This window comes from Guyparkeria halopsychrophila (assembly GCF_044582135.1).
GTDB lineage: Bacteria > Pseudomonadota > Gammaproteobacteria > Halothiobacillales > Halothiobacillaceae > Guyparkeria.
Genome location: NZ_JBDODP010000019.1, coordinates 1 through 54,284 on the forward strand (window position 1 = coordinate 1; position 54,284 = coordinate 54,284).

Annotated in this window: 42 protein-coding genes, 2 pseudogenes and 1 riboswitch; of the genes and pseudogenes, 7 read left to right on the forward strand and 37 right to left on the reverse strand. The window is 64.4% G+C overall.

Translation table 11 applies throughout. The annotated features are described in order from the left end of the window. The 3 genes and pseudogenes from ABGV18_RS09040 to ABGV18_RS09050 form a co-directional block, all read left to right on the forward strand. Positions 1 to 693 (forward strand): annotated as a pseudogene (locus ABGV18_RS09040) (GmrSD restriction endonuclease domain-containing protein); the annotation flags it as partial. Between the two features lie 156 nt (positions 694 to 849). Next, positions 850 to 1,407, forward strand: coding sequence for a hypothetical protein (locus ABGV18_RS09045; RefSeq protein WP_396585737.1), 558 nt, complete (start codon positions 850 to 852; stop codon positions 1,405 to 1,407). A gap of 336 nt (positions 1,408 to 1,743) precedes the next feature. Beyond that, entirely contained in the window at positions 1,744 to 2,481 is a 738-nt protein-coding gene (locus ABGV18_RS09050; protein WP_396585738.1) for a hypothetical protein, read from the forward strand. Positions 2,482 to 2,618: 137 nt separating this feature from the next. Here ABGV18_RS09050 and ABGV18_RS09055 read toward each other — a convergent pair whose 3' ends face one another. The 5 genes from ABGV18_RS09055 to norR form a co-directional block, all read right to left on the reverse strand. After that, complete coding sequence (locus ABGV18_RS09055; RefSeq protein WP_396585739.1) at positions 2,619 to 4,403, reverse strand: protein adenylyltransferase SelO family protein; 1,785 nt, start codon at positions 4,401 to 4,403, stop codon at positions 2,619 to 2,621. A gap of 123 nt (positions 4,404 to 4,526) precedes the next feature. Then, positions 4,527 to 4,850 carry a rhodanese-like domain-containing protein gene (locus ABGV18_RS09060; RefSeq protein ID WP_396585740.1) on the reverse strand — a complete coding sequence of 108 codons (324 nt, stop codon included), beginning with the start codon at positions 4,848 to 4,850 and terminating at the stop codon, positions 4,527 to 4,529. A 204-nt stretch (positions 4,851 to 5,054) separates the two neighbouring features. Continuing rightward, positions 5,055 to 5,375 carry a ferredoxin FdxA gene (gene fdxA / locus ABGV18_RS09065; RefSeq protein WP_396582486.1) on the reverse strand — a complete coding sequence of 107 codons (321 nt, stop codon included), beginning with the start codon at positions 5,373 to 5,375 and terminating at the stop codon, positions 5,055 to 5,057. 376 nt (positions 5,376 to 5,751) lie between these two features. Continuing rightward, complete coding sequence (locus ABGV18_RS09070; protein ID WP_396585741.1) at positions 5,752 to 6,681, reverse strand: homocysteine S-methyltransferase family protein; 930 nt, start codon at positions 6,679 to 6,681, stop codon at positions 5,752 to 5,754. A gap of 426 nt (positions 6,682 to 7,107) precedes the next feature. Beyond that, positions 7,108 to 8,679, reverse strand: coding sequence for a nitric oxide reductase transcriptional regulator NorR (norR, locus tag ABGV18_RS09075; RefSeq protein WP_396585742.1), 1,572 nt, complete (start codon positions 8,677 to 8,679; stop codon positions 7,108 to 7,110). Between the two features lie 204 nt (positions 8,680 to 8,883). On the opposite strand from norR, the gene hmpA reads away from it, so the two are divergent. Next, positions 8,884 to 10,056 carry an NO-inducible flavohemoprotein gene (gene hmpA, locus ABGV18_RS09080; protein WP_396585743.1) on the forward strand — a complete coding sequence of 391 codons (1,173 nt, stop codon included), beginning with the start codon at positions 8,884 to 8,886 and terminating at the stop codon, positions 10,054 to 10,056. A gap of 411 nt (positions 10,057 to 10,467) precedes the next feature. On the opposite strand, the gene ABGV18_RS09085 is transcribed toward hmpA, so the two are convergent. Then, positions 10,468 to 11,559 (reverse strand): Fic/DOC family N-terminal domain-containing protein, encoded by a 1,092-nt coding sequence (locus ABGV18_RS09085; protein ID WP_396585744.1) that lies wholly within the window; start codon positions 11,557 to 11,559, stop codon positions 10,468 to 10,470. Between the two features lie 325 nt (positions 11,560 to 11,884). Between ABGV18_RS09085 and ABGV18_RS09090 the strand changes: the two genes are divergently transcribed. Then, the gene (locus tag ABGV18_RS09090) at positions 11,885 to 12,010 is read left to right on the forward strand and encodes a hypothetical protein (RefSeq protein WP_396585745.1); all 126 of its coding nucleotides are present in this window, start codon (positions 11,885 to 11,887) and stop codon (positions 12,008 to 12,010) included. A gap of 12 nt (positions 12,011 to 12,022) precedes the next feature. Beyond that, positions 12,023 to 12,901 (forward strand): annotated as a pseudogene (locus tag ABGV18_RS09095) (Acg family FMN-binding oxidoreductase); the annotation flags it as partial. Between the two features lie 28 nt (positions 12,902 to 12,929). Here the strand turns inward: ABGV18_RS09095 and ABGV18_RS09100 are convergent. The 15 genes from ABGV18_RS09100 to ABGV18_RS09170 all read right to left on the reverse strand — a co-directional run bounded on the left by ABGV18_RS09100 (position 12,930) and on the right by ABGV18_RS09170 (position 31,006). Further along, on the reverse strand, positions 12,930 to 14,123 hold the full coding sequence (locus tag ABGV18_RS09100; RefSeq protein ID WP_396585746.1) for a molybdopterin-binding protein: 1,194 nt from the start codon (positions 14,121 to 14,123) through the stop codon (positions 12,930 to 12,932). Beyond that, positions 14,120 to 14,740, reverse strand: coding sequence for an NTP transferase domain-containing protein (locus tag ABGV18_RS09105; protein WP_396585747.1), 621 nt, complete (start codon positions 14,738 to 14,740; stop codon positions 14,120 to 14,122). The genes ABGV18_RS09100 and ABGV18_RS09105 overlap by 4 nt, the downstream gene beginning before the upstream one ends. After that, positions 14,737 to 15,588 (reverse strand): uroporphyrinogen-III synthase, encoded by an 852-nt coding sequence (locus tag ABGV18_RS09110; protein WP_396585748.1) that lies wholly within the window; start codon positions 15,586 to 15,588, stop codon positions 14,737 to 14,739. Before ABGV18_RS09110 ends, ABGV18_RS09105 begins: the two co-directional genes overlap by 4 nt. Next, entirely contained in the window at positions 15,585 to 17,021 is a 1,437-nt protein-coding gene (cysG, locus tag ABGV18_RS09115) for a siroheme synthase CysG (RefSeq protein ID WP_396585749.1), read from the reverse strand. Before cysG ends, ABGV18_RS09110 begins: the two co-directional genes overlap by 4 nt. A 13-nt stretch (positions 17,022 to 17,034) precedes the next feature. After that, a complete protein-coding gene (locus ABGV18_RS09120) occupies positions 17,035 to 19,698 on the reverse strand; it encodes a nitrate reductase (protein ID WP_396585750.1) in 2,664 nt (887 codons plus the stop codon). 258 nt (positions 19,699 to 19,956) lie between these two features. Beyond that, positions 19,957 to 20,313, reverse strand: coding sequence for a nitrite reductase small subunit NirD (nirD, locus tag ABGV18_RS09125; RefSeq protein ID WP_396585751.1), 357 nt, complete (start codon positions 20,311 to 20,313; stop codon positions 19,957 to 19,959). Positions 20,314 to 20,315: 2 nt separating this feature from the next. Then, positions 20,316 to 22,862, reverse strand: coding sequence for a nitrite reductase large subunit NirB (gene nirB, locus ABGV18_RS09130; protein WP_396585752.1), 2,547 nt, complete (start codon positions 22,860 to 22,862; stop codon positions 20,316 to 20,318). Between the two features lie 21 nt (positions 22,863 to 22,883). Then, positions 22,884 to 24,137, reverse strand: a complete 1,254-nt coding sequence (locus ABGV18_RS09135) for an FAD-dependent oxidoreductase (RefSeq protein WP_396585753.1) — start codon at positions 24,135 to 24,137, stop codon at positions 22,884 to 22,886. After that, the gene (locus ABGV18_RS09140) at positions 24,134 to 24,994 is read right to left on the reverse strand and encodes a nitrate ABC transporter ATP-binding protein (protein WP_396585754.1); all 861 of its coding nucleotides are present in this window, start codon (positions 24,992 to 24,994) and stop codon (positions 24,134 to 24,136) included. The genes ABGV18_RS09135 and ABGV18_RS09140 overlap by 4 nt, the downstream gene beginning before the upstream one ends. Before the next feature lie 13 nt (positions 24,995 to 25,007). Further along, positions 25,008 to 26,018, reverse strand: a complete 1,011-nt coding sequence (locus tag ABGV18_RS09145) for an ABC transporter permease subunit (RefSeq protein ID WP_396585755.1) — start codon at positions 26,016 to 26,018, stop codon at positions 25,008 to 25,010. Positions 26,019 to 26,053: 35 nt separating this feature from the next. Next, the gene (locus tag ABGV18_RS09150; protein ID WP_396585756.1) at positions 26,054 to 27,454 is read right to left on the reverse strand and encodes an ABC transporter substrate-binding protein; all 1,401 of its coding nucleotides are present in this window, start codon (positions 27,452 to 27,454) and stop codon (positions 26,054 to 26,056) included. Positions 27,455 to 27,720: 266 nt separating this feature from the next. Then, positions 27,721 to 28,938 carry an ABC transporter substrate-binding protein gene (locus ABGV18_RS09155; protein WP_396585757.1) on the reverse strand — a complete coding sequence of 406 codons (1,218 nt, stop codon included), beginning with the start codon at positions 28,936 to 28,938 and terminating at the stop codon, positions 27,721 to 27,723. 11 nt (positions 28,939 to 28,949) lie between these two features. Next, positions 28,950 to 29,534 (reverse strand): ANTAR domain-containing protein, encoded by a 585-nt coding sequence (locus tag ABGV18_RS09160; protein WP_396585758.1) that lies wholly within the window; start codon positions 29,532 to 29,534, stop codon positions 28,950 to 28,952. A 244-nt stretch (positions 29,535 to 29,778) separates the two neighbouring features. Next, positions 29,779 to 29,991, reverse strand: coding sequence for an allophanate hydrolase-related protein (locus ABGV18_RS09165; RefSeq protein ID WP_396585759.1), 213 nt, complete (start codon positions 29,989 to 29,991; stop codon positions 29,779 to 29,781). A gap of 82 nt (positions 29,992 to 30,073) precedes the next feature. Continuing rightward, positions 30,074 to 31,006, reverse strand: coding sequence for a homocysteine S-methyltransferase family protein (locus ABGV18_RS09170; protein WP_396585760.1), 933 nt, complete (start codon positions 31,004 to 31,006; stop codon positions 30,074 to 30,076). A gap of 646 nt (positions 31,007 to 31,652) precedes the next feature. Between ABGV18_RS09170 and amt the strand changes: the two genes are divergently transcribed. Next, positions 31,653 to 35,054, forward strand: coding sequence for an ammonium transporter (amt, locus tag ABGV18_RS09175; RefSeq protein WP_396585761.1), 3,402 nt, complete (start codon positions 31,653 to 31,655; stop codon positions 35,052 to 35,054). A gap of 189 nt (positions 35,055 to 35,243) precedes the next feature. On the opposite strand, the gene atzF is transcribed toward amt, so the two are convergent. From atzF to ABGV18_RS09255, 16 genes are all read right to left on the reverse strand, one after another. Then, positions 35,244 to 37,040, reverse strand: coding sequence for an allophanate hydrolase (atzF, locus tag ABGV18_RS09180; protein ID WP_396585762.1), 1,797 nt, complete (start codon positions 37,038 to 37,040; stop codon positions 35,244 to 35,246). 38 nt (positions 37,041 to 37,078) lie between these two features. Beyond that, positions 37,079 to 40,675, reverse strand: a complete 3,597-nt coding sequence (uca, locus tag ABGV18_RS09185; protein WP_396585763.1) for an urea carboxylase — start codon at positions 40,673 to 40,675, stop codon at positions 37,079 to 37,081. Positions 40,676 to 40,769: 94 nt separating this feature from the next. Beyond that, complete coding sequence (locus ABGV18_RS09190) at positions 40,770 to 41,420, reverse strand: urea amidolyase associated protein UAAP2 (RefSeq protein ID WP_396585764.1); 651 nt, start codon at positions 41,418 to 41,420, stop codon at positions 40,770 to 40,772. Further along, complete coding sequence (locus tag ABGV18_RS09195) at positions 41,417 to 42,166, reverse strand: urea amidolyase associated protein UAAP1 (RefSeq protein ID WP_396585765.1); 750 nt, start codon at positions 42,164 to 42,166, stop codon at positions 41,417 to 41,419. Before ABGV18_RS09195 ends, ABGV18_RS09190 begins: the two co-directional genes overlap by 4 nt. Continuing rightward, a complete protein-coding gene (locus ABGV18_RS09200) occupies positions 42,163 to 42,978 on the reverse strand; it encodes an ATP-binding cassette domain-containing protein (protein ID WP_396585766.1) in 816 nt (271 codons plus the stop codon). The genes ABGV18_RS09195 and ABGV18_RS09200 overlap by 4 nt, the downstream gene beginning before the upstream one ends. After that, complete coding sequence (locus ABGV18_RS09205) at positions 42,978 to 43,796, reverse strand: ABC transporter permease subunit (protein WP_396585767.1); 819 nt, start codon at positions 43,794 to 43,796, stop codon at positions 42,978 to 42,980. The genes ABGV18_RS09200 and ABGV18_RS09205 overlap by 1 nt, the downstream gene beginning before the upstream one ends. A 71-nt stretch (positions 43,797 to 43,867) precedes the next feature. After that, the gene (locus tag ABGV18_RS09210; RefSeq protein ID WP_396585768.1) at positions 43,868 to 44,956 is read right to left on the reverse strand and encodes a putative urea ABC transporter substrate-binding protein; all 1,089 of its coding nucleotides are present in this window, start codon (positions 44,954 to 44,956) and stop codon (positions 43,868 to 43,870) included. A 50-nt stretch (positions 44,957 to 45,006) separates the two neighbouring features. Next, positions 45,007 to 45,107: riboswitch (guanidine-I (ykkC/yxkD leader) on the reverse strand. Between the two features lie 540 nt (positions 45,108 to 45,647). Further along, positions 45,648 to 47,954 carry a S8 family serine peptidase gene (locus ABGV18_RS09215; RefSeq protein WP_396585769.1) on the reverse strand — a complete coding sequence of 769 codons (2,307 nt, stop codon included), beginning with the start codon at positions 47,952 to 47,954 and terminating at the stop codon, positions 45,648 to 45,650. Continuing rightward, positions 47,954 to 48,271 carry a hypothetical protein gene (locus tag ABGV18_RS09220; RefSeq protein ID WP_396585770.1) on the reverse strand — a complete coding sequence of 106 codons (318 nt, stop codon included), beginning with the start codon at positions 48,269 to 48,271 and terminating at the stop codon, positions 47,954 to 47,956. Before ABGV18_RS09220 ends, ABGV18_RS09215 begins: the two co-directional genes overlap by 1 nt. 216 nt (positions 48,272 to 48,487) lie before the next feature. Continuing rightward, positions 48,488 to 48,694 carry a diguanylate cyclase gene (locus tag ABGV18_RS09225; protein WP_396585771.1) on the reverse strand — a complete coding sequence of 69 codons (207 nt, stop codon included), beginning with the start codon at positions 48,692 to 48,694 and terminating at the stop codon, positions 48,488 to 48,490. After that, entirely contained in the window at positions 48,691 to 48,951 is a 261-nt protein-coding gene (locus tag ABGV18_RS09230) for a hypothetical protein (protein ID WP_396585772.1), read from the reverse strand. The genes ABGV18_RS09225 and ABGV18_RS09230 overlap by 4 nt, the downstream gene beginning before the upstream one ends. A gap of 329 nt (positions 48,952 to 49,280) precedes the next feature. Beyond that, positions 49,281 to 50,069: a copper resistance protein B gene (locus ABGV18_RS09235; RefSeq protein ID WP_396585773.1), complete on the reverse strand. Its 789-nt coding sequence runs from the start codon at positions 50,067 to 50,069 to the stop codon at positions 49,281 to 49,283. A gap of 21 nt (positions 50,070 to 50,090) precedes the next feature. Further along, entirely contained in the window at positions 50,091 to 52,034 is a 1,944-nt protein-coding gene (locus ABGV18_RS09240) for a copper resistance system multicopper oxidase (RefSeq protein WP_396585774.1), read from the reverse strand. A 76-nt stretch (positions 52,035 to 52,110) separates the two neighbouring features. Then, complete coding sequence (locus ABGV18_RS09245; RefSeq protein WP_396585775.1) at positions 52,111 to 52,503, reverse strand: cupredoxin domain-containing protein; 393 nt, start codon at positions 52,501 to 52,503, stop codon at positions 52,111 to 52,113. A gap of 470 nt (positions 52,504 to 52,973) precedes the next feature. After that, the gene (locus ABGV18_RS09250) at positions 52,974 to 53,966 is read right to left on the reverse strand and encodes a YncE family protein (protein WP_396585776.1); all 993 of its coding nucleotides are present in this window, start codon (positions 53,964 to 53,966) and stop codon (positions 52,974 to 52,976) included. Between the two features lie 159 nt (positions 53,967 to 54,125). Then, the gene (locus tag ABGV18_RS09255; protein ID WP_396585777.1) at positions 54,126 to 54,275 is read right to left on the reverse strand and encodes an SHOCT domain-containing protein; all 150 of its coding nucleotides are present in this window, start codon (positions 54,273 to 54,275) and stop codon (positions 54,126 to 54,128) included. Between the last annotated feature and the right edge of the window lie 9 nt (positions 54,276 to 54,284).

Here is a 54,284-nt window from a genome sequence, read left to right on the forward strand (position 1 = left end):
TACTTGAAGCTGCGATCCGATGGCTACTCGTCAGGCGACGTCGAACGGTATGTACGGCGCTGGTTTGTTCTGTCGGTCCTGACGTCCCGCTATTCCACGCAGGGGGAGACGCGCTTTGAGCAAGATATTCGCGCCATCGATCAACGAGGGTTTGGTGCATATCTTCGGGCCACCGAAGAGGCGGAGCTATCCGACGCCTTCTGGAATGTTGGTCTGGTCCAGGACCTGACCACATCAAACGGGAACCACTCCGCCTTCAAGACCTTCCTTGCCTCACAGGCCAAGGACAATGTGCGCGGGTTCCTGTCCAAGGACATCACGGTGCGGGCCATGCTGGAACACCGCGGCGATGTGCACCACCTGTTTCCTAGGGAACACCTCAAGCGCGAATTCGGCCTCAAGCGCTCCGAATACAACCAGGTCGCCAACTTCGTTTACACGCAGCAGGAAATCAATATTGGTGTTGGGGCATTGCCGCCCGAACGTTATATGGCCACGGTGTTGGAGCAGTGCGAGACAGGGAGCCCCGTTTACGGCGGCATTGTGGATCGCGATGAACTGCGCCAAAACCTGATTGAGAATGCCGTACCCACATCGCTGATGGATGGCGGACCGTTGGAATACGAGGACTTCCTGAGTGAACGACGCAAACTGATGGCAGAACGCTTGCGCGATTACTACCAGGCGCTCTGATTCGGTCTTCAACGTAAATTGCACACGGTCTACGGGTGCTGCTTCGATGGCAGGGCCACGTGGATTTGAAGCAGCAACGAGGCGAAAGTGAAAAAGCCACGCTCGGTTAATGCACTGGAGGATCTGGGAAGGGTCCGGCTTTCCAAGTCCTTCTACATGCGCGATTTCCTCTACAGCGAGATCGCGAACTTCTACGGCGTGCCGAATATCCCGGATGATCCCGATCTCGCGATCGAAACCTGCTCAAGGCTGTGTGAGGAGGTGCTCGAGCCGCTGAACGACACGTTCGGGCGCATCTCGATCTTCTCCGGTTACCGCTCGCCGGACGTGAATCAGACCGGCAACGAAAACAAACTGCGATGTGCCTCCAACGAAGCCAATTACGCCGGGCACATCTTCGATTATCGGGATGGTGACGGATGCAAGGGCGCGACGGTCAGCGTGGTGATTCCCTGGTTCGCCGATCGTTACGAGCAGGGCGAGGACTGGCGCGCGATGGCGTGGTGGATTCACGACCATCTGCCCTACAGCGACATGTGCTTTTTCCCCAAACTCGCGGCCTTCAACATCTCCTGGCACGAACGGCCCAAGCGGGAGATCTATAGCTTCATCGATCCAAAGGGGTTTCTCGTCCGTGAAAGAGATGAGGAAGGCGAGAAGGACCATGGCGAGTGGTATCGGGATTTTCCGTCGCTGAAGCAGCCTCCCTGCTAAGCGTTCTGCCCAAGAAAGCCCTGCGTTAGTCCAGCGACGTCTCCTGCTTTTGGGTCTGTGCGTCGAAGCTCACTGGCCCCGGCGGCGTATCGCGAACAACGACCGTGCCGCTAAGCTTTTCATACCAGCCCCAGCGGGAGTATGGAGGCAAAGTAGCCGAGATGGCGGCCGATGAATTGGCCTGTTGATGGCTTTCCCCCTGTTTCGGTGTCGACGATTTTGGCCGCAATGGCGATTTTCCCCGGGTGTGGTCTGAATGACCTCCGGAACGCGACTACGCTCAACCCGGACCAATAACTCGCTGTACTCCCGATATGCCGGTGAGCTTCTCGTTACATGTTTGAAAACCGTATGAACAGTGAACCAAAAACTTGGCCACGCTCCTCGATTTGCATGCGTCCTTTGTCGTTGGACGTAAGGTCGATCGCGGCTGACATCTACCGCCGCGCGTGTCGCGTCAGCTTCGATGAGCCGGGCTTCTGTGTGCTCAACGTCGGTCACGAGATCGATTCCGTCGCGTTCCGGCAATTGATGGTGGACCTCAAGCGTGCAATGGCCGCGATTCACGAATCCACCACCGGCAATACGCTGGCGTATCGTTCGGCTGCACGCTTCGATCAACAAGAAACAACACGGCCGCATCTTGACGGCGGGCCGGATGAGTCATTGCTGATGCTGGGCTACGAGCCTTCGGAAATCGATTCCGAGCTCGAGATCTCTGACTACGCGAAATGCGCGTTTGATCGTGGACTTTCACCCAAGGAATTCATGGCCGAATACAACCCCATGTTCAAGCCTGGTTATGACATGTTGCGCCCGTATACAACGCGTGTCCCTTGCTTTTCCAAGACCGACTATCAGATCGTCTGCATCAACAACTCGTGTTCGGCCTACTCCGAATCGCAACCGACATGGCAGGGCACCCTGCATACAGCGAAGATTCTGATGCCCGACGAAACGGCTAGCCGTGTGATCAACTCCACGATGATCGCTTCTGAGCCCGCGGGCACAGCGGACAAGATCGATGCCGAGGAGATAAACGACTTCGTTTCCTCTTCAGTGGTGAGTCGCTAAGGTTGCGGCAACCGATGCGTCGAGAAGGGCACATGACCGTGGCATGAACGCGGAGCCTCGTCACGTTAAGCGCCTCACCCCCACGGGTTGCGAATCGGTCGCTACGCCGACTGATCACCGAGCTTAGGATGTCGTCGTCACGATGAGCAGCTGTAATGTGAGACCCCACCGACATTGAACAGCGATGACGGCTTACGCCGGTAGTATTTTTCCTCCACCGCTTTTGATTGCTCGGCGTACGGCTGCGTCATCACCTCCTGGAGTTCCCTGATTGCCGAATAATCGCCGGCCGCCGCTTGTCGATACGCCGGGACGAGGAACCACTCTCTCAGCGTGTATTTCGGGTTGACGCGTTTCATCGCCTTCGAGACTTCGTCGCGCGTTTGAGCCAACTCGGTTTCCGACTTGGTGTCGTCGTCGGCGCCGACGAGCGATCGCCACTTGGCCAGCCATTCGGACCAGCGTTCGGCGGTTGCGTGGGTGTTCTCCGCAGACTGCTTGCTTGAAACGTCCGAGGCCTCGAGATCGGCATAGAAGCTCTTCTTGAGCGGCTCGATGCTGTTGGGAACCGCCGAAAGCTCACGGAAGAAGAGGGTGTAATCGACCGGGGTGGTGGTCATCAGCGCTTGCAGTTCGACAAACAACTCGGCGTCGACCGACGCCAGGCCGAGTTTGCTGGCCCACATCCGTTCCAGCTTCTCGCCCATGACCTTGGCAAAGTCGCCTTCAATCGCGTCAAGCTGCGCGATGGCCTCCGGATCATCGTCCAGCAGGGGGCGTAGCGTCGTGCAGAACGTGCGGAAATTGCGTTCCGCGGCGGCGGGCTGGTTGGAAAAACAAAAATGACGTCCGCCGCCGGTCCAGGGTTGGAAGTAAAGGTCGAAGACCTCGCAAAACCCGAACGGGCCATAGTCGAGCGTAAAGCCTCCGGCCGCGCAGTTGTCACTGTTGAAGTTGCCCTGGCAGTAGCCAACGCGAATCCAGTCGGCAACCAGCGAGGTGAGCCGGTCTCGGAACGCGAGCGCGAGCGAGATGATCTGCTCGCCGATCGCCGTTTCTCGATCAACGTCCTCGGCGTATTCCCGCTCGATCAGGTGCGAGACGAGCGCTTCCAGTTCTTCCCGGGCGTTCGGGTGGGCCTGCTTGCGGGCACGGCGGCTGAAGAGCTCGAGCTGGCCGACCCGGATGAACGAGGGCGCCACCCGGGTGGAGATGGCGACCGGTTCCCTAACCAGGGTGTCGGGGTTCATGGCCTCGCTGCCCTCCGAGTACCAGGGGCGATCGACGGTTTCGGTCTTCGACACGTACAAGCTCAATGACCGCGATGTCGGCACCCCGAGGGCGTGCATGTGCTCTTGGGCGAGGAACTCGCGCACGCTGGAGCGCAAGACCGCCCGTCCATCCGCGCCCCGGCAATAGGGCGTGCGACCGGCCCCTTTCAGTTGCATCTCCCATCGCTGGCCCCGTGTCACGACCTCGAGTATGGAAAGGGCTCGACCGTCGCCGTAGCCATTGCCGGTTTGAAACGGGCACTGGCGGTCGACTTCCGTGCCATAGATGGAAAGGGCGTAGCCACTAGCCCAACCGACGTTGCTCATCGTCTCGGGCACGACCGACAGGTCGCCGGAGAACAGGCGGACGAACCCGTCGGAGCGCGCCAGGCTGTCATCCAATCCCAGGTCACGGAAAAGCGCTTGACCGTGCGCGACGTATTCCGGGTTTTCGATCGGGGTCGGCTTGACGGGGACGTAATGCCCGGAAAAGACCTGTCTGGGTGAGTGGTCGATGCCGTCGATCGTCGCCTCCGGATCGCGTTTGAGCGTTCGCATCAGGGAGTAGTCGACGACGTTGGCGAGCTCCTCAAGACTCGAGATGGCAGAGCGCGTTTCGGGCGAGTGTTGCTGGGTCTGTTCTTGGGTCATGGGTATTCCCGGGTGCACCTGGTGACGAACGGTCGGTTACGTGGGGCGAGTTGGCGTATCGCTGTGTTGGCCGGGAAGATGTTCCGGTTTTCCCGCATCACCGTGTCGACTGGCAGGCAACCGTCAATAGGTGGGCATGCCGCTATCGACTTGCGCGGCCCAGGCATCGACTCCGCCGGTGAGGTTGATCACGTCGGTGAATCCCTGCTGTTCCAGGAACAGGGCGACCTGCATGCTGCGCATGCCGTGATGGCAAATACACACGATTGGCATGTCTCGCTCCAATTGCACGACATTGGCCGGAACGGTGTTCATCGGCATCGTTCGTGAGCCGTCGATATGACAGAGCTGGTACTCCCACGGCTCTCGAACGTCGAGTAACAGAGGGCTGGGACTGGTTTCGTCGTTGAGCCAGGCGGCCAGCTCTTTTGCCTTCATGTTTTGCATGGGTTCTATCCCGGTTTATCGATAGGTCGTCGCGTCCCTTCGGCAACCCTGGTGCGATATTTGAAGTGAGAAGGTGGCCAGCGAGCACGTTTGCTGGGGAGGGGACTGATTCGATCCGAGCACGCCCACGCCGGGGGACGGACAAGTCAGCCACTCCCCGCAATGGCGAACCCAAAGCGCCGAACGGGCGTATGGGTAAAGCGATCACTCCAGATAGGAGCGCTTGTCGGGTACGCCGTCCCACTCCTCGGCGTCGGCCGGCGGGTCTTTCATCTCCGAGATCATGGGCCATTGTTCGGCCAGCCGGCTGTTGAGTTCGATGAAATCGGTCTGGTCCTCGGGAACGTCGTGTTCGTCGAAGATCGCCCCGGCCGGGCATTCGGCGACACAGACGTCGCAATCGATGCAGGCCTCCGGGTCGATCACCAGCATCTCGGGCCCTTCGCGGAAGGCATCGACGGGACACACGGAGACGCAATCCGTGTACTTGCACTTGATGCAGTTCTCGGTCACGACGTACGTCATTCGTTTCTCCTCCAGTCCTTCAATCCAAGGGCAATGGCTGGCGGTGCTGCCCCCGTGGGGATTCCCATCCCCGAGCCACGCGACACGGTCCGGGTGCAGTAAGCCCGAGTCTATCACTTGGTATTTTCCGATCGACCCGACTCCCGCAGAGGCGTTGGCCATTTCGTGGGGCCCTTCTCTAAGGCTGGCGGCTGGCTCGGCTCCATCGCTTGCGGAAGGGGCGCCGCTGCGATCGGCTGCTCGCGTTGGTGTCGAACTTGCTCAATGTGGGGGTCAAGGCGGCTTCGTCGCCCGATCGAGCGAATGCGACTACCGCGAGCGTAAACAAGGCCTTACCTTTTGAAAACGGAGTGGCGGCGAGCTTTGGCGTGTGGATTCATCCGTTTTCAGGCATCGGCCCTCGCTTGAGTGGCGCGAGGGCCGCGATGTGCTCAGGAGACAGGCCGCAACACCCCCCGAGTACCTGCGCACCTTGTTGGATCCATGTCTCGGCGTAGCGGTGGAGTTCGGAGGGCGTGATCACGTCCTCGAATTGCCAATGAGGGGATTTGAAATACCCCGAGTCCGGGTAGGCCATGAGCGGGCCGTCGAATGTCGCGCGCAGGCTTTCCAGGGCATCGGAGACCAGGTTCGCTGGCGTGTGCATGATGCCCGCCGCGTCGACTTCCCAGTCGTGCAGGATCGAGATGATTTGCGCGAATGGGACATCCTCACCGGGGCCGAACCCGAGGAGCTGTCCGTTCTCGCCGCGCCGGGCGGAGAAGCCTGCCCAGACGGGCAGGCCGGTCTGGGCAGCCGCCTCGAAGACGAGTGGCATGCGGATCGGGTCGTACATCATCTCGAGGAGGAGCAGGTCACAGCCTTCGTCGCGCAGCAGACGGGCCTGTTCGCGGAGCGCAGCGGCCATGGTGTCGAGCCCGATGGCGCGGCTGTCCGGTCGCGCCGAGCCGGTGGCGATCGGCCCACGGTGGGACAGGGAGCCCGCGATCAGCACGTCGGGTCGGTCGCTCCGCTCCCTGGCCCGACGGGCGGCGTGGACCGATGCCCGGTTGATGGTCTCGAATTGGTCGCCCAGTCCATCCAGCTCAAGCAGTGCGCGCGAGGTGGCGTAGGTGTTCGCCGTGATGATGTCGGCGCCGGCGGCGATGTAATCCCGGTGGATCTGTTCGAGGATCTCGGGGTGGTCGAGGGAGGCCGAGCCGCTCCACGCGTTTGAGCTCATGGGTACGCCGCGTTTCTCGAGCTCGGTGCCGGTCGCCCCGTCGAGTAGCCTGACCTCGCCTTTTTGCAGCGCGGTATGCGTCATTGCCATGCCATCCCGGGTGGATTCGTGTCTGTCTGCGATTGTGGCAGACAACGTCGTTGCGGCTGAGCTTGCCGCCGTTCAGTCAGTAGGGTGACGGCCGTCGCGCTCAACTAACCTGTCGGAGCGCTCGGGACCTCGATTGACCAACGAGACGTGATGCTAAGACTGACAACCATGCGCGACACGTTGGAACCGATACAGCCCCGTTTTCGTGTTTTCTTGCTTGGCAGGGCGGTGAACGATGCTCGGGCGCACCAGCGGAGATCACGAGTCGGGGCGCGATCCTGCCTTGCTTCGGGTTGGATGGGATCACGGACTACGCACCGGCCTACGGTGGGGTGGGGCACATTACCGCCGACACCAAGATCACCGGGTTCATCGCCGGCCGTTTGATGCGTGCTCAGGTCACTGGCTTGCCGCTCGATCTCAACTGCCCTGTCCGGGTTTGATTCCGAGCCTTACGGCCATGCGGTGCAGGTTGCCGGGGTCCATGTCGAGATGGCGTGCGGTGGCCGCCCAGTTACCGTTTTCGCTCGCAAGGGTTCGAAGTACCAGATCGCGCTGAAAGGTATTGGTGGCTTGGCGTAGACCGCCTGTCTCCGGTGTGGCCTCCGCGGAGGGGTAAGTGCCCGTCGGCTTCGCTGTGGCGCTCGGGCGTTCTCGTGGCAGGTCGAGGTGCCGTTCGTGGATACGAATCACGGCTCGACGCTGATCCTCGGCCGAGAAGGTGTCGGCCTCGCCGACGGCGCGAAGCGCGCCACGGGCGAGTACATGCTCGAGTTCCCGCACGTTGCCCGGCCAGTCCCATTGCAGCAGGGCCCGTTCCGCCTCTGGTTCCAGTCGCAGGTTGGCTACGCCCAGGCGAACGCGGTTTTCCTCGAGGAAATGTCCGGCCAGCAGCGGGATGTCCTCAAGTCGTTCGCGCAGGGGTGGCACCCGTAACGGGAATACCCCCAGACGGTGGTACAGATCCTCGCGAAAGCGTCCGGCCTTCACCTCGGCGATCAGGTCGCGGTTGGTCACGGCGACGACGCGTACATCCACGGCCTGCACCCGTTCGCTTCCCAACGGTTGAATCTCGCCTTCCTGCAGCACCCGCAACAGCTTGGGTTGCAGCGACAACGGCAATTCGCCGACCTCGTCGAGCATCAGGGTGCCGCCGTCCGCCATGGCGAAGTGGCCCCGGTGGTCGCTCACGGCACCCGAGAAGGCGCCACGGCGGTGACCGAACAGGGCGCTCTCGATCAGGCTCTCGGGTAGGGCGGCGCAATTGACATGCACCAGGGGCCCGTTTCGGCGCTGGGATCGATCATGCAGGGTGCGAACGACGTGCTCTTTGCCCACCCCGGTCTCGCCGGTCAGCAGGACGTTCATGTCCGTGGGGGCCACCAGCTTCACAGAACTGATCAACTCGCGCATCGCCGGGCTACCCCACTCATGCAGGGAGGGCTGGTGGTGGCCGTCATCAAGCGCTTCACTGAGCATCGAGCGCGTGGCGCTGAGCCGTTTCGCCACGCGCAGACAGGTAGCCAGAAGCTCGGCGGCCGCCTGAAGCTCGCTCTCGTTGAGGTCGTCCAGATCACCGGGGCCGAGCGCGTCGAGCGTCAGGATGCCCGTCAGGCGACGATCGTCCTTCAATGCCACGCCGACGCAGTCGTGAACGTGACTGAGCTGCTCGTCCAGCAGGCCGTCGAACGGGTCGGGGAGGTCGGTGTCCGGAGGGAAACGGCAGACGCCCGGGTGGGCGGCGATGGCGGCAAGCCGGGGGTGCTCTTCCAATGTGAATTCCCGGCCGCGAACCTCGTCGTTGAGTCCGAGAACGGCAACGGGTCGCAGGATGCCATCGTCCATGACCATCAGGGTGCTGGCGTCGGCGGGATAGTTCCCCACCAGCGCGTGCAGTATCGACTGCCAATGTTGGCTCAGTGCTTGGTCATCGTCGCCATCGGCCAGCCGGGCAAGGAGCTCACGCAGGGAGTGCAGGAATTCGGTCATCATGGATTGTTATTCTAACAGCCGGTTCGTCCTAATAACATTGATTTTCAATGTCGAAAACACAACATCCCGGTTGGCTTCTGGTGGCCTCGCTCAGCAAAATGGCGTCATAGCGGCTTTTTAGAGGATTGGGTGCCGGACAGTGAGGACGGCACGCTGCTTGCCCAATGAAGGGATAGACGATCCAATCCGACCAGGAGCAAGACCATGCTGACGAAAGACCAGGAAAGCCTGATCGAGGCCACCGCCCCGGTGGTGGCCGAGCACATCGACGAGATCACCAAACGGTTCTATCCGCTGATGTTTCAGCGCTATCCCGACGTCAAGCCGCTGTTCAACGAAGCCAATCAGAAGAGCGGCCAACAACCTCGCGCCCTGGCCGCGGCCGTTGTCGCCTACGTGCAGATGCGCAAGCACCCGGAAATGGTGGGCGACAAGATGGCCGTGGTGGTCAGCAAGCATGTCTCTCTTGGCATCCGGGCAGACCAGTACCCGATCGTCGGCGAGTGTTTGATGGCGGCAATCGGTGACGTGCTCGGCGAGGCGATCACACCCGAGATCGCGGATGCCTGGGGGGCACTCTACTGGGAGCTCGCCGACATCCTGATCGAGATGGAAGATGCCCAATACTCGGCCTTTGCCGGCAAGCCCGGTGGCTGGCGTGGGATACGGCGGTTTCGCATCGCCGCGACCAGTCAGGAAAGCGCGGTCATTCGCTCGTTCGTGCTCGAGCCCGAGGATGGTGGGGCTGTGGCCGACTTCGAGCCGGGCCAGTTCATCGGGGTTCGATTGACCATTGACGGCGAGCCGGTCTACCGCCACTACAGTCTTTCCAACGAGCCCAACGGCCGCCATTACCGCATCTCCGTCAAGCGTGATCCCAATGGCAGCGCCAGTCGCCACCTGCATGATGCAATGACGGTCGGCGACACGCTCGACCTGCTACCGCCCTCAGGCGATCTCACGCTCCAGAAGGGCAGTGAGCCCTTGCTGCTGGTCAGCGGTGGAGTGGGCCAGACACCGATGCTGCCTCTGGCCCGGCAGGCCCTGGCCGCTGGGCGGCGGGTGGTCTACATCCATGCCGCCATCGATGTGGATCACCATGCCTTTGCCGAGGAGATCGCCGCGTTGCGAGAAGGGCATCCCGAGCAGTTGCAGACAGTCACGATCTACGACCAGGGTGGCGGAGGCGACCACGCCGGTCGCATCGATCGGGCTTTGCTCGCCCGGTATCTACCCGGCAGCGAGACGCGCTGCTACTTCGTGGGCCCGGCGCCATTCATGAGTGCAGTCGAGAACGCCCTGGCCGATCTGGGTGTGCCCGAAGATCGACGCCACTATGAGTACTTCGGCCCGTCACAGCCACTCCAGGCGGCCTGACACTCGTCACCCGAAGCACGGTCTCAAACCCGGAACCACCATCGTTCCGGGTTTTCTTGTTGCGGTTCCGAGATCGTCCTTTCGAAAACCCCGGCCCTGAATCTGGGATTGATCCCCGGTTTCGCCTGTTTCGCCGGTGTGTCGGTCGGATCGGCTGCGGCACTGATGTCTGAATTGCCCCGACTTTGCTAGACACATCCCGAGCCTCGTCACGGATGAGTGTCTTGTAGGCCGGGGACGATTCAATCCCGATTCCAGGGAGGGCGACGGTCCTCATCCGACATATTCAGAAAGAACAGGTAGGCGACCTGCTTCAGGTGGTCACCGTGGCTCACGCTATCGTCGAGGAGCATGTGGTAGTAATTCCTGATCTTCGAGGAGAGTTACTCGACGTTCCTGTGGGGGCATGCTCTAGTGGTTGGCCTGTTGCTTGAGGTCCATGGGGGATAAGTCGAACAGCAGCCGAACGAGTTCGTGGTTGATGTAGTAGTTCTCTCGGCCCAGGCGATGCTTGTCGAGGATCCCTCCGTCGGCCAGTGCATCGAGGTACCGCGTTGCGGTGGCCCGGGAAACCCCGAGATCGCCCTCGACAAAAGCCACCTTGGTATACGGGTGCCGAAAGATGTTGTTGATCAAGTCCTGGCTGTAGAACCGGTAGTTATCCCGAATGTAGTGCTTGTGCCGTTGCAGCAGGTTACCGATAGCCTCGACTAGATCGGTCGTGTGCCGAGCCGTGACCGCCACCCCCCGCAGCATGTAAAGCAACCAGCTTTCCCACTCGCCGGTATCACGTACCCGCTGGAGTTCGCTGTAGTACGCCTCCTTGGTCTGACTGATATACCGGGCCAGGTACAGGATGGGCGAGTCGAGCAAGCCTGCCCTCACGAGGAACAGGATGTTGACGATCCGCCCAGTACGGCCGTTGCCGTCGTAGAAGGGATGAATCGTCTCGAACTGGTGATGGATCACCGCCATGCGGACTAGCGGATCCTCGGCACTGTCCTCATGGATATAGTGCTCCAGCTCGGCCATCAGGGCCGGCACCTCCAGGGGTGACGGCGGTTCATACACCGTTTCTCCGGTTCGCAGATTTCGCAGTATCGTGCCCGGGGTGGCGCGAAACCCGGCGTCTTTGCCTTTCAGGACTGCCTGGATCTTGCGGATGGTGTTCAGAGTCAACAGCCCGGAGTCGCGCACCTCCCGGAACCCGGCATCCAAGCCTTGGGCATACCAGGCCACCTCCTTGCCCGCCGGATCCACCGATTCAGGCTGAATCTGGTAGCGGTACAGCGCATCCTGCGTGGTGATGATGTTCTCGATCTCCGAACTGCTCTGGGCTTCCTGCAAGGACAGGGTCGACAGCAGCAGCCGCTCATTGGGGATCGTCCGGGCCACCCCCTTGAGCTCGGCCAGGTTGCTGCGAGCATCTACCAAGGCGCGCAACACCACGGGAGTCTCCAGCGGCCCGGCGGGCGGGAAGTAATCATGGATATCGAGCGACATCAGAGCACCGTGTTTGGATCAAACCCACCTGCTCAAAAAATCCACTTTTTGAGCAGGTGGGTCGGTATCTTCTCAAAAGTGGTGATATCTGAACACACATGCACACCTTCGAACACGACGATCGGTAACGCAGGCGCTCAGGGCCGCAGCACATTTACCACCACGCCGCAATCGTCTGCAGGTGGTGGTTTGGTGGGCTGTCTCCGATAGAGTTCGAGATGCGCTCTTTCAACCGGCTCGCGGGTGTCTGGAAAACCGGGGGTGATTCAGTCGGGATCGTGGGCAATACTCATCGACAGGATTAGCCAGCCATCGCGAGGGCACCATGAACTACGACGAGGCGGTGAAGGACACTTGGGACCTGGATGGCGTGTCGCCGAAGGGCGAGGCCGCGCAAATGGAAACGCTCATTCGCTATGCGACCCTGGCGCCGTCGGGTCACAACACCTAGTGCTGGCGGTTTCGGGTGGCGGCGAGCGCCATCCGTATTCTGCCGGACCTGAACCGGCGTACGCCGGTAGTCGACCCGGACGACCATCATCTTTATGTGTCGCTGGGCTGCGCCACAGAGAATCTTTGCCTGGCCGCCCGGGCGATGGGACTGGAGCCAGAGGCCGAGTTCCGGCCCGAGGGTGATGGGGAGATCCGGGTGGCCCTCACGCCCGGTGAGGCTGAGGTGTCGCCGCTCTTCGAGGCCATCGTCTCGCGCCAGTGCACGCGCAACGACTACGATGGCACGCCGCTTCCCGCCGAGGAGCTTCGCCTGCTCAAGGAAGCCGGTAGCGGTGATGGCGTCTCGGTGGTGCTGCTCACCGATCGCGACGCCATCGAGCACGCGCTGGTATTCATCCGATTCGCCAACACCCGGCAACTGAGCAATTCCACCTTCCGCCGGGAACTCGAGGCATGGATTCGCTTTAACGACGCCGAGGCTGTGGCCAAGGGTGATGGCCTGAGTGGTCGGGCGACCGGCAACCCCCAGGCGCCGCGCTGGCTGGGGAAAATCCTGATGCGCGCCGTGCTCAGACCGAAAGCAGAGAGCACCAAGTTGGCCCGCCAGGTGCGCAGTTCCGCCGGACTGGCGGTGTTCGTCTCGGCAGAGGATGACCGAGCGCATTGGGTGGAAGCCGGGCGCTGCTACCAGCGCTTTGCCCTGCAAGCCACGGCGCTGGGCATTCGCAACGCCTTCGTGAACCAGCCGGTGGAGGAGGCGAGCGTGCGCCCCGATTTCGCCAGGGCGCTCGGGCTTGGCGGCGGGCGTCCCGACCTGGTGGTGCGCTTTGGTCGTGGCCCGGCCATGCCCCGATCCCTGCGTCGCCAAGTGGAGAGCGTGATGCGCTGACTCCGGCGCTTGCTGCGATAAGCGGGTTTCAGTTTAAAGGCAGCACGGATATGGGCATACCCGCCTCGAAAGGTATTCGGGCCGGAATCACTGCAAGCGCCTCGGCTTGCTCCGGCTCCGTAGACCCGCCCCGCACCCACCATGTGCCGTCACCTGATTCGAGTCGGATCGGGAGATAGCGATCGACGTCTGCTAGTCCGAGGGGTTGCGTTAGCCGGGCGGTGATTCGTGCGGTCGAGGCGTTGAGGCCCATCATTCCGTCCAAAAACGGTCGAACAATGCCGTGCAGTGCGGTCAGCAAGGCGGCAGGGCGACCGGGCAATGACAGGATAAGTGTGCCCTTGACTGTCTTGGCTGCACTGGTGGGGCGTCCTGGTCGCATCGAGACGCCTTCGAACAGCGCAGTGCCAAGGCGGCGAAGAATGGTGCGTCCGAAGTCATGATCACCCACCGAACTGCCTCCAACGATGAATACTAGGTCGGCACTGCCGAGGTGCTGCTGCACCCGAGCCTCGATTGTCGGCAGGTGGTCGGCAATCGGGCCAATTGGCCCGATAACGTCGGCACCAAACCGAACAAGGGTGGCCTCCAGGAGGATGCTGTTGCTGTCATGAATGCCTCCGGCTGCACAGGGTTGACCGGGTGAGGTCAACTCATCGCCCGTCACCAGCACAGCCACACGTGGCGGTCTGCAGACCGGCAGGGTGGCGAGTCCGTGTCGGGCGGCGAGCGAGAGATGGCCGGGTTCCAGCCGAGTGCCGGCTGACAGTATTGGCGCGCCCGGCATGTTGATCGCTCCGACGGTCTCGCAGTCGGCCCAGAGCTGCACTGTGGCCGTTGTCCGCAGCATTCCCCCCGACACCGAGACGATTTCCCGACGCAGGACCACGTCGGCCCCCGGGGGCAGCGGCGCGCCCGTGGCGATGGGGGCACAGTGCCCGCCATTGAGGGCTTCCGGCATGGCGTGACCCGCTTTCGATGCGGGCCGGACTTTTAACGTGCCACCATCGTTGACCTCTGCCTGACGGGCGGCGTAACCGTCCATCATGGCTCGATTGAACGGTGGGTAGGCTCGGGGCGCATGAATCGTCCGGGCGAGCACTCGTCCGAGGGCCTGGTCGAGAGATAGCTCGATCTCCGGGAGTTTGGGCGCAGCGGCACTCAGCGTGGCGATCGCCTCTTCCACGCTCGGGCTGGCCGTGGCGCAATGGCAGTTCGTCATGATCTTTTCCTCCCTATGCCGGGGATGGCTGGGGGTTGCAACAGGTCGGTCGGGGTATTCACGTTGAGAAACGCGTCGTGGTCGGCGGACAGGTCGCAGCAGACGTGTGGCCCGTTGGTGAGCAGATCGGTCAGCCGGGAGGGTACGGTGCCGACCAGCCGATGGAGCAGCGTCGGGATATGCAACAGGGTCACGCCCGGTTGCAGGCGATCACCGTCGTAGGCGATCACCACTGGGGAGTCGGTTGCCCGTTGACGCGCAACGAGCCTGGCTGGCCACTGGGAGCGGTATCGTGGCATGTCGCATGGCGCGAGCAGCACCCAGTCATGACGCAACCGGCCGAGTGCGGCATGGACGGCCGCCGCCGGGCCGCGACGGATGCCACCCGGGTCACTGATCGTGGGGTGACCGAGGCGGCGATAAGCATCAAGATGCCGGTTGGCGACGATCACCAGTTCGTCGACGGACGGGGCCAGCGCCTTGAGCACGTGGCCAACCATTGGCTGGCCAAGGAACGGTTCGAGCCCCTTGTCCCGTCCGCCCATGCGACGGCCGGCCCCACCGGCGAGCACCAGCGCACTCAGTTTATGGCCGGCAGCGAGCGATAGGCCCTTCACGAGTGGGCCTCGCGACGTTGCAGATGGTCGGCCAATGCGTCGACCAACGGGTGCATCAGGAAGCGTCGGCTAGGCATCACGTCGACTCGGATGTCGAGGCCTTCGAGATGTTGCGCCATGACCGGACCGATGGCGGCCACCACCGCCCGTTCGAGGCCCCTGTGCAGTGCCTCAAGACGTCCGGCGCCCCGGGCAACCCGCAACAGGCGATTTATCTGTGGCTGGGCGGTGAACAGGATCACGTTGGTCTGTCCCCGCGCCAGCTCTTCGATCAGCGCGAGTACGGCCTCGGTCTCGCTTTCGGTGGCGTAGACGTAGGGGGCGACCGGCACCGGCTGGCTGCCGATCTCGTGGACCGCGCGGATCAGCGGGATGTTCGGCTCGGTCCCGTAGAGCACCACACCGGTGCACGGCGCCGGCTGGTCCAGTTCTTGCAAGGTCGAGATCACCCCCTCGCTGGTTGGTCGTTCGGCGCGGACCTCGGCCTGGAGTCCCCAGCGCTTGAGAACGCGCCCCGGCTTGGGGCCGCGGACGATCAGGCGGGTCTGTTCCAGTCGGCGCAGGAAGGCCGTCTCGCGACTGCTGCGTTCGGCGGCAGCGTGCAGGCGAGCGATGCCCTCGCCGGTGAGCAGGATCAGGTCCCCCATCGACCGGTCGGCCAGGAAACGGTCGATCCATGCCAGGACGCCGTCCTGGTCGGGCGAGTCGTGGATGCTGACCAACGGGCAGCGCGTGACCATGGCGCCGCGGCGTTCGAGCAGGCCGGCCAGGATGTCGATCTGGCGTGATTCCGGCAACGCGACGCGACAGTTGTGGAAGGCCTGAGGGATTTCGCGGACCCGGCTCATGCGGCCCCCTTGGCCAAGTACGGCTCGCTGTCGGGGAAGACCGTGGGTATATCCCCGCGGCCATGAAACCATCCTAACGAGTCGTGCAGTTGCGTGACCTCGCCGACGATGAGCAGCGACGGCGATTCCGCCGCCGTGATCTTGTTGGGCAGGGTCGTCAGCGTGCCGGTGTAAACGCGCTGGTTGTCGGTTGTGCCGCGCTCTATCAGGGCGGCCTTGCCGCCGCGCGCCATCCCGTGGGCGATGAGCTGATCGCAGATCTGGCGGGCGCTGCCCAGGCTCATGTAGAACACCAGTGTGTCCCGGCTTTCGGCGAGGTTCTTCCAGTCGAGATCCAGCTCGTCGCCGCGTCGGTGGCCCGTGACGAAGCGGACCGACTGGGCGTGGTCGCGGTGGGTGAGCGGGATGCCCGCGTAGGCTGCGCAACCGCTGGCGGCAGTGATGCCGGGCACCACCTGGAAAGGCAGGCCTGCGGCGGCCAGCACCTCGATCTCCTCGCCGCCCCGGCCGAAGATGAAGGGGTCGCCCCCCTTGAGCCGGGCGACACGCTTGCCTTGTGCTGCGAGATCGCGGAGCAGGCCGCTGATGTCTTCTTGGGAGCAGCTGTGATGGCCGGCGCGCTTGCCGACGTAGATCCGCTCGGCCTCGCGGCGCGCGAGATCGACGATGGCCGGGGCGACCAGCCGGTCGTACACCACCACGTCGGCCTTTTGCAGCAGGCGCAGGGCGCGAAAGGTCAGCAGGTCGGGATCGCCGGGGCCCGCCCCGATCAGATAGACCTCGCCGGAATCGGTCGGTGCGGCCTTGTCGGTGAGCAGCTGGGCGAGTTGGCCCTCGGCCTCGCGTTCCTTGCCAGACAGCACCAGGTTGCCGATCGGGCCATCGATCACGTCCTCCCAGAAGCGCTTGCGGGTCTCGAGGCCGTGGATGCGATCTTTGGCGGCTTGGCGGTAGCGGCCCAGCAGGTTGGCCAGCCGGCCGAAGCTCGCCGGGATAAGGGTCTCAAGTCGCGCCCGCATCAGCCGGGCGAGTACCGGCGAGCGTCCGCCGGTGGAGACCGCGATGGTTACCGGGCTCCGGTCGACGATCCCCGGCAGGATGAAGCTGCACAGCTCGGGCTGATCGGCGACGTTGACCGGGATGCCGCGGCACTCGCAGGCGGCGAATACCGCGCGGTTGACCTGTGTCTCATCGGTTGCGGCGATCACCAAGCGGTTACCGGCGACCATCGCGTCCGCGAATTCGGCTTCGTGCCAGGCAAGCCGGCCATCGTCCACCATGCGGCGGGTCTCGCCGCTGACCGCGGGGGCGACGACCGTCACCCGGGCACCGGCGGCGCGCATCAGGTCCGCCTTGCGGGCGGCGACCGCGCCGCCGCCAACGACCAGACAGTCCTTGTCGCGCAGATTCATGAAAATGGGTAGCTGGTCCATGGGTCGGTTCCCCTCAGATGTTTGTTGCCGTCAGGCGCTTGGCGATGAGTTGCTTGAGCTCTGGGATGCAGGAGCCGCAGTTGGTGCCGCAGCGCAGCGCCTTGCCCAGTGCGTCCGGCGTGTCGAGGCCTTCGGCATCGATCGCCTCCAGAACCGTGGTTTCCCCGACCTGAAAGCAGGAGCAGACGATCGGGCCGGTATCGGGCATCGGCTCGGCGGGACGGCCGGCTAGCAGGCCGAGTCGTTGCGTTAATGACAGTTCGTCAGAGCGGATAAGTTCGGCCAACCACTCGCGTGAGGGCAGGTCGGGAGTGCGGCCAACGAACAGCACGGCGACCACCCGGCCGTCGACCACGCGGGCTGCGCGGAACTGGCCGCCAGCCGGGTCGTCGTAGGTCTGCCACTCGCCCCCTTCACCGAGGAGGTGACCGGCCCATGCAGACCAGTCGGCGATCGGTTCGCGACCGGCCATCTCATAGCGAATCCCACCCTCGATCGGGATGAGGGTCCAGTACTCGGCTTGTGGCCGTGCGACCGGCTCGCGACTGACCAGCGTGGCGAACCAGGTGGCGGCAAACGGGCGTACGGCGACGGTCGCGTGCTTGGATTCCGGCTGCCCGGAGTAGGGGTCGACGTGTGCTGGGATTAGCGAGCCCACGCAGGCGCTGCCGCTGAACTGGGCGTTCCAGTGGATCGGTACGAACAGTGAACCCGGGTGCTGCGCCGTGGTGATGCGCACCCGGCCGATATAGCGGCCCTGCTCTCCACGGATTTCGGCGAATCGGTTCGGCTCGAGCCCGTAGCGGGCCGCGTCCTGCGGATGAACCTCAACGAACGGCTCATCGATGTGCTGCATCAGCCGCGATGCCTTGGCAGTGCGGGTCATCGTGTGCCACTGATCGCGAATCCGCCCGGTGTTCATGATGAGCGGGCGGCGTGCCGATACCTTGATGGCCGGGCCGGTGGCCGTGATGGCGACGAAACGCGCCCGGCCAGTGGGCGTGAAGAAGCGACCGTCCTCGAACAGGCGCTTGCGGCCTTGCCCGGTGGCCGGATCGATCGGCCAGTGGATCGGGGCGAGCCGGTCGTAGTCCGCGTCGCTCAACCGAGCCAACGCGCTGATATCGAAATCGCGCGAGCCGTGGTTCTCGTAGCCTGAGAGCGCGGCGTGCTCGCGGAAGATGTCTGCGGGCCCGCGATAGGGAAAGGCCTCAGCGAAACCCAGCCGCCGGGCCACCTCGGTGATCGTCCACCAGTCGTGGCGAGCTTGTCCGGGTGGCGTGAGAAAGCCGCGCTGGCGGGAGATGCATCGTTCGGAGTTCGTGACCGTGCCATCCTTTTCCGCCCAGCCGGTCGCCGGTAGGAGCACGTCGGCACAGGCGGTGGTGTCGGTCTCCTGCATGCAGTCGGAGACGATCACCAGCGGGCAGCGACGCAGCGTTTCGCGGACCCGCTCGGATTCCGGCAGGCTCACCACCGGGTTGGTCGCCATGATCCAGATTGCCTTGATTTGCCCGGACTCCACCGCCTCGAACAGGTCGGTGGCCTTGAGACCCGGTGCATTCGCCATGGCGGGAGACCCCCAGAAGCGTCCGACGCGCTCGACCGCGCCCGGTTGCTGGAAATCCATGTGGGCGGCCAGCTGGTTGGCCAGCCCGCCGACTTCACGACCGCCCATCGCGTTGGGTTGGCCGGTTATCGAGAACGGTCCCTGCCCGGGCGCACCGAGGCGGCCGGTGGCGAGGTGGCAGTTGATGATCGCGTTCGCCTTGTCCGAGCCGCTCGAGGACTGATTCACGCCCTGCGAGTAGATTGTGACGGTCCGCTCGCGGCTGGCGAACCAGTCGAAGAAGGTGTGCAGGTCTTCGATGTCGACGCCGGTCGAGCGTGCCACCGCCCCGATATCGGGCGCGTCGGCCCGAGCGGCGGCGATCGCCTGGGCGAACCCCTCGGTATGCGCGTTGATATAGGCCGTATCGATCGCGTTGTCATCGGCCAGTCGCGCGAGCAAACCATTGAAGAGAAAGGCATCGCTGCCTGGGGCGATCGCCAAATGCAGGTCGGCGATGTCACAAGTGGCAGTCTGGCGCGGGTCGATGACGACCACTCGCATCTGGGGGCGGGCGCGTTTGGCGGCAGCCAGGCGCTGGTACGTTACCGGGTGGGTCCAAGCCGCGTTCGACCCCACTAGGACGACCAGGTCGGCGAGTTCCAGGTCCTCGTAGCAGGTGGGTACGGTATCGGTGCCAAACGCCCGTTTGTAGCCGACTACCGCCGAGGCCATGCATAGGCGCGAGTTGGTGTCGATGTTGGCCGTGCCGATGAAGCCCTTCATCAGCTTGTTGGCCGCGTAGTAGTCCTCGGTGAGCAGCTGGCCGGAGACGTACATCGCCACAGCATTCGGCCCGTGCTCATCGATGACGCGGCGAAAGCCGTCGGCGACGGTGTCGAGTGCGGTGTCCCAGTCCACTGCCTCGCCATCGACCTGCGGCACCAGCATGCGCCCGGCCGGGTCGACGGTCTCGTGCAGGGCGGAGCCCTTGACGCACAGGCGCCCGAGGTTGGCCGGATGATCCTTGCTGCCCACCACACCCACCAGACGCCCGTTGTCGAGGCGGGCGTCGACGCCGCAGCCGACTCCGCAGTAGGGACATGTTGTCTTGATGGTCTCGTGCATTTCTCACTCGCAAAAAAAAGACGCCCGATCCAGCGTGGGCTTGCAGCCACGTGGAACGGACGTCTTTGTCCAGGTCTATTTTTTCGCCCCGCCGTTGGGACGCTTACCCTTGCTCAAGCAGGGTTCATGCCACCCACGTCATGACTGACAATCAATGGCTTACGCACGACAGACGGCGGCATGGTCGCGTCGATGCACCAGCGGCGATCACCATCGAGTGGCGACCGTTCCATCGTGGTGCATGGCGAACCAATCGCTTTACGCCTCGGGCTGGGCAAGCTGCACCCTGCCGTCGACGACCCGTACGGGGTAGCTGCGGGCACTGACCGAGTTCTCGAGGCACTGGCCGTCGCGGAGGCGGTAGTGCTGCTTGTTCAGCGGCGAGGCAACCACCGGCTCGCCGTCGAGGTCACCGAGGATGCCTCGCGAAAGGACGTTGGCTTGGCCCAGCGGGTCCCAGTTACCGATGGCGTAAACGGATGGCTCCGTGTGGGGAATCAGGAACAGGGCCACCTGGCGTTTGCCCACCAGGGCGGCGACGCCGGATTGGGGCACCAATTCGTCCAGCGCGCAGATGTCGATCCAGGTGGACTCGGTACGTTCTGCCACAGTCATGGTCATGCCTCCTCGGCCAGGGTCTCGGTCCCGGCACGCTGTCGTTTTTCCTCAGCGGTCGCCGGACGGATCTGGCCGCGCTCCTCGACGAACAGCACGTTGTCATCCGGCTGGTCGGAATTGACGAAGCTGCGAAAGCGCTTGAGCTTGGCGGGATCGGCCAGGGTGCTCTTCCATTCGCACCGGTAGCTGTCGACCACTGCCTGCATCTGGCTCTCGAGTTCCTCACCGATTCCGATCCGGTCGTCGATCACCACCTCGCGCAGGTACTCGAGTCCGCCTTCGAGGTTCTCCAGCCAGACGCTGGTGCGCTGCAGCCGGTCGGCGGTCTTGATGTAGAACATCAGCAGCCGGTCGATGTAGCGGATCAGGTGCTCGTCGTCGAGATCGGTGGCGAACAGGTCGGCGTGTCGCGGCTTCATGCCGCCGTTGCCGCAGACGTAGAGGTTCCAGCCGTTCTCGGTGGCGATAACGCCGATGTCCTTGCTCTGGGCCTCGGCGCACTCGCGGGTGCAGCCGGAGACGGCGAACTTGAGTTTGTGCGGCGAGCGCAAGCCCTTGTAGCGGTTCTCGATGTGGATCGCCATGCCTACCGAGTCCTTCACGCCGTAGCGACACCAGGTGGAGCCCACGCAGGATTTCACCGTGCGCACTGACTTGCCGTAGGCATGACCGGTCTCGAAGCCCGCCTCGATCAGCTCCTCCCAGATCGGCGGTAGCTGCTCCTTGCGAGCGCCAAACAGGTCGATGCGTTGGCCGCCCGTGATCTTGGTGTAGAGACCGTATTTCTTGGCCACGCTGCCGATTACGATCAGTTTTTCGGCGGTGATTTCGCCGGCCGGCACCCGTGGGACGATCGAGTAGGTGCCGTCTTTCTGCATATTGGCGAGGTAGGTGTCGTTGGTGTCCTGCAGCGGCTGGTGCACGGGTTCGAGCACGTGCTCGTTCCATACCGAGGCGAAGATCGAGGCGGCCGTCGGCTTGCAGATATCGCATCCCAGACCGCGGCCGTGACGCTCGAGTAGTTCCGCGAAGGTACGGATGCCCTCGACCCGCACCAGGTGGTAGAGCTCGATGCGGGTATGCGAGAAGTGCGCGCAGATGTCGGTGTTGACCTCCATGCCGCGCTTGGCAAGCTCGTGGTCGACGGTCGACTTGAGCAATGCGGCGCAGCCGCCGCAGCCGGTGGAGGCCTTGGTCGCGCCCTTGATGTCGCCCAGGTTGGCGCAACCGCCGTCGAGTGCTTCGATGATCCCGCCCTTGGTGACGTTGTGGCAGGAGCAGATCGTGGCGGTCTCCGGCAGGGCGTCGGGGCCCAAGGCCGGTGGGCCGTCACCGGCCGGCGCGATCAACGACTCGGGGTGCTCGGGCAAGTCGAGGCCGTTGCGGGCGTATTGGAGCAGGATGTCGTAGTCGGCGCTGTCGCCTACCAGCACCGCGCCGATCAGCTTACCGTCAAGCACCACCAGTCGCTTGTAGGTGGCGTCCGGCTCGTTGATGGTGGCATAGGCCTGGGCGCCGGGCGTGCGGGCGTGCGCATCGCCGATTGAGCCTACCTCGACGCCCAGCAGCTTGAGCTTGGTGCTCATGTCCGCGCCAGTGAAGGCGGCCGTCTCGCCGGCCTCGGTCAACTGCTTGACGGCGACGTCGGCCATGGCATAGCCCGGCCCGACGAGACCGAAAATCTGGCGGTTCCACAGCGCGCATTCGCCGATGGCATAGATGGCCGGGTCGGAAGTGCGGCACTGGTCGTCGATCACGACGCCGCCGCGTTCGCCCACCGCGATCCCGGCCTTGCGCGCCAGCTCGTCATGCGGACGGATGCCCGCAGAGAAAAGCACCAGGTCGGTCTCCAGCGCCTCGCCATCGGCGAAGTTCATGCGCAGCCGGTGGTGTTCGCCGGCGTCGATCAGTTGCGTGGCCTTGCCGGTGTGTACACGCACGTCGAGGGCCTCGATCTGGCGACGGAGCATGTCGCCGCCGGCCAGGTCGAGTTGGGCGGGCATCAGCTGCGGGGCGAACTCGACGACGTGGGTCTCGAGGCCCAAATGCTTGAGCGCGTTGGCTGCCTCAAGACCCAGCAGGCCGCCACCGACCACCACGCCGCGCCGGCCGTGTTCGGCATGGTCACGAATCGCATCGAGGTCCTCGAGGGTGCGATAGACCAGGCAGCCGTCCTGATCCCGACCCTCGATGGGTGGGACGAACGCGTACGAGCCGGTGGCCAGCACCAGCCGGTCGTAGCCGTGCCGGGTACCGTTACGCGTCACCACCTCGCGGGCGTCGGTGTCGATTTCGACCACGGGGGTGTCGAGGTGAAGGTCGATGCCTTGCTCGCGGTAGTTTTCGGCCGTGGTGAGCGCGAGATCCTCAGCGTTCTTGCCGGAAAAGTACTCGGAGAGATGCACGCGATCGTAGGCGGCGCGGGGTTCCTCGCCGAAGACGGTCACGTCAAAGCGGGCAAGGCCGTCGGCCTCGATCATCTTTTCGACGAAGGCATGACCGACCATGCCGTTGCCGATCACGATGAGTTGTTGTCGGTTGCTCATGGTGTGCTCCTGTCCGCAGTGTCAGGCGGCGTTTTCGGTGGGCGAGTCGTGAGAGGGGGTGAGTGCGTCGTCCGGCTCGCAGAAGTGTTTGCCGAACAGCAGACGGTCACGGAATGTGCGCACGTTGCCGTGGTCCTCGAGCAGGTCGAAGTACCACCCCCCGTCGGCCACATCGCCGACCAGTACCGCGCCGACCACGCGGTCGCCGCGGAGAATGAGTTTCTTGTAAATACCCTGTTGCGGGTCGCGAAGGCGCAGACAGTGATCGCCGGGTTCGGGATCAATCCGGCCGGCGGAGAACACGTCGATGCCGGTCACCTTCAGGCGGGTGGATGTGAGTCGGTCGCGGTAGTGTCCCTGGCCGGTGGTCAGCACGTCGGCCAGCACGCGGGCCTGATCCCAGATCGGGGCGACCAGGCCGTAGGTGCGACCACGATGCTCGATGCATTCGCCCAGGGCGTAAATGGCCGGGTCATCGCTGCGCAACTGCTCGTTGACCCGGATGCCGCGGCCGCAGTCCAGCCCGGCAACTTGCGCGAGCGAGATCTCCGGTTGGATGCCGATGGTGAACAGCACGGTCGAGGCCGGCAGCCGGCGGCCGTCGTCCAGCCGCACGGCCTCGGCCCGTGCAACTCCCTCGATCGCGTTAGCCTGGGCGTCCAGCACGAAGCGCACGCCCCGAGCCGCCAATTCCTGCCGCAAGATGGCGGCGGCTTCGTCGTCCAACTGGCGGTTCATCAGCACCGGGTTGCGGTGGACCACCGTCACATCGACGCCGTGGCCGGCGAGCCCGGCAGCCGCTTCCAGTCCCAACAGTCCGCCGCCGAGGATCACCACCGGCCGGGGATCGGACAGCCGGGTGCGCAGGAACTCGACGTCGGCGAGATCCCGGAAGCCGCCCACGCCGGCCAGATCGATGCCCGGTATCTCCGGCAGCCAGGGGCGCGAGCCGGTGGCGAGCACAAGCTGGTCGTAGGGGACGGTCACCCCGGCGCGACTGGTCACCTCGCGCCGCTCGCGATCGATCGTCACCACTGGGTCGCCGAGATGCAGCGCAATGTCGTGGCGGGCGTACCACTCGCGTGGGTTGAGCATGATCTCCGCGACCGTCTTCTCGCCCGCAAGCACCGGTGAGAGCATGATCCGGTTGTAGTTGCCATGCGGCTCGGCGCCGAACACGGTGATCGCGTGGCTGCCGGCCTCATGCTCGACCAGCTCCTCCAGCAGGCGCGCGCCGGCCATGCCGTTGCCGATTATTACTAGCCGCGGCTTCATGCGACGCGTTCCTTCGCCTTGTCCTTGGTCGTTCCCTTGGCCGCAGCGGGGCTCGAGCTGCCGATTTCCTCGACCTTCTTCTGCTTTTCATAGAGGAAGGTCAGTACCTCGTGGCGATAGTGGTTGTAGGTCGGGTCGTCGGCCAGGGCCAGACGGTTGCGGGGTCGCGGCAGGTCGATGGTGAGGATTTCGCCCACGGTGGCCGCTGGACCGTTGGTCATCATCACGATGCGGTCGGAGAGCAGCACGGCCTCGTCGACGTCGTGGGTGATCATGATCACCGTGTTGCCCAGATCGGCCTGGATCTCCATCAGCGAGTCCTGCAGATGGGCCCGGGTGAGTGCGTCGAGCGCGCCGAAGGGTTCGTCCATCAGCAGCACCTTCGGTTGCATCGCCAATGCCCGGGCGATGCCGACGCGCTGCTTCATGCCCCCAGAGATCTCGTCCGGGCGCTTGTGCAGGGCGTGATCCATCTGGACCAAGGCAAGATTGTGGTGGATCCAGTCGCGCATCTCGGCGCGGCTCATGCGGCCCTTGAAGACCTTCTTCACCGCCAGTTCAACGTTTTGGTAGACGGTCAGCCAGGGCAGCAGTGAATGGTTCTGGAAGACCACCGCCCGCTCGGGGCCCGGTTGATCGACCTCGCGGCCGTCGAGCAGCACGCCGCCGCGGGTGGCCTGGTGCAGTCCGGCGAGAATGTTGAGTACGGTCGACTTGCCGCAGCCGGAGTGGCCGATTAGCGAGATGAACTCGCCTTCGTCGACCTTGAGGTTGATGTTGTCGAGGGCTTGGAAGGGTCCCTTGGGCGTGGGGAACTCGATGTCGACGCCCGTCAGTTCGAGGTGTGATTGAGTCATGACGAAGTCTCCATTAACGCATTATTGCGGTCTTGTCCCAGGACATGGCTCGCTGCAGCGCAAGCATGCCCCGGTCGAGGAGGAAGCCGATCAGGCCGATCACCAGCACGGCGACCATGATCCGGGCCAGTGAGTCGGACGAGCCGTTCTGGAACTCGTCCCAGACGAACTTTCCGAGGCCAGGGCTCTGAGCCAGCATTTCGGCGGCGATCAGCACCATCCAGGCGATACCCAGCGACAGGCGCAGGCCGGTGAAGATCATCGGGATGGAGGAGGGCAGGACGATCTTGACCACGTGGGTCAGCCAACCCAGGCGCAGCACCTGGGAGACGTTGAGCAGATCGCGGCTGACGGTGTTCACGCCCACGGTGGTGTTGATCATCGTCGGCCAGAGAGAACACAGGACGACGGTGATCATCGAGGTCAGGAAAGACTTGTCGAACATGGGATCATCGGTGACGTAGACCGCGCTGACGACGATGGTGACCAGCGGCAGCCACGCCAGTGGCGAGACCGGCTTGAAGATCTGCACCAGCGGGTTGAACGCCGCGTACAGGTTGCGGCTCAGGCCGGTGATGATGCCCAGCGGGATGGCGATGATCGAGGCGATTAAGAAACCCGAGAGCACGGTGATCAGGCTGGTGATGACCTGGTCGAAGAATGTCGCCTTGCCGGTGTAGTCGTGAATCCGCGGCTCGTACCCTGGATCGTTGGCCAGCCGCTCGGCGATCCGGTCGTCCTGGCGTTCATAGAAGGCCTCGGCCTTTTCGCGCTCGGCGACGTGCTCCACGTAGAGCGCCTCGGCCTGGTTCCAGACTTGCGCCGGGCCGGGGAACTGGCCGAGCGAGGTGTCGATCTTCCCGGCCACGCCGGACCAGAGCATCAGGAAGACCATCAGGCCGATGACCGGCAGGCCGACCGTGCGGAACAAGACGTCGAGTTGGGCCCGGGGGCTCTCGCCCCGGGCCAGGTTCACGAACGGGGCGATGGCCCGTGGTGTCTTGAGTGACAGGTTGGTGTTCATGGTTTAACTCCGGATGTTCGGGCAGTCCAGGTCGGTCAGACCTGGTCCTCGCCCTTGAGACCGATGGGGAACTGTTTGAGGTACTCGTTCGGCTTGCGCCCGTCGTAGGTGACGCCGTCGATAAACTCACTCTGCGGCGGCTTGAAGCCGGTTTCGCTGTCGAAATCCGGGAAGTCGTCGGCGCTCATCGTTCCGTCGGCGATCAGCTCGCGCGCCGCCTGGGTGTAGATGTCCGGGCGGTAGACCTGCTTGGCGGTCTCCATGTACCAGTCGTCCGACTTGCGCTCGGCAATCTGGCCCCAGCGGCGCATCTGCGTGAGGTACCAGATGGCATCCGAGTAGTAGGGGTAGGTGGCGTTGTAACGGAAGAAGACGTTGAAGTCGGGGACCGGGCGCTCGTCGCCCTTCTCGTACTCGAAGGTGCCGGTCATGGAATTGGCGATCACCTTCTCATCGGCGCCGACATAGTTCGGCCGCGCCAGGATCTCGACCGCCTCGGGCCGGTTGGCGTTGTCGTCGGCATCCAGCCACTTGGCGGCCCGGATCAGCGCCTTGACCAGACGCACGGTGGTATTGGGATACGTCTCGGCGAACTCGCGCGTGATCCCGAACACCTTCTCCGGGTTGTTCTTCCAGATCTCGTAGTCCGTGATGACCGGCACGCCGATGCCCTTGAACACGGCCTGCTGGTTCCAGGGTTCACCGACGCAATAGCCGCTGATGGTGCCGGCCTCGAGGGTCGCGGGCATTTGCGGGGGCGGGGTGACCGAAAGCTGGGCATCGGCGTCGATGAGCCCGGAGGTGTCGCCGTTGCTCGGATCGTAGTAGCCCGGGTGAATCCCGCCGGCAGCCAGCCAATAGCGCAGCTCGTAATTGTGGGTGGAGACGGGAAACACCATGCCCATCTTGAACGGCTGACCCTCGGCATTACGCCGGTCGACCACCGGTTTGAGGTAGTCGGCCTTGATCGGGTGGACTGGTTTGCCATCGTCGCGCTTGGGCAGGTCGGGGAGCATTTCCTCCCAGACGTCGTTGGACAGCGTGATGCCGTTGCCATTGAGGTCCATGGAGAAGGGCGTGATGATCTCCGCTTCGGTGCCGTAACCGATGGTGGCGGCGAGCGGTTGCCCGGCAAGCATGTGTGCCCCGTCGAGTTGGCCGGTAATCACGCCGTCGAGCAGCACCTTCCAGTTGGCCTGGGCTTCAAGCGTGACGTACAACCCCTCGTCTTCGAAGTAACCCTTCTCGTAGGCGATGGCGAGTGGCGCCATGTCGGTCAGCTTGATGAAGCCGAAGGTCAGGGCCTCCTTCTCCGCGTAGCCGATTTCGGCCTGCGCCGGCAGGGCGGTCAGGGCGCTGCCGGCCAGTGCCGCACCGGCCAGGCTCATCGCGGTGCGCTGCAAAAAGCGGCGTCGTGACGGGGTTGTTTGGGTCATGAGATCTCTCCTATGGACGATTCGTGGGCATGAAATAAAAAAGGCGCTCACGCTCCGGCTTTGCCGGATTCGTGAGCGCCTTTGCTCGTTTTGATTGGTTGCTCCCGCCGCCGTTGGCGGGGCGTGCTTTACTTAATGCATGGGCTGTGCCATTTTTCTATAGTCTGATAAAACAACAGGTTGTTGGATTTAATCCCGATTGGCCGGTTGGCCGTTGCCCCATGACGCGGCAGCTGTTCGCCATCATGGTGCAACGATGGCCGGATTCAGCCCGGCGGGTCGAATGCTTGTCCGTTAAGGAAACGGTCGGCGCCCAACGTGAGCCCGCCGGGCGTTTCCTGCCAGTTTGTGGCGTGGATGCCCTCGCGTTTGCTGCGCTCGATGGGTAGGGGCTCGCCGAGATCCTGCATCAGTTCCCGGTACGGCCGATCATCGAACACTTGCGCGGCGAGTCGGGGGAGCAGGCCCTCTCCATCCGCCAGATCGCTGTCGAGTGGCAACTGCTCGAGCATCCACAGCGCCTGTGACCACCACGGATAGTTGGCCGAGTAGCGATGGAACACGTTGAAATCAGGCAGTTCGACGATCGGTTCGTCTCGCCCCATCTGGATTCGCCCGGTAAGCGACGGGGCGATCGCCGCCTCCGGGGCGTCGATCACGTGCGCTTCGGCGATCATCTGCGCCGCCTCGAGGCGGTGCTCGGGATCGTCCAGCCAGGCGCATGCCTCGTAGAGTGCGGCCATCAGCGCCTTGAGCGTCTGCGGGTGGGCCTTCGCCCAGGCGTGTGTCACGCCGAGGACCTTTTCCGGACTGTTGTTCCAGATCTCGTAGCCGGTGATCGCGATTCGCCCCTCGCCGCGCTGGACCGCGAGGGTATTCCAGGGTTCGCCCACGCAGAAACCGTCGATATGGCCATGGTGGAGGTTGGCGACCATCTGTGGTGGGGGAATCACCACGATGCGCACGTCGTGGTCGGGCTCGATGCCGTGATGCTTCAGCCACAGGCGGAGCTGCAGGGTATGCATGGAATAGGGGAAAACCGTGGCGAAGGTGCGCTTAGGTCGGCCCTCAACCTGTTCGCGGGCGATCAGGCGCTGGAGTGCGCGCCCCACATCACCGACGTCATTGCCGCCTGCCAGTTCCGCCAGTTCGCGATGGAGGGCGGTGGACAGGGTGATGGCGTTGCCGTTGAGATTCAGCACGAAGGGGGCGAGCATCGCTTTGGTGACCGAGCCGAGTCCGGCGGTGCAGGCCAGCGGCATGGGCGCGAGCATCTGGGCGCCGTCCAGTTCGCCGATGATCACCCGGTCTCGGATGTTGGCCCAGGAGACCTCGCGCTTGAGTTCGACATCAAGCCCCCACTTCTCGAATAGGCTTTTTTCGTGGGCGACGATCAGTGGGGCGCAGTCGGTCAGTGGAATAAAGCCCAGCGTGAGGCGTCTTTTCTCCGGTTGGTAAATCGTCTTGGTGTTCGTCGGGTCCATGCTGTGCTCTCTCAGATGCCGTCGTCGCCGACGAGATCGAATACCGCGATCACGTTGCGCGCCGTCTCGACCAGTTGCTGGTTGCGATTCATGGCCATCTTCCGCATGGCGTGGTAGGCCTGTGTCTCGTCGAAGCCGCGATGCTTCATCAACAGCCCCTTGGCCTTCTCGACCACCTTGCGGTCCTCGAGTTGGGTGCGGGTCTCGTCCAGTTCGTTGCGCAGGGCTTGGAATTCGCGGAATCGCGCGACGGCCACGTCGACGATCGGCCTGACGCGATCCACGCGCATGCCGTCGTAGATGTACGCGCTGACGCCCGCCTTGATCGCCTTAGCAATGCTTTCTTCGCTGTCCTCCTCGGAAAACAGCACGATGGGCCGCGGATTGTCGCGCGAGACCACCGACATGTTCTCAAGCGCATCGCGATCGGGTGACTCGATGTCGATGATCACGACGTCTGGCTGGTGAGCTTCGACTTCCTGCGAGAGTCGTTCAACGCTGGCCAGTCGGGCGACGACCTCGTGCCCGGCATCCTGGAGGGATTGTTCGACGATCGCGGCACGGCCACGATCCTGATCGATGAGCATCACGCGCATGGCTCGGTGGCACTTCCTGGTATTCCGGGGGAGGGTGTTGCCGGTCATGGGCGCCCGTAAATCGGTGGGCGGTGACGGTCGTTACCGCACTGATTGCAACTCCCATGCCACTACCGCGAGCGGCGAGGCGGCACGGATGCGCGGCACCGGTGCATCAGTGGGTCGCTGTCTGCCGGTGCAATCCGCGGCACGAATGCACTGTGCTGATGCATATCCGGGGGCGTCTCCCAACCACTGTATGGAGCTAGCGGTGCCAGAAGCCCAGATGGGTGATGTCGGTCATGACATGCGTGGCGACGGACGCGCAGCCGAAGCCCGCCGCGCGGCGCCCGTCGGTCAGGGCCAGCTTGCCGATGGGCAGAGGGTCGGGACGTCGTTGATGAATGAGCCGAACTGGGTGGCGGGCACGTGCCAGACTTTTGCACGGCGATGGCCGTGCCGCCTTCCTGGGGGGCACCCATGGGTGGTGCGGTAGGGCGTATAAGTCTTACTCGTGATCGAGAGAGTGTCAGCAAAACCGCGGACGGTCCGTGATTTCCTTACCCGTGCGCGGAGATGGGTGTTCGCTTCAGGGGAGCGAGGGCCGCTATGTGCTCAGGTGACAGACCGCAACAGCCACCGAGCACCTGCGCACCTTCTTCAATCCACGCCTCGGCATACCGGCGCAGATCGGGTGGCTCGATCACGTCCTCGAACTGCCAATGAGGGGATTTGAAATATCCGGAGTCCGGGTACGCCATGAGGGGGCCGTCGAAGGTGCGCCGTAGGATCTCGAGGGCATCGGAGACCGCGTTCGCGGGTGTGTGCATGATGCCCGCCACGTCGACCGGCCAATCGTCCAGGACCGAGAGGATTTGCTCGAAGGGAACATCGTCGTCGGGCCCGAACCCGAGAACCTGCCCGTTCTCGTCGTGCCTGGCCGAGAACCCGGCCCAGACTGGCAGGCCCGTCTGGGCCGCGGCCTCGAAGACCAGTAGCATTCGGTGGGGGTCGTACATCATTTCCAGGAGGAGCAGGTCGCAGCCCTCGTCGCGGAGTAGCAGGGCCTGTTCGCGCAGCGCCAGGGCCATCTCGTCGAGGCCGATGGCCGCGTTCGTGTCCGGCTGGGCGGATGCTGCGGCGATCGGCCCCCGGTGAGACAACGACCCGGCGACCATGACATCCGGCCGGTGGCCGCGCTCCCTTGCCCGCAGTGCGGCGCGGACTGATGCCCGGTTGATCTCATCGAACTTGTCGCCAAGGCCGTCAAGTTCGAGAAGGGCGCGCGAGGTGGCGTACGTGTTCGCCGTGATGATGTCGGCGCCGGCAGCGATGTAGTCCCGGTGGACCTGTTCCAGGACCTCGCTGTGTTCGAGAGATGCCGGGCCACTCCATGCGCCAGCGCTCATGGGCACGCCGCGTTTTTCAAGCTCGGTGCCGGTTGCCCCGTCGAGTAGCCTGATTTCGCCTTTTCGCAGCGCGGTATACGTCATTGCCATGCCATCCCGGGTCGATTCTTGTCTCCCTGCGATTGTGGCAGACAACGTCGTTCATGAATCGCAGTTGGGTCGTGTCATTGGTGCGGGCGTGACGGTTGCCGGTGGCTTGCTGTTGGCCCTGTGAAGTCGAGCGGATTGATCACGCGATACTGAGTGGGCAACGATTTTCGTTTCGTTGTCGCAAGGCCAACGCGGATCCTGCCCCCTTTCGTCGGTCCAGGCATCGCGGCACAAGGCGGCGGAGCCCGCGGGCAAGGCGTTTTTCCCTGCGGTTGTGCGACGCGGAATCCCACCTGACTTTCTCTTCGGCTGTTGTTCCGGACGTTGGCAAAAGCCTGGGCAAGGGTCTGGCCAGGACATGGCTAGGACCTGGCGTTGCCGGTGTGTGCCAGCGCGAAGCAAGGCGGGGGAGGCTTCATTCCAACGACAAGACCCCTTTCTCGCCACCCAGGTGAGGGCTGAGCGGCGGGCCGTGCCACCGGCGTGGGCGCTGGGTGCCTAACTTGGTGTCGAACTTGCTGAGTCGTGGGGGAAACGGCTTCCCAGCACCGGGAGCCCGTATTTCTCCATGGATATCCCCCCATGTGGTGCATTGCCGTCACCGGCGTGCGCGTCATTGGGGCAGAAAGGGGCGCCCCGCATGCAGTTGTCGGATATCGACGTCGTCTGGGTCTTGGTGAGCGCCACGCTGGTGCTGTTGATGCAGGCGGGGTTTCTCGCCCTGGAAACCGGCGTGACGCGGCGCAAGAACGCGATCAACGTGGCGATGAAGAACGCCGCGGATCTCATGCTCACCTTGCTGGCATTCTGGGCGGTGGGATTCGGTCTGATGTTCGGGCCGAGCGTGATGGGCCTGATCGGGGGCGGTGGTTGGTCGCCGAACCTCGCGGATCTGGCCGTCGAGGAGGCGGTCTTCTTCCTCTTTCAGGCGATGTTCGCCGCGACCGCCGCAACGATCGTCTCCGGGGCCGTCTCCGAGCGGATGTCGTATGTCAGCTACGGGCTGGTCACCCTGGTCGTGGTGCTATTGCTTTACCCCCTTGCCGGTCACTGGGCCTGGGGCGGGGTATTCGCCACGGGCGACGGTTGGCTGGCCGCGCTCGGCTTCGTCGATTTTGCCGGCTCGACCGTGGTGCACAGTGTCGGCGGTTGGGTTGCCCTCGCGGCGGTCCTGATCATCGGCCCACGCATCGGTCGTTTCACCGACGAGGGCGCGCAACGCATTCCCGCCAGCAACCTGCCACTGGCCTTGCTGGGCGGGCTGTTCTTCCTGATCGGCTGGATCGGCTTTAACGGCGGCAGTGAATTGGGCCTGACCGAGCGCGTGCCGGCAATCATCGGCAATACCCTTCTGGCCGCCGCGGCGGGGGCGGTGACCGCCCACTTCCTTGGCCTGCGTATCCAGGGTGGCTACGTCGACAACCTGTTGCTGCCCTTGAACGGTTTGCTGGCGGGGCTGGTCGCGATCACCGCCGGGGCGCACGCGGTCTCCACCGGGATCGCCGTGCTGATCGGGGCGATCGGCGCGGCCGTGATGCTGGTGGTCGATTTATGGATGATCCGCCGTCGGCTGGACGACAGCATCGGTGCCGTGCCGGTCCATCTGGCGGCCGGCATCTGGGGCACCCTGGCCGTGGGCCTGTTCGGTCAACTCGAGCAATTGGGTACCGGGCTGGGGCGCCTCGAGCAGATCGGGGTGCAGCTGCTCGGCATTGTCGCCATCGGCGCGACCACTTTCGTCCTCGCCTGGCTGATCCTGCGTGGCATCGACCGGTGGCGCCCATTGCGCGTGAGTGCGGAGGACGAGATGGTCGGTCTGAACGTCAGTGAGCACGGCGCACGGACGGATCTGCTCGATCTGCTCGATGCGATGGAGCGCCAGGCCAATGACACGGATCTGTCCCAGCGTGTGCCGGTCGAGCCGTTCACCGAAGTCGGGCTGATCGCCCGTCGTTACAACGCGGTGATGGTGGCGCTGGAGAAGGCGGTGAACCGCACCCGGACGATGTTCCGTGACATGAGTGAGGGCATTGTCACCTTCGACACGGCCGGCCGCGTGATCAGCATCAACCCCGGTGCGGAAAAACTGCTGGCCGTCCCGGAAGAGGGCGTTAGCGGTCGACCGCTGGATGAATTGTTCAGGCCGTTGCTGGGCGAGCGTCTCGCGCGCGGCATCAACGAACGGCTGCGCTCGGGTTCGATCCAGGAACTGGTCGGCCGGATCGGCACGCAGGAACGCACCCTCGAACTGCAGGCCTCTCCCAGCGACGAGGCAGGGCAGGCGTTCTACACCGCCGTGTTGCGGGATGTCACCGAACGTCGTCAGGTGCAGAACCAGCTCGACCGCCAACGGGAACTGGCGCAGGTGACGCTCGAATCGATCGTGGATGCGGTGATCGCCACCGACGAGACGGGGCGGGTGCGTTTCATCAATGCCAACGCCGGCAATCTGAGCCGTTGGCCGGTCGCGCAAGCGCAGGGCCACTCGTTGTGTGAAATCTTCCGTTTCGAGCAGTCCGCGGGCCGGCGGGACTGTGACGCGATGATCGCCTCCTTGTTGCGCGAGAAACGGGTGCTCAATGGCACGACAACGTGGAACCTGAGCAATGCAGCCGGCGAAACGCGGGTGGTGCAATACACCGCGGCACCCATCTTCGAGCGGGAGGGTGGGATAGCCGGCGGGATCGTGGTCCTGCACGACGTCACCGAAGCCCGCGCCATGGAGCGCCAGCTGTCGCACCAGGCGACTCACGATGCACTCACCGGTCTGTTGAACCGGCGCGAGTTCGAGACGCGGCTGGGAGAGGCGCTGGCCGAGACAGGTAATCAGGGTCGACGACACGTGCTCTGCTACATCGACCTGGATCAGTTCAAGATCGTCAACGACACCTGTGGGCACCTTGCCGGGGACGAGTTGTTACGCCAGATCACCCGGGTGATTGGCGATTGCCTGCGCGAATCGGACACCTTTGCCCGGCTCGGGGGTGACGAGTTCGGCGCGATCTTGAAAGACTGCCCGATGAGTGTCGGTCAGGAGTTGGCGGAAGCGATTCGCGAGCAGGTGCATCGTTTTCGCTTCCCGTGGAAGGGCCGCCATTTCGCCGTGGGCAGCAGTATTGGATTGGTGGCGCTGGAATCCGGCTGCGGTGACCTGGCCGAGGTGCTGGGACAGGCGGATACCGCCTGCTATGCCGCCAAGGATCGCGGTCGTAATTGCGTGCACGTGTTCGAGCCGGACGACCGGGAACTGGCCGAGCGCAAGGGGCAGATGCAGTGGGCGTCGCGCATTCGCAGCGCGCTGGACGGCGACCGGCTGAGACTCTATTACCAGCCGATCGTGCCCACGGTGACCCCGACCGCGAAGGCCGCTCACCACGAGATTCTGGTGCGCCTGCTCGACGACGAGGACAACCTGGTCCCGCCCAGTGCCTTCATTCCTGCCGCGGAACGCTACGGATTGATGCTGGAAGTGGATCGGTGGGTGGTGCGCAATACCCTTGCCTGGATGGGTGACCGACATCGGGCCGACCCGGGTAACCCCATTGTCTGCGCAATCAACCTCTGCGGTGCCAGCCTGGGGGATGCCGGCCTGCTCGCCGAGATTCAGGTATTGCTCAATCGGCACCAGGTGCCCGGCGAGACGGTCTGTTTCGAGATTACCGAGACCAGCGCGATCGGCAATCTGCAGGCCGCCCGGCATTTTATCGACAGGCTCACGGGAGTCGGCTGCCGCTTTTCGCTGGATGACTTCGGCTCCGGCCTGTCGTCGTTCGGTTACCTGCGCAATTTGCCGGTCCACTTCGTCAAGATCGACGGCACCTTCATCCGCGAGATTGCAAACAACCCCACCGACGAGGCCATGGTCCGATCCATCCACTCCATCGCCCGCACCATGGGTCTGCAGACCATCGCCGAATTTGTCGAAAACGCCCAAGCCGTCGAACGGCTCGTCGCGATTGGTATCGACTTCGTGCAGGGCTACCACATCGGCCGCCCCCGTCCGCTGGAGCAGCTTGACTGCGTGAAATGCATGCCGCGATGAGCCTTCTGACGGTTCACGGGTTGAGCGAAGTGCCCGGCTGAAATTCAATCCACCTCAGTGGCCGGTTCTTGGTGCGGGATCGCGGTGCAGCTGGAATGATCGTGTTGACACCATCGAAGGCGACGGCGTCAGCAATCAAGGCGACAGTCTTGGGTAACCCGGCGAAAAAGCTGGTGGTCGCGCCGTCTCCTAGCGCCGTTCGGCCAGGTGGCTACGCCACGAGCCAAGCTCGGTGATATCGGTTGCACCCTGCGTGGCGATGGGTTCGGCAATGAACCCCGGCACCTCGCTCCCGTCGGCGAGCGTGAGCTTGCCGATGCCGAGCGGCGCGGGGATGCCGGCGACGAACGAGCCGAATTCGCTGGCGGGCACGTCCCACACCTCCACGTCGATCGCCGCGCCACCCTCCGTGACGCGCACCAGCCCGGGGCGCTCGGGCGGGCCGCCGGGCAGGGCGTAGAAGCGATACTCGGGGGCCGTGCGGGTGGTCTGGGCCAGCCGGCCGCGGCGCTGGGTCAGTTGCCAGTTGAGCGGCAGCCCGCTCAGGTGCGCGCCGCAGACCGCCACCGGGATGACGTGCTCGCCGCCGGCGTCGAGCGTCTCCTCGGGCAGCGGCTGGTCGGTGGCGCCGAGCCGGTCGACGCTGGCCCGCTGCAGCCGGTCGCCGAGTGCGAGCAGGTCGCGGTCGGTGAACGCCGGGGCGAACAGGGTGACGCCGAACGGCAGCCCGTCATCGCGGAATCCCGCCGGCACGGCGAGCGCGGCGAAGTCGAGCAGGTTCATGAAGTTGGTGTAGTAGCCCAGGTCGCTGTTCTTCTGCACCGGGTCGGCCTCGACCTCGTCGATGCGGTAGTGGCGCCCGGCGGTGGGCGTGACGACCAGATCCACGTCGGCCCAGACCGTTTCGGTCTGCCGCCGCAACTCGGCCAGCCGGTACTGCGCCTTGAAGGCCTCGGCGGCCCGGGGCGTGGCGCCGCCGGCGATGATCTGCCGGGTGACCGGGTGCAGGCTGTCGGCGGACTGCTCGATGAATGGCTCGATCGCGGCATAGCGCTCGGCCACCCACGGCCCCTCGTAGAGCAGGCGCGCGGCCTCGAGAAACGGGCCGAAGTCGATCTCCACGGCGGTGCCGCCCAGCGCGGCGAGGCGATCGATGGTGGTATCGAAGCGCCCCGGGTTCTCCGCATCGCCGAAGAAGGCCAACTGCTCGCGGCGGGGCACGCCAAAGCGAAAACCTGTCGCCGGGATCGCGGCGTGGCCGAACTCGGGCACCCGGTCGGGGCGGGCAAAGGCATCATCGCTATCGAAGACCGCGGCCACATCGAGCACCCGCTGGGCGTCCGGCCCGGTCAGGGCGAAGATCGAGACGGTATCGAGCGTGCGGCAGGCCGGGACCACGCCACCGGCGCTCAACAGCCCGCGGGTGGGCTTGACGCCGACGAGGTTGTTGAACATCGCCGGCACCCGGCCCGAGCCGGCGGTGTCGGTGCCCAGCGAGAAGGCCACCTGGCCGAGTGCGACGGCGACCGCCGAACCCGAGCTTGACCCGCCGGAGAGGTAATCCGGATCGAAGGCGTTGTGACAGGCGCCGTAGGGCGAGCGGGTGCCGACCAGGCCGGTGGCGAACTGGTCGAGGTTGGTCTTGCCCACCGGCACCGCCCCCGCCTCGATCAGGCGCTGGACCACGAACGCCGAACGCTCGGGCGTGTAGGCGTAGTCCGGGCAGGCGGCCGTGGTGGGCACGCCGGCGAGATCGATGTTGTCCTTGATCGCGAACGGCACCCCGTAGAGCGGCAGGTCGGCCGGATCGGCGGCCTCGAGGCGCTCGAGGTAGGGCTCGAGCTGCGCCTCGTCGAGCATGGTGATCCAGACGCGGTGTTCGTCGCCGGCACGGATGGTCTGCATCGTGGCACGCAGGTGGTCGCGCACACGCAATTGGCCGGTTCGGTACGCGGCGAGCAGGTCGGTGATGGTCGTGGCTGTCATGGTCGTTCCTGGCAAGGCCATACTGGGCATGGGGCGGGTCACTCGGCGTGGTCGAGCACGATCAGGGTCTGTCCGGGCTTGACCTGGTCGTCTTCCTTGCACAGCACGCGGGCCACCGTGCCGGCGACCTCGCTGTCGACGTGGATTTCCATCTTCATCGACTCGAGCACCAACAAGGTCTGGCCGGGTTCGATCCGGTCGCCGACGTTGACCTCGAGCTTCCAGACCACGCCGTGGACGTGCTCGGAGATGGCGGTCTGGCCATCGCCGATCTCGATGGTGTCGATGCCGGTGTCGACCGGCTCGGACTCGGATTCGTAGTTGGCCTGACCGGTGGCGATCCAGTGCTGCCGCTCGGCCTCGAAGGCGGCCTGCTGGCGGTCCTTGAAGGTGCGGATCTCCGCGGCGTGCTCTTCGAGAAAGCGGTTGTAGCGCCCCAGCGAGAAGGTGGTCTCCTCGATCTCCAGGCGCACGCCGCCGTGCGGGAAGGCATCGCGCATCCGCAGCAACTCCTCCTCGCTGACCTCGTAGTAGCGGATCTGGTCGAAAAAGCGCAGCAGCCACGGTTGTTGGAATTCGGGCGTGCGCTTGTAGCGGTTCCAGATCGGCAGCGTGCGGCCGACGAACTGGTAGCCACCCGGGCCCTCCATACCGTAGATGCACATGTACGAGCCCCCGATGCCCACCGCGTTCTCCGGCGTCCAGGTGCGCGCCGGGTTGTACTTGGTGGTTACCAGGCGGTGGCGCGGATCGACCGGGGTTGCCAGCGGTGCCGAGAGGTAGACGTCGCCCAGGCCCATGACCAGGTACGAGGCGTCATAGACGATCCGCTTGACCTCCGCCTCGCTGTCCAGCCCGTTGATCCGGCGGATGAACTCGATGTTGCGTGGGCACCAGGGCGCGTCCTTGCGCACCGATTGCATGTACTTCTCGGTGGCCAGTTGCGTCTGGCTGTCATCCCAGGCCAGCGGCAGATGGATGATCCGCGAGGGCAGCTCGGTGTCCTCGAGGCTCTTGAGCTCGTTTTCCGCCTGATCGAGGATCGCCAGCAGGCGCTCGGTGGGCAGCCGGGCCGGCTCGTAGTGGAGCTGCAGGCTGCGCACCCCCGGCGTCATCTCGACGATGCCGTCGATGCCTTGCTCGTTGAGCCACTCCAGCAGGGCCTGGACGCGAAACCGCAGCGAAAGGTCGAGCACGATCGGGCCGTACTCGACCAGCAGGTACTTGTCGCCGGCGGGGCGGTAGGTCACGCCCACCGGGTGCTCGCCGTCCTCTGCGCGGCGCTCGCGGATTATGGGGGTGGTGATCTCGGCGCGCTCGGCCTCGCGTTCGGCCGGTTCGAGCCGGTCGATCGCCTGATCCTGCTCGCGCTCGAGGCGGTTGGCCTCGGCCAGCGTGGTGGGCACGAAGCGGATGGTGTCGCCGGGCTTTAACTGGCCGAGCTTCCACAGGTCGGCGGTGACGATGGTCGCCGGGCAGACGAACCCGCCCAGGCTGGGGCCGTCCGGGCCCAGGATCACCGGCATGTCGCCGGTAAAATCGATGGTGCCGACGGCGTAGGCGTTGTCGTGGATGTTCGACGGGTGCAGGCCCGCCTCGCCGCCGTCCTCGCGGGCCCACTCGGGCTTGGGCCCGATCAGGCGCACGCCGGTGCGGCTGGAGTTGTAGTGCACCTCCCAGTCGGTGCCGAAGAACATCTCGATGTCATCGGAGGTGAAGAAGTCCGGCGCGCCGTGGGGGCCGTAGATGGTGCGGATGTCCCAGGCATTGTCGTAGTCGGGGATCGACGCGGCGGGCATGGCTTCGGGCTTGCCGGCAGTCTGCTGGCCGACATGCAGCACGTCGCCCGGCCAGAGCACGCGCCCGCCGTGGCCGCCCATCTGGCCGAGGGTGAAGGTCGAGCGGCTGCCCATGTGCAGGGGGGCGTCCAGCCCGCCGCGCAAGGCGAGATAGGCGCGTGCGCCCGTTCCTTCGACCGCGCCGACCTTGAGCATCTGGCCGCGTCGGACGCTCACCGGCTCCCAGAACGCCACGGGTTCGTCGTCGAGCGTGGTCGCCATGGTGGCGCCGGTCAGGGCGATGGTCGCATCGACGTTGAACTTGAGCGTCGGGCCGTTGACCGTTACCTCCAGGCCAGCGGCCTCCTCGGGGTTGCCGACCAGGCGGTTGGCCTGGCGGAAGGCGAGCCTGTCCATCGGGCCGGAGGGCGGCACGCCGATGTCCCAGTAGCCGACGCGGCCGGGGTAGTCCTGAATGGTGGTCTGCGTGCCGGGGCTGAGCACCTCGACGGTCGGTGCGAGGTACTCGATCCCAGCCAGGTGCGCGGTGGTGTAGTGGCCGGCCTCGAAGCCGGGATCGGTGGCCACCTGGCGCAGGTAGAGCCGGTTGGTCTCCAGTCCGTGGATGGCGGTCTGGTCGAGCGCCTCGCGCAATCGGCGAAGGGCGTCCTCCCGGTTGGGGGCTCGGACGATCAGCTTGGCGAGCATCGGGTCGTAGAAGGGCGAGATCTCCGTGCCGCTTTCCACCCAGGTCTCGATGCGGGTATCCGCGGGCCAGCGCACATCGGTGAGCAGGCCGGTGGAGGGCTGGAAGTTCTTGCCGGGGTCTTCGGCGTACAGGCGGACCTGGATCGAGTGGCCCTCGATGCCCGCCGGGCGCAGGGTCTCGAGGTCCGGCAGGTCGCCGGCGGCGCCGCGTACCATCCACTCGACCAGGTCCACGCCGGTGACCTCCTCGGTCACGCCGTGCTCCACCTGCAGGCGGGTGTTGACCTCGAGGAAGTAGAAGCGCCCGGTGTCGTCGTCGAGGATGTACTCCACCGTACCGGCCGAGCGGTAGTTCACGCCGCGACCGAGCGCCTCGGCCGCGGTCTGGAGCTCCTGGCGGACATCCTCGGGCAGGTTGGGCGCCGGGGTCTCCTCGACCACCTTCTGGTTGCGCCGCTGCAGCGAGCAGTCGCGCTCGCCCAGCGCGATCACCTGGCCCTTGCCGTCGCCGAAAATCTGCACCTCGACGTGACGGGCGTGGCGGACAAACTTCTCCAGAAAGAGGCCGCTGTCGGAGAAGTTGCTCTGTGACAGGCGACGCACGCTCTCGAAGGCGTCATCGAGCTCGGTGGCGTTTTCGCACAGGCGCATGCCGATGCCGCCGCCCCCGGCAGTGCTCTTGAGCATGACCGGATAGCCGATGCGCTCGGCCTGCTCTTTGGCCTGTTCGATGTCGTCCAGCAGGCCGGTGCCCGGCAGCATCGGCACGTCGGCGGCCTCGGCCAGGGCGCGGGCGGTGTGCTTGAGGCCGAATTCGCGCATCTGGCGCGAGGTCGGGCCGATAAAGGCGATGCCGGCCGCCTCGCAGGCCTCCGCGAACGCGGCGTTCTCCGAGAGAAAGCCGTAGCCGGGATGCACCGCCTGGGCGCCGGTCTCGCGGGCGACCTCGAGGATGCGCTCGGCGTTCAGGTAGGAGGCGGAGGCCGCCGCCGCGCCGATGCAGACGGCCTCGTCGGCCTGGCGGACGTGCAGGGCATGACGATCCTGCTCGCTGTAGACCGCCACCGAGCGCACACCGAGGCGCTTGAGCGTGCGGATGATGCGGCAGGCGATGGCGCCGCGGTTGGCGATGAGAACCTTGTCGAACATAGCGGTCTTTCCAGAGGGTGCCGGTCAGGCGGGTCGTCCCGCCGGGATGAACGTCGCCCGGGGTCGTCCCCGGCGCGGGCGCGGTCGGCCGGGATCAGTCCCAGACCAGCATCTCGACCGGGGTGGGGTTGTAGGCATTGCAGGGGTTGTTGAGCTGCGGGCAGTTGGACACCAGCACGATCACGTCCATCTCCGCGCGCATCTCGACATACTTGCCCGCATCCGAGATGCCGTCCTCGAAGGTCAGGCCGCCGTCGGGGGTCAGGGGCACGTTCATGAAGAAGTTGATGTTGGGCACGACATCGCGCTTGGTCAGGCCGTAGTGGCTCTCGGCGATCGCGGTCAGGAAGCTGTCGCGGCAGTTGTGCATCGGCTTTTTGTCCAGCGCGTAGCGCACCTGGTTGGACTCGGCCGAGCAGGCGCCGCCGAGGGTGTCGTGACGACCGCAGGTGTCCGCGGTGATCGTCAGCATCGGGTTGCCCTCGTTGGACATCAGCGTCGAGCCGGTGGTCAGGTAGGCGTTGCCCTGGGCGCGGATGGTGTCGATCGCGCTGTAGTGCTCCTCGGTGGGCCGCTCGAGGCTGTAGAAGATCGTGTCGGCGGCCTGGTTGCCCTCGAGATCGAGGATGCGGAAGGTCTGGCCCTCCTTGACCTCGTGGATCCAGGGCGAGCCGGCCGGGACTACCTCGCGGTAGACCGCCTTGGCCGGATCGAGCGGGCTTTCCACCAGTGTCTGGCTGCTCATGAGTAGGCCTCCTGGCAGTTGTGGATCGCGGTGTTGGCGTAGGCGCGCGCGTTCTCGGGGCGGAAATTGACGCAGTAGTCGTAGGCCGGCACCACGGGATCGGAGCGGTAGATGACCAAATCGATCTCGCCGGGCTGGTACTCGGGGTCGGGGTCCATCGGGTGCGGGGCGGTGTTGAGCACCACCAGCGTGTCCATCTCCGCGCGCAGGTCGACGTGTGCGCCGGGCTGGCGGTGCTCGGCGTCGAACACCAGCGCACCGTCCGCCTCGGCGTGGACCTTGCTGAAGAAATTGAGGTTGGGCACCAGATCCCGCCGCCCCAGGTTCCATTTCGCAAGCTCGATCAGGAACAGCTCGCGGCCACTGCGGTAGAAGTCGTTGCCGTATTCCTGATAGCCGTGCTCGCCGTATTTCTCGCGCACCATGGCCGCGTCGCTGATGCCGCCGATGGTGTCGTGCCAGCCGACGCTGTCTTCGACGATCGACATCATCACGTGCCCCATGTCGGAGTAGAGCATGTGGCCGTGTGTCAGCTTCGAGGTGTGCTGGCCCTTGAGCGTGTCCGGGGCGTTGTAGCGCTCCAGCGGGTTGGCCGGGTTGTACAGCAGAGTGGAGACATTGGCGCGCCCCTGCCGGTCGACCAGGCGCAGCGTGAAGCCGCGCTTTACTACCTGCGACCAGTAGCGTGCGCCGGGCAGTGTGTCCCGGTAAACGATCGGCGCGTTGAATTCGGGTGTGGTGTTCATCCTTCCTCCTCGGGTGTGGACGGATCGGTTTCCATACGGGTTTCGACACCCACTCGCTGGCCCACGGCGCGATAGACCGACGGGTGCGGGGTCGTATGGGATAGCGGAATGTCGTAGGTGATGTTGGCCCCGTAGGCGCCGGGGGCCTGGGGGTCGTGGCGGACCTTGTCGAACACCAGCAGGCGGCTGCCCAGCTCGAAGGCCTCCTTGAGGTCGTGGGTGACCATGAAGATGGTCAGGCCCTGGCGCTGCCACAGCTCGCGCACCAGCTCGTGCATGTCCCGGCGGATGCCGGGGTCGAGCGCACCGAAGGGCTCGTCGAGCAGCAGGATCTTGGGATCCTTCATCAGGGCCTGGGCGATCGCCAGGCGTTGCTGCATGCCGCCGGAAAGCTCGCTGGGGTACTTGTCGGCCGCCTGCGCGAGCCCGACGGATTCGAGCATTTGCCGCGCCCGTTCCCGGGCCTCGCGCCGGCGCCGGCCGAACAGCCGCCCGCTCAGCCAGGCGGCGCCCAGTTCCTCGGCGACCAGCACGTTGCCCAGCGCGGTCAGGTGCGGGAACACCGAGTACTTCTGGAACACCACGCCGCGGTCGGGACCGGGCTCGTCGGGCATCGGGGCGCCGTCGAGCTCCATCTCGCCGCGGGTGGCGCTCTCCTGGCCGAGCAACATGCGCAGGAAGGTGCTCTTGCCGCAGCCGGAGGCGCCGACGATGGTGACGAACTCGCCGGAGTCGACGTGCAGGTTGATGTTCTCCAGGACCACGTCGTGGCCGTATTCCTTCCAGACGTTCTTGAGCGTGACGGTGCTCATCAGGACCTCCGTGCCCGGTACCAGGGGAAGACCACCCGGACGATCAGGCGCAGGATCACGTCGGCGAGGAAGGCCAGCAGCGTGATCCAGGCCACGTAGGGCAGGATCAGTTCCATGTCGAGATAGCGACGTACCAGGAAGATGCGATAGCCCAGCCCCTCGGTGGCGGCGATCGCCTCCGAGGCGATCAGGAACAGCCAGGCCGAGCCCAGCGCCAGGCGCGTGGCATCGAGCAGGCGCGGCATCACCTGGGGCAGTACCAGCCGCAGGATGATCTGCCAGGTGCTCGCGCCCAGGGTCTGCGCCTTCACCAGCAGCTCGCGGGGGAGTTCCTCCACGCGCTGCTGGATGTCGCGCATGATGAAAGGGGCGATCCCGAACACGATCAGTGCCACCTTGGCGACCTCGCCGACGCCCAGGGCGATGAAGAGGATCGGCAGCATGGCGAGCGGCGGGATCATTGAGAGGACCGAGACAAACGGCGAGAAGGTCCGGTTGGCGTAGGGGATCAACCCGGTGAGCACGCCGACGACCAGGCCGATGGCCATGGCGATGCCCACCCCGAGGGCGAGCCGGGTGAGGCTGGCTGCCGTGTCCACCCACAGGGTGAGCTCGCCGCTGCGCCGGTTGGGTTCGGTGGCGACCTGGGCGAAGGTGTCGGCCATCGCCGCAAGCGATGGCAGCAGCGGGTCATTCGGGTTCTCTGCCAGACGCGTGGCGGAGGCCGAGACATAGACCAGCAGCACTAGCACGAACGGAAGCAGGCCGAGGGCGAGTCGCCAGGGGGCACCAGGGGTCTGATTGATCAAACGCTTCATGGGTCAGTCCGTTTGGCTCGGTGGGGGTCCCGGGCGGGCGCGAGGCCCGACCCGGGGTCGACGGGCTCGTATCAGAGCTCGCCGTCACGCGCCATGCGCATGTAGTCGGCGTTGAAACGGAACTTGACGTTGGACTCGCTGCCCAGCACCGAGCCGTCGGCGAACTCGATGCCGACAAAGTCCGGGCTGTCGGCACGCTCGCCCAGCAGGCCGTGGTCGAAGGCGAACAGGCGGACGTTGTCCATGGTCTCCTTGGGCGTGTCGCTCTCCAGGAAGGCCACGGCCTTGGCCGGCTCGTAGAACATGCTGGTGGAGGCGAGTTGGGCCTCGTAGCCGGCGAGATCGGTGCCGGCGGTCTCGGCCATCACGGTGCGTGCCTCGACGGCCGCCTCGTCATCGCCCTGCATGGCCTCCATGATCTCGTACCAGGCACCGGTGAGTGCCTTGCCGAGCTTGGGGTTGTCCGCGAGGGTCTCGGTGTTGACCACCAGCAGGTCCATGATCTCGCCCGGGATCTGCGAGGAATCGAACACCACGCTGGCATCATCGCGTTTCTTGAGCTCGCCGAGTTGCGGGTTCCAGGTGACCACGGCCTCGACGTCGGACGAGGAGAAGGCGGCGACGATGTCGGCATCCGAGGTGTTGACCACCTCGACGTCGCGCTCGCTCATGTTGACCGACTCCAGCGCTCGGGCCAGCAGGTAGTGGGACACGGACAGTTCGACCAGGTGAACCGGCAGCCCCTTGATGTCCTCGAGGCTGTCGCTGCCCTTGAGCACGACGCCGTCGTTGCCGTTGGAGAAATCGCCCATGATCAGGGCGGTGGAGTCGACGCCACCGGCGGCCGGGATGGTGAGCGCATCCATGTTGGTGACGGTCACGCCGTCGTAGGAGCCGGCGGTGTAGAGGTTGATCGACTCGATGTAGTCATTGATCTGGACCACATCGATCTCGATGTCGTACTTGTCGGCCCACTTGTCGACGATGCCTTCGGCCTCGCCGTAGCCCCAGGGCATCCAGCCCACGTAGATGCTCCAGGCAATCTGGAATTGATCCTTTTCCTCGGCCACGGCCGGGGTCGACGTGATACCGGCCGCCGTCATCAATGACAGGCTCGCGGCGACGACGTGGGTACGCAGTTTGTGCTTGAAAATGGGCATGGCGTTCTCTCCTCAGGGTTTCACGGACGCAACGCAGGAGCTCACGATCGGTCTCCCGGGCTTTTGTCCCGCCGTGTAACCCCTCGGTAGAGGTCGGCAACTCTCGGACCAGTCATCCACCGCGTGGATCGGAACCCTAGTTGCCCATTTCTCAGCCAGTGATGAAGGGTGCCCGCTTAATCTTCGTGGCTCCCTGCGTTCTCCCAACGTGGTGCAGGGATAGTGCCAATACGAAATAGAGGAAAATCGCACATAAAAACAATGACATGGCCTTTGTGGTGACGTTGCCCCATCCAAGCGAGTGCGTCATTCCGGTGCAGGGTTGGGGGCGGCGCGCGCCACGTTGGTGCGAGTCTGGATCACGGGGAAGTGGGGTCGAAGTGCCCGCTGCTCGACATTGACCGCTGGGGTTCGGCCTCGGATAGGAGCCGTCGCACAGGCTTGGCACCGAGACGGTCAGGCCGCTGATGTCTTCCAGGTGGCCGCCCAGTCATCTAGGGTGCCGAGCCCCGTGCAAGCGTGCGTGAAGCATTGTTTCAACCGGTGCGGGAGTGTCTGGCAAAACCGGGGGTGATTCAGTTTCAGCCAGCGAACGGGTGTCCAGAAAGCCGAGACCAATCCCGCTCCAGGAGGGTGGAGGAGATACGTACGCGATGGGTCCAGATCGCTTTCTGATGAGTGGGAACATGTCTCAGAATTGGTACCCCATAATCGCCATCGCCCCATGATCGACCTCCCCACCGGTCTGGTTGGGGGCATTTTCCATCCGCATGGCGTGGATGCCCAGCAGGGTCTTCTTGCCCAGGCGCTGTCGGTAGCCGATCTCGTAGTTGGTCGGTGTGTCGGCGGCCGAGAGGGCGATGGACTCGTGTCGGTAGATCACGTCGCCTCCGGGGGTGCGGTCGGCCGCGAGCTTCAGCCGGGCGGTGCCACCGGACAGGTGCATGGGCTGGCTGGCGACAAAGGCGATTCGCTTACGGCCCTGGTCAAAGCCGTAGGACGCGCCGAGGGCGAGCTGCCTGACGTCGGCATCGAGACGGGTTATCAGGCTGCGCTCGAAGCTCGCGCTGGCTCGGCCGGTCTGGTAGCTGGCAAAGGCGGAGAAACCGCCCAGCCGGGCGTTAATCCCCAACTGCAGCAGTCCCATGTCCGATCCCGACTGGGTGGAGAGACCGCCCATGCCGCTCATGCCGAGAAAGCCCGCGCTTTCCTCGAGCCGCGCGTAGCCGGCAGTCAGGTCGATACCGTCGACCAGCTCGGCCTTGAGGCCCACGGCAGCGTTGCTGATCCGGTTGCTGGTCCCATTCGGGTCGAGCGACAGGCGTTTTTCGCCCTGCCAGTACCGCGAGGTGATCGACAGGCGCGGCGCGATGGGTAATTGCGCGCTCATGCCGTTGGCCGAGTCGATCTGGTTCGCCATCGGGGTATTGCCGGCATAGGAGATCATTGCCATGCCGGCCATGCCGCTCGAATCCGGTGCCGAGGCGCCGTTGCCGAAATGGTAGGCCTCCAGTTGCATGCCGCGGGCGCTTGTGTCGGTGCCCAACGCGGCGAGGTTGACGCGTCCCTGGGCATCCACGCCCACCCGCTGGATGGTGCCGGTGGCCTCGTCGCGATGTTCCGCGCGCCCGGTCAGTCCCGTGGCGAGGAACTCGCTCATCCGATAGCCGAGGCCCTGGGTCGGGTCGCTCGCCGATCGCACCCTGCCGGAGAGGTCGGCGGTGTAGTTGCGCCCCAATTCATCGAATACCTCGACGCGGGAGGCGGCGATGGCGATGCGTTCGGCGGTGTCGCCCAGACCGGCCGGTAGGATCAACCCGGAAGTCGAGACCGACGAGCCCGCTGGCGGGTCGTCGCCGTCCGGCACGCTGGCGGCGGTGGCCACGGACAGGACGCCTTCAGGGGCGAGCGCGGCCTCGACGTCCAGCCGGCCCTGCCCGTAGGTGTAGAGACCGCAGTCGACGTTGCTGGATGTGCCGCAGGAGGTGTCGCCGTAGTTGTCGCGGCCCACGGCGTTGTAATTGGCGAACTCGCGCTCGGTGGTGTCGAGCAGGCGCTGCGCGGCCTGTTTGGGCGTGAAGTGATCCCACTTGGACAGGATGGTGGCCATGGCCGCGGAGACGAGCGGGGCGGCAAAAGAGGTGCCCTGGGCCGTGCCGTAGGCGTCCGGGCTATCGTTCGCGATCGCTACCGTGTGAAAGTCCTGGGTGACCAGGAAACGGCTTTGAATCAGCGGGTTGTCGCCGGCGAAGTTGGAGTAGCTGGCCAGCTGGTCATCGGTCAGGGCGCCGACGACCAGGTATTGGTCGACCAACGTGTTCGCTTCGTTCCAGTCCACATTCCAGCTTGAGCCGACCTTCTCCGAGTAACTGGCGCTGTCATTGCCGGCCGAGGAAACCAGCACGGCACCGGAGTCGACGAACGTGTCGATCTGCTGGTGCTCGGTGGACGTGGTCGGGTAAGACTGCCGGGCGAGCACCGCATCGAAGGAATAGCTTAGGTTAGCGACGCGGTCGCCGTTATCGACCAGATCGCTCATCGCCTGAGGAATCGAGCTAACGGCTGCATCACCGTCGGGATCGTCGGAAACATCGTAGATGCCTAGCTGAGCGTTGCCTGAGTAGGCCAGCGTCTTTCCCGCGATCAGCGAGGCGACGGCCGTGCCGTGGCCGCTCTCGTCGCTGACGTCGTTGGAGGCGGAGCCCGTCGAGTCCGTGGTTGAGGCGACGATCGGTTGGCCGACCGGGTTGTCGCCCTGGAATTCATCGTGATCCAGGTCCAGACCGGTGTCGATCACGGCGACCACTTCCGAGGGGTTGCTGACGCCGGAGTTGCTCACGGTGATGGTGTCCGCCGGCTGGATCGCGGTGAAGGTGTAGCTGCCGGTGTTCGTGCCATCCGGTGGCGGGGCCGAGCCCCCACCGCCACCGCCGCACGCGGCCAGTAACAGGGCCGCAATCGCCAACGTTCCCGTCAGGGCGAGGTTTCTGACGAGCATCACGGCTGCCCCGGCCGCGCGGGAGCGAGGTCTTTTGGAACACAGCGGTTGGCATCGAGCACGAACTGGCCATCGCCCGTGCGGTACCAGATGCCCGAGTCGACCAGGATGCCCTGGCGCTGGGGTCTTTTGCTAAACATGGTGCAACCTCGGTTATCCACGCCCACGGGCACGAACAGGATTGACGCGTCGGCGGCAAGCACACCGTTGAGCTGACCGTAGGACGGGTCGGCGACAGAGGAACCGGGGGCAGCGCAGGCGGCCAGGATGAGCGGTGTGGCCAGCGAGACCAGGGTGCGAAACGGCTTTAGGAACATGGCAGGGCCCTCCATTGACGCGGTTCGCCAGGCCGATGGGATGTCCTGTCGACGAAGTTGACCGAAAAGGCGATTGACAAGCATTTGCATTTCCACCTAGGGCCTAGTCTAACTTGGTCGTGGGATTTTACCTGTCGTTTTTGGCATTCCTTGTCCGTGGTGACGGGCGGGCCTCGGCCTCGCCATGGATAGCGGGGCGGTTTGGCGAGCCGCGCGTCAGGACTGAGCCAATTGCACGCGATTCCGTCCGGCCTTCTTTGCCTCGTAGAGGGCTTCGTCGGCTCGGGCTTCGAGTGTCTTGGTGGTTAATCCGTCGTGCATCTCGGCGACGCCGACACTCACGGTCACCGTCCCGACATCCTTGAAGGGCGAGTCGGCGACTGCCGCGCGGATGCGTTCGGCCAATTTCATCGCGCCGCTCAACGGCGTATGGGTGGCGACGACGAGGAATTCCTCCCCGCCCCAGCGGCCCAGTTCAGGGAGAGCAGGGTCTCGCGGTCGTACCCGTAGAACGAGACGGCCGCCGGGTTGGCATCGATGATCTGACCGGAATCCGCGGCGATCAGGAGCTTGGGCGCGGCGTTGCGAACGAACATCTCCTCGAAGAGGTCGTCCGCTCGTGTTCGCTCCGAGGCCAGGGCGGCTTCCAGTTGGCGGATGCGGTTTTCCGGTGTCTGCACGGGCTCTCCTGACGGTGCGGATCAGTGAGTCGGGGTCATCCAATCAGAACACCTCGCCCCGGAACGAAACCGGAGGACCCTCAACGCACAACACATGCGGCTGGGGCTCCCGAATGATGCCGTCGGCTTGAACCCAGGTTTCGTTCAGCATGTGGCATCAACGCTCGCGGGCCATTGCCTTGGTGACCACAGGCTGTATGGCCGTTGTCCAGAACCGAATTCGGCGGGGACGAGTGGTAACAAAGAAATGCCCGGCAGACTAGCTGTCTGCCGGGCATTTTTTTATTCCGGTTCTATACCGGGCATTTTCTATTCATGGAACGGTGTCGTTAGAACCACATCCGTACGCCGGCAACCAACCGCAGATCCTCGGTGTCGTGACCTTCGTCGCGGGCGAGGTCGGCCGTGTCGCCCAGTTGTTTCTTCCAGCTCACACCGACGTAGGGGGCGAACTCGCGCTGGATTTCATAACGCAGGCGCAGGCCTAGCTTGACGCTGTTGATGCCCTGGCCGACGCCGAACTCCTCGACCTCCTGGAAGGCGAACGAGCTGCCGAAGCGCGGCTGCAGGACCAGGCGCTGGCTGAGCAGGAAGTCGTACTCGGCCTCGAAACCGATCGAGGCGTCGCCGTCTTCGCTGACCCGCAGGCTGGTATCGATTTCGAACCAGTAGGGCGCCAGTCCCTCCAGGCCCACCACGGCAAAGCCGCGATCGTGGTTCGGGCCGGGGCCGTATTCAAGTTGATAACCGACGCCGGCCTGCACGGACCAGTAGGGGGCGATCAGGCGGCCGTAGAGGAGGTCGAGTGCTTCGATCTCGCCACCGTCGCCGCCGGAGACGACGTGTTCGCCTTCGCCCTTGACCACGAGTCGGTTGGTGTCGCCGCCGTACCAGCCCTTGAACTCCCAGTCGACGCTGTCCTCGTCGTCACCGGCGGCGTATTCCAGCCGGTCGAAGAGAAAACGACCGTGCGGCGCGTCACCCATGGGGGGTGCCCAGCCCTTATCCCTGGCGAAGGACGCCTGGCCATCGGCCATCGCGCTCAGGGGCATGATGGCCAGCATGCTCGCGGTCAGCAGGCCGCCGACGGTTTTGGAAAGGTGTCGGTTTGAGATCATCAATCTTGCTCCTCTGAAACGTTAGGCGACGGATACGACGCGGAACATGCCTGCTTCCATGTGATAAAGCAGGTGGCAATGGAACGCCCAGTCGCCCGGGGCATCGGCGGTGATGCGCGCGGAGATCATTTCGCCGGGCTTCACGGAGATTGTGTGCTTGCGGGGGCGGAGGTCGCCGTGCTGATTTTCCATCTCCATCCACATCCCGTGCAGGTGGATCGGGTGGTCCATCATGGTGTCGTTCACCAGGATCAGGCGCAGCCGTTCCCCGTGATGGAACTGGATCGGTCCGTCCACCTCCGTGAACTTCTCGCCGTCGAACGACCACATGTACCGCTCCATGTTGCCGGTCAGGTGAAGCTCGATCTCCCGTTCCGGCTCGCGTGGGTCGGGCCACGGGGCCAGTGCCTTCAGATCGTTGTAGACGAGCACCTTGTGGTCGGGCGTGCTTTTCAGGCCGATACCCGGGTCGTCCATGCGGTTGCCGGGACTCCTGGCAACCATCGCCGCGCCCGGGCCGTGATCGTCCGGGCCGTGCGAGATGTTGCGGTCGGCCAACGGCCAGGGCACTTGCTTGTTCGGGTCGCTCGCGGCCATGTTCATCCCGGCGTGGCTGCTGTCATCGGCGCCCATGGCCATTCCGCCGGACGTGGAGCCTTGATCGTCCATGGTCGGCTTGCTGTTCATACCCTTGGACTTGTCGTTCATGGACATGTCCATCTTGCCGCTCTTGGCCTTGGATTTGTCGTCCATGGCCATGCTGTCCCCGCTCATGTTCATGCCGCCCATGTCCATGTCGTCCATGTCCATGCCCATGGCTTCCATCCCGCGGGAGGGCATGGGACGCAGTTCGGGGATCTCGGCGGTCATTCCGACCGAGGTGGCGAGCGTGCCGGCGGCAAAGCCGCTGCGGTCCATGGACTCGGCGAAGAGGGTGTAGGCCTGGTCGTCCGTCGGCTCGACGATCACGTCGTAGATCTCGGCCACGCCGATACGGAACTCGTCGATCGGAACGGGCTCGATGTTTTGGCCGTCGGCCTGGACCACGGTCATCTTCAGGCCGGGGATGCGCACGTCGAAGAAGGTCATTGCCGAGGCGTTGATCACCCGCAAGCGCACTTTCTCGCCGGGTTGGAACAGGCCCGTCCAGTTCTCACTGGGCGACCGGCCATTGACCAGGTAGGTGTACGTGCTGCCCGTCACGTCGAGCAGGTCCCGCGAGCTCATGCGCATCTCGCCCCACATCTGGCGCTCGCGCATGGTCTGGGCCCAGCCCTTGGTCTGGATGTCCTCGAGCAGGTCTTCGACCGTGCGCTTCTGGTAGTTGTAATGGCCCTCGGACACCTTGAGGTTGCGGAACACCTCGTGCGGATCCTCGAAGGTCCAGTCCGACAGCACGACCGCGTAGTCGCGGTCGTAGTCGAACGGCTCGGGTTCGGCCGGCTCGACGATCAATGGACCGTAATGCCCCAGTTGTTCCTGAAGGCCGGAGTGACTGTGGTACCAGTAGGTGCCGCTCTGCTTGAGGGGGTAGTTGTATTCGAAGGTGTCGTTCGGGGGGATGCCCTCGAAACCCACGCCGGGTACACCGTCCATCTGGAACGGCAGCAGGATTCCGTGCCAGTGGATCGACGTCCACTCATCCAGGTTGTTCTGCACCCGGATCCGGACGTTACGGCCCTCGCGCATGCGGATGGCCGGCCCCGGAATGGTGCCGTTGATGGTGATGGGGTTGGCGGGTTTGCCGTCAATCTCCATCGGGGTGCGATCGATGACCAGGTGGAAGACGTCGGTGTCGCCTTCGACCAGTCGTTCGGCGTCGTGGTTGCCGCTTTGCGGCCAACCGAGGGCGGGGCGCAACCCGCTATAGCCATACAGCGCCGCCAGGACGCTCATGGAAGTCAGGTTTCGCAGGAATCGGCGCCGTGAGTGGCCTGTTCCGGTCAGGGTTTCGTATTGGTCCATCTTCATCTCCCTCCGTCGTACGGAAAGCGTGTTTCGTTCGGTTCGGGCGTGGTGGCCCCACGTGTTCAAATCGGGTTTAAGGCGTCGCCCGGACGTCGATCGTCCCCTGCATGCCGGCTTCGAGATGCCCCGGTATCAGACAGGCGAAATCCACCTGGCCCGGCGAGTCGAAATGCCAGACGATCTCCCCTGTCTCGCCGGCATCTAGACGAACCATGTTGGGCTCGTCGTGGGCCATGCCTGGCTGTTGGCGCATCTGCTCGGCGTGCGCCTTTAGTTCGTCGAGCGAGCCGATCACCATTTCGTGGGGTTGATCACCGACGTTCTTCACGATGAACCGGACGGTCTGGCCGGCCTTTACCTCAATGTGATTCGGGGAGAAGCGCATCCCGTCGGTCATCGTCACCTCGATGGTCCGGTCGGCCTGGGCCGATTGCTCCGACTCGGCGGCTGCCTCGTGACCAGTCATCGATTGCCCGCCCGCATGATTTCCGGCCGCACCGGCCGCGAGTGGGAAGAGGGCACATGCAATCAGGGCGTGTCTTATTTTCATCGGTTAATGCCTCGCGATTCGGATTCTGTCTGAGATGGCGTTTCGCCTTGGAACACCAGCGACTTTACTTATCGGTCCTGTCCTCGACCTGACGATCAGATTACGTTTTTGTCAGGTGGGTTTTCGGGTGCATATGCCCAGATGGTGGCAGCGCTGGGACTGCCGGGGAAAAGAGCGCATCTCTTCTGAAAATAGCACGTTGCTTGGAATGGGAATGGGAATGGGAATGGCCGAATGCGGCTTCTATGGTTCCGCTTGTGTGGGCCGATCACGGAGTTTTGTTGTGGATATGGTCGGATCTGCTGACGAGTCCCCTTACATGGCCCCGCGACGGATCACTAAGCCATTTTGGCTCGCGCGAGAGCAACGCGCCGGCGGCAGAAATGTCAGGGCATCACGGCCATTTGGTGGGCTTCGCCCCCCGGCAGGTCGATCGTGTCTACTAGCTTCATGGTCTTCTGATCGACAACCCATATGATCGGCTGGCTGCTGCTGGAGACGTAGACCTTGCCGGTGCCGTGAATGGTGTCGAGGTGGTACGGGGCGGGGGATAGTTTCAAGGTTTGGCGCTCGCCAGTGGTCGGGTTGAGCGCGACCAGCTTATCCTCGCTCATGGCGCTGGCGAACAGTGTTTTTCCATCATCACCGATGTCCAATCCGTGCAGGCCGTCACCTATACGGAAGGACTCGGTCACCTTCCCTGAATCCACCGAGACTGCCGAGACCGTGCCGGCACGGGGATTGGTTGCGTAGAGCGTCTGACCGTCCGCCGACAGCACCAGATGCTCAGGAGAAGGCCCGCCCTCGAGTGTGCGCGAGACGGTCCAGTTGGTTAAGTCGATTTCACTGATGGTGCCGTTCCCGCTGTTGCTCACGAAGGCGGATTCCCCGTCCGGCGCCATCAGCGTGTAATTCGGCGCCGGCCCCGTCTGGATGGTTTCGATCACCTGGTTGTCGTGCATATCCACAACGCTGATCCCCCCCCGGGTCGGATGCGTGGAGACCACGTAGCGGCCATCGAGAGTGATCGCTTCGTGATGGGTCCAGCCGGCCACCGGGATGGTCATCATTACATGCCCGTGGGTGGGGTGGATTAGGTAGAGCTTGCTGTTGGGCGTCTCGGCATCCTCGCCTTCGGCCAGCGGCCGTTCGGACAGGCTGCCGGCCACCAGGTATTCGCCGTCAGGGGTTGCCACAAGCCCGTGGGGGTTCTTAAGCCCGGTATAGGTGGCAGTGATCTCGTTGGTGGCGGCGTCGACCGCGATGACTTCATTGCCACTACCCAAAGGTATGTAAACCGTGGGCGCCCCCTGGGCGATGCCGAACGGAAGCATGAAGGCAAGTGGAAGAAGTCGTTTGCTTAGGTTTTCAGGGGACATTCGAGGGCCTCTTTACGTCGGGGCGGGAGCGTGGGCCGCTGTCCGCACTTTGTCTTTTTAAATGGTCATGATCATGAAGTCCGTACTCAGCAGGTGGCGGTTGCGATGGTGATGGGAGCCATCGCAACCGGGAAACGGGAGTTGAGTCGTTCGGGCGACCTATTTCAGATCGCGCTTCATGCGGTCGTAAGTCTTTTCGTCGATTTCGCCATTCGCATAGCGGCGATCAAGAATCTCTCTGGCGCTGGAAGGTTCTGACGAACGATCTCGTCTCGAGATGACGAGAACCAGCCAGACGATGGCGGCGATAAAGAGAGG

Excerpts from the sequence above, each read along its gene's own strand:
- ABGV18_RS09045 (WP_396585737.1), top strand. The coding sequence starts at position 850 with ATGCGCGATTTCCTCTACAGCGAGATCGCGAACTTCTACGGCGTGCCG.
- ABGV18_RS09050 (WP_396585738.1), top strand. The coding sequence starts at position 1,744 with ATGTTTGAAAACCGTATGAACAGTGAACCAAAAACTTGGCCACGCTCC.
- ABGV18_RS09055 (WP_396585739.1), bottom strand. The coding sequence starts at position 4,403 with ATGACCCAAGAACAGACCCAGCAACACTCGCCCGAAACGCGCTCTGCC.
- ABGV18_RS09060 (WP_396585740.1), bottom strand. The coding sequence starts at position 4,850 with ATGCAAAACATGAAGGCAAAAGAGCTGGCCGCCTGGCTCAACGACGAA.
- fdxA (WP_396582486.1), bottom strand. The coding sequence starts at position 5,375 with ATGACGTACGTCGTGACCGAGAACTGCATCAAGTGCAAGTACACGGAT.
- ABGV18_RS09070 (WP_396585741.1), bottom strand. The coding sequence starts at position 6,681 with ATGACGCATACCGCGCTGCAAAAAGGCGAGGTCAGGCTACTCGACGGG.
- norR (WP_396585742.1), bottom strand. The coding sequence starts at position 8,679 with ATGATGACCGAATTCCTGCACTCCCTGCGTGAGCTCCTTGCCCGGCTG.
- hmpA (WP_396585743.1), top strand. The coding sequence starts at position 8,884 with ATGCTGACGAAAGACCAGGAAAGCCTGATCGAGGCCACCGCCCCGGTG.
- ABGV18_RS09085 (WP_396585744.1), bottom strand. The coding sequence starts at position 11,559 with ATGTCGCTCGATATCCATGATTACTTCCCGCCCGCCGGGCCGCTGGAG.
- ABGV18_RS09090 (WP_396585745.1), top strand. The coding sequence starts at position 11,885 with ATGAACTACGACGAGGCGGTGAAGGACACTTGGGACCTGGATGGCGTG.
- ABGV18_RS09100 (WP_396585746.1), bottom strand. The coding sequence starts at position 14,123 with ATGACGAACTGCCATTGCGCCACGGCCAGCCCGAGCGTGGAAGAGGCG.
- ABGV18_RS09110 (WP_396585748.1), bottom strand. The coding sequence starts at position 15,588 with ATGAGCCGGGTCCGCGAAATCCCTCAGGCCTTCCACAACTGTCGCGTC.
- cysG (WP_396585749.1), bottom strand. The coding sequence starts at position 17,021 with ATGGACCAGCTACCCATTTTCATGAATCTGCGCGACAAGGACTGTCTG.
- ABGV18_RS09120 (WP_396585750.1), bottom strand. The coding sequence starts at position 19,698 with ATGCACGAGACCATCAAGACAACATGTCCCTACTGCGGAGTCGGCTGC.
- nirD (WP_396585751.1), bottom strand. The coding sequence starts at position 20,313 with ATGACTGTGGCAGAACGTACCGAGTCCACCTGGATCGACATCTGCGCG.
- nirB (WP_396585752.1), bottom strand. The coding sequence starts at position 22,862 with ATGAGCAACCGACAACAACTCATCGTGATCGGCAACGGCATGGTCGGT.
- ABGV18_RS09135 (WP_396585753.1), bottom strand. The coding sequence starts at position 24,137 with ATGAAGCCGCGGCTAGTAATAATCGGCAACGGCATGGCCGGCGCGCGC.
- ABGV18_RS09140 (WP_396585754.1), bottom strand. The coding sequence starts at position 24,994 with ATGACTCAATCACACCTCGAACTGACGGGCGTCGACATCGAGTTCCCC.
- ABGV18_RS09145 (WP_396585755.1), bottom strand. The coding sequence starts at position 26,018 with ATGAACACCAACCTGTCACTCAAGACACCACGGGCCATCGCCCCGTTC.
- ABGV18_RS09150 (WP_396585756.1), bottom strand. The coding sequence starts at position 27,454 with ATGACCCAAACAACCCCGTCACGACGCCGCTTTTTGCAGCGCACCGCG.
- ABGV18_RS09155 (WP_396585757.1), bottom strand. The coding sequence starts at position 28,938 with ATGGACCCGACGAACACCAAGACGATTTACCAACCGGAGAAAAGACGC.
- ABGV18_RS09160 (WP_396585758.1), bottom strand. The coding sequence starts at position 29,534 with ATGCGCGTGATGCTCATCGATCAGGATCGTGGCCGTGCCGCGATCGTC.
- ABGV18_RS09170 (WP_396585760.1), bottom strand. The coding sequence starts at position 31,006 with ATGACGTATACCGCGCTGCGAAAAGGCGAAATCAGGCTACTCGACGGG.
- amt (WP_396585761.1), top strand. The coding sequence starts at position 31,653 with ATGCAGTTGTCGGATATCGACGTCGTCTGGGTCTTGGTGAGCGCCACG.
- atzF (WP_396585762.1), bottom strand. The coding sequence starts at position 37,040 with ATGACAGCCACGACCATCACCGACCTGCTCGCCGCGTACCGAACCGGC.
- uca (WP_396585763.1), bottom strand. The coding sequence starts at position 40,675 with ATGTTCGACAAGGTTCTCATCGCCAACCGCGGCGCCATCGCCTGCCGC.
- ABGV18_RS09190 (WP_396585764.1), bottom strand. The coding sequence starts at position 41,420 with ATGAGCAGCCAGACACTGGTGGAAAGCCCGCTCGATCCGGCCAAGGCG.
- ABGV18_RS09195 (WP_396585765.1), bottom strand. The coding sequence starts at position 42,166 with ATGAACACCACACCCGAATTCAACGCGCCGATCGTTTACCGGGACACA.
- ABGV18_RS09200 (WP_396585766.1), bottom strand. The coding sequence starts at position 42,978 with ATGAGCACCGTCACGCTCAAGAACGTCTGGAAGGAATACGGCCACGAC.
- ABGV18_RS09205 (WP_396585767.1), bottom strand. The coding sequence starts at position 43,796 with ATGAAGCGTTTGATCAATCAGACCCCTGGTGCCCCCTGGCGACTCGCC.
- ABGV18_RS09210 (WP_396585768.1), bottom strand. The coding sequence starts at position 44,956 with ATGCCCATTTTCAAGCACAAACTGCGTACCCACGTCGTCGCCGCGAGC.
- ABGV18_RS09215 (WP_396585769.1), bottom strand. The coding sequence starts at position 47,954 with ATGCTCGTCAGAAACCTCGCCCTGACGGGAACGTTGGCGATTGCGGCC.
- ABGV18_RS09220 (WP_396585770.1), bottom strand. The coding sequence starts at position 48,271 with ATGTTCCTAAAGCCGTTTCGCACCCTGGTCTCGCTGGCCACACCGCTC.
- ABGV18_RS09235 (WP_396585773.1), bottom strand. The coding sequence starts at position 50,069 with ATGATCTCAAACCGACACCTTTCCAAAACCGTCGGCGGCCTGCTGACC.
- ABGV18_RS09240 (WP_396585774.1), bottom strand. The coding sequence starts at position 52,034 with ATGGACCAATACGAAACCCTGACCGGAACAGGCCACTCACGGCGCCGA.
- ABGV18_RS09245 (WP_396585775.1), bottom strand. The coding sequence starts at position 52,503 with ATGACTGGTCACGAGGCAGCCGCCGAGTCGGAGCAATCGGCCCAGGCC.
- ABGV18_RS09250 (WP_396585776.1), bottom strand. The coding sequence starts at position 53,966 with ATGTCCCCTGAAAACCTAAGCAAACGACTTCTTCCACTTGCCTTCATG.